The sequence below is a fragment of the Streptomyces sp. SA15 genome (assembly GCF_002291145.1).
Lineage (GTDB): Bacteria > Actinomycetota > Actinomycetes > Streptomycetales > Streptomycetaceae > Streptomyces.
The window spans coordinates 57,672-115,342 of record NZ_NTGE01000007.1; the positions used below are offsets into that span (position 1 = coordinate 57,672).

General features: G+C 70.2%; 54 protein-coding genes and 1 riboswitch (1 of these 55 only partly in view). Of the genes, 15 read left to right on the forward strand and 39 right to left on the reverse strand.

The genetic code is table 11. The features are described 5' to 3' along the window. Window positions 1–1,383, reverse strand: the 5' portion of a protein-coding gene (locus CLM62_RS00440) for a gamma-aminobutyraldehyde dehydrogenase (RefSeq protein WP_095747869.1). It extends 153 nt beyond the left edge of the window; the window shows 1,383 of its 1,536 coding nt (coding positions 1–1,383); the start codon lies at window positions 1,381–1,383; its stop codon lies beyond the left edge, outside the window. Window positions 1,384–1,604: 221 nt separating this feature from the next. On the opposite strand from CLM62_RS00440, the gene CLM62_RS00445 reads away from it, so the two are divergent. After that, window positions 1,605–2,162: an NADAR family protein gene (locus CLM62_RS00445; RefSeq protein ID WP_257003596.1), complete on the forward strand. Its 558-nt coding sequence runs from the start codon at window positions 1,605–1,607 to the stop codon at window positions 2,160–2,162. 74 nt (window positions 2,163–2,236) lie between these two features. Here the strand turns inward: CLM62_RS00445 and CLM62_RS00450 are convergent, their stop codons facing one another. Then, window positions 2,237–2,962 carry a DUF4190 domain-containing protein gene (locus CLM62_RS00450; protein WP_095747871.1) on the reverse strand — a complete coding sequence of 242 codons (726 nt, stop codon included), beginning with the start codon at window positions 2,960–2,962 and terminating at the stop codon, window positions 2,237–2,239. Between the two features lie 233 nt (window positions 2,963–3,195). Between CLM62_RS00450 and CLM62_RS00455 the strand changes: the two genes are divergently transcribed. Then, window positions 3,196–4,275: an adenosine deaminase gene (locus CLM62_RS00455; protein WP_257003598.1), complete on the forward strand. Its 1,080-nt coding sequence runs from the start codon at window positions 3,196–3,198 to the stop codon at window positions 4,273–4,275. A 38-nt stretch (window positions 4,276–4,313) separates the two neighbouring features. Beyond that, a complete protein-coding gene (locus CLM62_RS00460) occupies window positions 4,314–5,087 on the forward strand; it encodes a glycerophosphodiester phosphodiesterase (protein WP_095747873.1) in 774 nt (257 codons plus the stop codon). On the opposite strand, the gene CLM62_RS00465 is transcribed toward CLM62_RS00460, so the two are convergent. After that, a complete protein-coding gene (locus CLM62_RS00465) occupies window positions 5,032–6,696 on the reverse strand; it encodes an RNA polymerase sigma factor (protein ID WP_095747874.1) in 1,665 nt (554 codons plus the stop codon). The two genes, CLM62_RS00460 and CLM62_RS00465, sit on opposite strands and share 56 nt — an antisense overlap. Window positions 6,697–7,002: 306 nt before the next feature. Between CLM62_RS00465 and CLM62_RS00470 the strand changes: the two genes are divergently transcribed. After that, window positions 7,003–8,157, forward strand: a complete 1,155-nt coding sequence (locus CLM62_RS00470) for a serine hydrolase (RefSeq protein ID WP_095747875.1) — start codon at window positions 7,003–7,005, stop codon at window positions 8,155–8,157. 205 nt (window positions 8,158–8,362) lie between these two features. Here the strand turns inward: CLM62_RS00470 and CLM62_RS00475 are convergent, their stop codons facing one another. Then, the gene (locus CLM62_RS00475) at window positions 8,363–9,799 is read right to left on the reverse strand and encodes a gamma-aminobutyraldehyde dehydrogenase (protein ID WP_095747876.1); all 1,437 of its coding nucleotides are present in this window, start codon (window positions 9,797–9,799) and stop codon (window positions 8,363–8,365) included. 168 nt (window positions 9,800–9,967) lie between these two features. On the opposite strand from CLM62_RS00475, the gene CLM62_RS00480 reads away from it, so the two are divergent. The 7 genes from CLM62_RS00480 (at window position 9,968) to CLM62_RS00510 (ending at window position 16,678) form a co-directional block, all read left to right on the forward strand. Continuing rightward, window positions 9,968–10,492 (forward strand): Lrp/AsnC family transcriptional regulator, encoded by a 525-nt coding sequence (locus tag CLM62_RS00480; RefSeq protein WP_095747877.1) that lies wholly within the window; start codon window positions 9,968–9,970, stop codon window positions 10,490–10,492. A 2-nt stretch (window positions 10,493–10,494) separates the two neighbouring features. Further along, window positions 10,495–11,868, forward strand: a complete 1,374-nt coding sequence (locus CLM62_RS00485; protein WP_095747878.1) for an aspartate aminotransferase family protein — start codon at window positions 10,495–10,497, stop codon at window positions 11,866–11,868. Between the two features lie 182 nt (window positions 11,869–12,050). Beyond that, window positions 12,051–12,791 (forward strand): ABC transporter ATP-binding protein, encoded by a 741-nt coding sequence (locus CLM62_RS00490; RefSeq protein ID WP_095747879.1) that lies wholly within the window; start codon window positions 12,051–12,053, stop codon window positions 12,789–12,791. Continuing rightward, window positions 12,773–14,170 carry a hypothetical protein gene (locus CLM62_RS00495; protein WP_095747880.1) on the forward strand — a complete coding sequence of 466 codons (1,398 nt, stop codon included), beginning with the start codon at window positions 12,773–12,775 and terminating at the stop codon, window positions 14,168–14,170. The genes CLM62_RS00490 and CLM62_RS00495 overlap by 19 nt, the downstream gene beginning before the upstream one ends. A 103-nt stretch (window positions 14,171–14,273) precedes the next feature. Beyond that, window positions 14,274–14,687, forward strand: coding sequence for a VOC family protein (locus CLM62_RS00500; RefSeq protein ID WP_095747881.1), 414 nt, complete (start codon window positions 14,274–14,276; stop codon window positions 14,685–14,687). A gap of 25 nt (window positions 14,688–14,712) precedes the next feature. Further along, entirely contained in the window at window positions 14,713–15,834 is a 1,122-nt protein-coding gene (locus tag CLM62_RS00505; protein ID WP_095747882.1) for an LOG family protein, read from the forward strand. 148 nt (window positions 15,835–15,982) lie between these two features. Next, window positions 15,983–16,678, forward strand: a complete 696-nt coding sequence (locus CLM62_RS00510; protein WP_095747883.1) for an LAETG motif-containing sortase-dependent surface protein — start codon at window positions 15,983–15,985, stop codon at window positions 16,676–16,678. Between the two features lie 94 nt (window positions 16,679–16,772). Here the strand turns inward: CLM62_RS00510 and CLM62_RS00515 are convergent, their stop codons facing one another. From CLM62_RS00515 to rpsB, 10 genes are all read right to left on the reverse strand, one after another. Next, a complete protein-coding gene (locus CLM62_RS00515) occupies window positions 16,773–17,807 on the reverse strand; it encodes an ABC transporter ATP-binding protein (RefSeq protein ID WP_095747884.1) in 1,035 nt (344 codons plus the stop codon). Next, a complete protein-coding gene (locus tag CLM62_RS00520) occupies window positions 17,808–19,475 on the reverse strand; it encodes an iron ABC transporter permease (RefSeq protein ID WP_095747885.1) in 1,668 nt (555 codons plus the stop codon). Then, window positions 19,451–20,536: a thiamine ABC transporter substrate binding subunit gene (locus CLM62_RS00525; RefSeq protein ID WP_095747886.1), complete on the reverse strand. Its 1,086-nt coding sequence runs from the start codon at window positions 20,534–20,536 to the stop codon at window positions 19,451–19,453. The genes CLM62_RS00520 and CLM62_RS00525 overlap by 25 nt, the downstream gene beginning before the upstream one ends. A 94-nt stretch (window positions 20,537–20,630) precedes the next feature. Further along, window positions 20,631–20,736, reverse strand: a riboswitch (TPP riboswitch). Window positions 20,737–20,792: 56 nt separating this feature from the next. After that, window positions 20,793–21,899, reverse strand: a complete 1,107-nt coding sequence (gene rlmN / locus CLM62_RS00530; RefSeq protein ID WP_095747887.1) for a 23S rRNA (adenine(2503)-C(2))-methyltransferase RlmN — start codon at window positions 21,897–21,899, stop codon at window positions 20,793–20,795. Window positions 21,900–22,033: 134 nt separating this feature from the next. Beyond that, a complete protein-coding gene (locus CLM62_RS00535) occupies window positions 22,034–22,483 on the reverse strand; it encodes an SRPBCC family protein (RefSeq protein WP_095747888.1) in 450 nt (149 codons plus the stop codon). A 354-nt stretch (window positions 22,484–22,837) separates the two neighbouring features. After that, window positions 22,838–24,043, reverse strand: coding sequence for a phosphatidate cytidylyltransferase (locus CLM62_RS00540; protein WP_095747889.1), 1,206 nt, complete (start codon window positions 24,041–24,043; stop codon window positions 22,838–22,840). After that, complete coding sequence (frr, locus tag CLM62_RS00545; RefSeq protein ID WP_095747923.1) at window positions 24,043–24,600, reverse strand: ribosome recycling factor; 558 nt, start codon at window positions 24,598–24,600, stop codon at window positions 24,043–24,045. Before frr ends, CLM62_RS00540 begins: the two co-directional genes overlap by 1 nt. Before the next feature lie 165 nt (window positions 24,601–24,765). Then, window positions 24,766–25,524 carry a UMP kinase gene (pyrH, locus tag CLM62_RS00550; RefSeq protein WP_095747890.1) on the reverse strand — a complete coding sequence of 253 codons (759 nt, stop codon included), beginning with the start codon at window positions 25,522–25,524 and terminating at the stop codon, window positions 24,766–24,768. Between the two features lie 190 nt (window positions 25,525–25,714). Next, window positions 25,715–26,551, reverse strand: coding sequence for a translation elongation factor Ts (tsf, locus tag CLM62_RS00555; RefSeq protein WP_095747891.1), 837 nt, complete (start codon window positions 26,549–26,551; stop codon window positions 25,715–25,717). 180 nt (window positions 26,552–26,731) lie between these two features. After that, window positions 26,732–27,688 carry a 30S ribosomal protein S2 gene (gene rpsB / locus CLM62_RS00560; RefSeq protein ID WP_095747892.1) on the reverse strand — a complete coding sequence of 319 codons (957 nt, stop codon included), beginning with the start codon at window positions 27,686–27,688 and terminating at the stop codon, window positions 26,732–26,734. A gap of 272 nt (window positions 27,689–27,960) precedes the next feature. Here rpsB and CLM62_RS00565 point away from each other — a divergent pair, with 272 nt between their 5' ends. Continuing rightward, the gene (locus CLM62_RS00565; RefSeq protein WP_095747893.1) at window positions 27,961–28,551 is read left to right on the forward strand and encodes a murein hydrolase activator EnvC; all 591 of its coding nucleotides are present in this window, start codon (window positions 27,961–27,963) and stop codon (window positions 28,549–28,551) included. Window positions 28,552–28,738: 187 nt separating this feature from the next. On the opposite strand, the gene CLM62_RS00570 is transcribed toward CLM62_RS00565, so the two are convergent. From CLM62_RS00570 to proS, 18 genes are all read right to left on the reverse strand, one after another. Next, the gene (locus tag CLM62_RS00570) at window positions 28,739–29,296 is read right to left on the reverse strand and encodes a TetR/AcrR family transcriptional regulator (RefSeq protein WP_095747894.1); all 558 of its coding nucleotides are present in this window, start codon (window positions 29,294–29,296) and stop codon (window positions 28,739–28,741) included. A gap of 75 nt (window positions 29,297–29,371) precedes the next feature. Further along, window positions 29,372–30,214, reverse strand: a complete 843-nt coding sequence (gene whiG, locus CLM62_RS00575) for an RNA polymerase sigma factor WhiG (protein ID WP_095747895.1) — start codon at window positions 30,212–30,214, stop codon at window positions 29,372–29,374. A 283-nt stretch (window positions 30,215–30,497) separates the two neighbouring features. Further along, a complete protein-coding gene (gene dprA, locus CLM62_RS00580) occupies window positions 30,498–31,658 on the reverse strand; it encodes a DNA-processing protein DprA (RefSeq protein WP_095747896.1) in 1,161 nt (386 codons plus the stop codon). Further along, entirely contained in the window at window positions 31,655–33,280 is a 1,626-nt protein-coding gene (locus CLM62_RS00585) for a YifB family Mg chelatase-like AAA ATPase (protein WP_095747897.1), read from the reverse strand. The genes dprA and CLM62_RS00585 overlap by 4 nt, the downstream gene beginning before the upstream one ends. 1 nt (window position 33,281) lies before the next feature. After that, window positions 33,282–33,653, reverse strand: coding sequence for a YraN family protein (locus CLM62_RS00590; RefSeq protein ID WP_179381881.1), 372 nt, complete (start codon window positions 33,651–33,653; stop codon window positions 33,282–33,284). Window positions 33,654–33,766: 113 nt separating this feature from the next. Next, window positions 33,767–34,075 (reverse strand): DUF2469 domain-containing protein, encoded by a 309-nt coding sequence (locus tag CLM62_RS00595; protein ID WP_003965949.1) that lies wholly within the window; start codon window positions 34,073–34,075, stop codon window positions 33,767–33,769. 56 nt (window positions 34,076–34,131) lie between these two features. Next, the gene (locus CLM62_RS00600) at window positions 34,132–34,650 is read right to left on the reverse strand and encodes an NUDIX hydrolase (RefSeq protein ID WP_095747899.1); all 519 of its coding nucleotides are present in this window, start codon (window positions 34,648–34,650) and stop codon (window positions 34,132–34,134) included. Further along, window positions 34,640–35,416, reverse strand: a complete 777-nt coding sequence (lepB, locus tag CLM62_RS00605; protein ID WP_095747900.1) for a signal peptidase I — start codon at window positions 35,414–35,416, stop codon at window positions 34,640–34,642. Before lepB (CLM62_RS00605) ends, CLM62_RS00600 begins: the two co-directional genes overlap by 11 nt. A gap of 111 nt (window positions 35,417–35,527) precedes the next feature. Further along, window positions 35,528–36,523 (reverse strand): signal peptidase I, encoded by a 996-nt coding sequence (gene lepB / locus CLM62_RS00610; protein WP_095747901.1) that lies wholly within the window; start codon window positions 36,521–36,523, stop codon window positions 35,528–35,530. After that, on the reverse strand, window positions 36,411–37,502 hold the full coding sequence (gene lepB / locus CLM62_RS00615; RefSeq protein WP_095747902.1) for a signal peptidase I: 1,092 nt from the start codon (window positions 37,500–37,502) through the stop codon (window positions 36,411–36,413). Before lepB (CLM62_RS00615) ends, lepB (CLM62_RS00610) begins: the two co-directional genes overlap by 113 nt. Beyond that, entirely contained in the window at window positions 37,495–38,235 is a 741-nt protein-coding gene (gene lepB, locus CLM62_RS00620) for a signal peptidase I (protein WP_095747903.1), read from the reverse strand. Before lepB (CLM62_RS00620) ends, lepB (CLM62_RS00615) begins: the two co-directional genes overlap by 8 nt. A 45-nt stretch (window positions 38,236–38,280) precedes the next feature. Then, the gene (gene rplS, locus CLM62_RS00625) at window positions 38,281–38,631 is read right to left on the reverse strand and encodes a 50S ribosomal protein L19 (RefSeq protein WP_018531094.1); all 351 of its coding nucleotides are present in this window, start codon (window positions 38,629–38,631) and stop codon (window positions 38,281–38,283) included. 135 nt (window positions 38,632–38,766) lie between these two features. Then, window positions 38,767–39,600, reverse strand: coding sequence for a tRNA (guanosine(37)-N1)-methyltransferase TrmD (gene trmD / locus CLM62_RS00630; RefSeq protein WP_095747904.1), 834 nt, complete (start codon window positions 39,598–39,600; stop codon window positions 38,767–38,769). Continuing rightward, window positions 39,597–40,166: a ribosome maturation factor RimM gene (rimM, locus tag CLM62_RS00635; protein WP_095747905.1), complete on the reverse strand. Its 570-nt coding sequence runs from the start codon at window positions 40,164–40,166 to the stop codon at window positions 39,597–39,599. The genes trmD and rimM overlap by 4 nt, the downstream gene beginning before the upstream one ends. Window positions 40,167–40,249: 83 nt before the next feature. Then, complete coding sequence (locus tag CLM62_RS00640; protein ID WP_003973401.1) at window positions 40,250–40,489, reverse strand: RNA-binding protein; 240 nt, start codon at window positions 40,487–40,489, stop codon at window positions 40,250–40,252. Between the two features lie 2 nt (window positions 40,490–40,491). Continuing rightward, window positions 40,492–40,920 carry a 30S ribosomal protein S16 gene (gene rpsP / locus CLM62_RS00645; protein ID WP_095747906.1) on the reverse strand — a complete coding sequence of 143 codons (429 nt, stop codon included), beginning with the start codon at window positions 40,918–40,920 and terminating at the stop codon, window positions 40,492–40,494. 398 nt (window positions 40,921–41,318) lie between these two features. Further along, window positions 41,319–41,921 carry a hypothetical protein gene (locus tag CLM62_RS00650; protein ID WP_095747907.1) on the reverse strand — a complete coding sequence of 201 codons (603 nt, stop codon included), beginning with the start codon at window positions 41,919–41,921 and terminating at the stop codon, window positions 41,319–41,321. A 261-nt stretch (window positions 41,922–42,182) separates the two neighbouring features. After that, on the reverse strand, window positions 42,183–43,598 hold the full coding sequence (gene proS, locus CLM62_RS00655; protein ID WP_095747908.1) for a proline--tRNA ligase: 1,416 nt from the start codon (window positions 43,596–43,598) through the stop codon (window positions 42,183–42,185). Between the two features lie 209 nt (window positions 43,599–43,807). Between proS and CLM62_RS00660 the strand changes: the two genes are divergently transcribed. Further along, window positions 43,808–44,665, forward strand: a complete 858-nt coding sequence (locus CLM62_RS00660; protein ID WP_095747909.1) for an SAM-dependent methyltransferase — start codon at window positions 43,808–43,810, stop codon at window positions 44,663–44,665. Between the two features lie 21 nt (window positions 44,666–44,686). On the opposite strand, the gene ffh is transcribed toward CLM62_RS00660, so the two are convergent. From ffh to CLM62_RS00685, 5 genes are all read right to left on the reverse strand, one after another. Next, window positions 44,687–46,240 (reverse strand): signal recognition particle protein, encoded by a 1,554-nt coding sequence (gene ffh, locus CLM62_RS00665; protein ID WP_095747910.1) that lies wholly within the window; start codon window positions 46,238–46,240, stop codon window positions 44,687–44,689. Between the two features lie 114 nt (window positions 46,241–46,354). Then, window positions 46,355–48,808, reverse strand: coding sequence for a [protein-PII] uridylyltransferase (locus CLM62_RS00670; RefSeq protein ID WP_095747911.1), 2,454 nt, complete (start codon window positions 48,806–48,808; stop codon window positions 46,355–46,357). Window positions 48,809–48,834: 26 nt separating this feature from the next. Then, complete coding sequence (locus tag CLM62_RS00675; protein ID WP_009308760.1) at window positions 48,835–49,173, reverse strand: P-II family nitrogen regulator; 339 nt, start codon at window positions 49,171–49,173, stop codon at window positions 48,835–48,837. Next, complete coding sequence (locus tag CLM62_RS00680) at window positions 49,170–50,504, reverse strand: ammonium transporter (protein WP_095747912.1); 1,335 nt, start codon at window positions 50,502–50,504, stop codon at window positions 49,170–49,172. The genes CLM62_RS00675 and CLM62_RS00680 overlap by 4 nt, the downstream gene beginning before the upstream one ends. A 316-nt stretch (window positions 50,505–50,820) precedes the next feature. After that, entirely contained in the window at window positions 50,821–52,350 is a 1,530-nt protein-coding gene (locus tag CLM62_RS00685) for a hypothetical protein (protein ID WP_373559095.1), read from the reverse strand. Window positions 52,351–52,796: 446 nt separating this feature from the next. On the opposite strand from CLM62_RS00685, the gene CLM62_RS00690 reads away from it, so the two are divergent. Next, a complete protein-coding gene (locus CLM62_RS00690; RefSeq protein WP_095747913.1) occupies window positions 52,797–53,453 on the forward strand; it encodes a bifunctional DNA primase/polymerase in 657 nt (218 codons plus the stop codon). An 87-nt stretch (window positions 53,454–53,540) separates the two neighbouring features. Here the strand turns inward: CLM62_RS00690 and ftsY are convergent, their stop codons facing one another. Beyond that, a complete protein-coding gene (gene ftsY / locus CLM62_RS00695; protein ID WP_095747914.1) occupies window positions 53,541–54,743 on the reverse strand; it encodes a signal recognition particle-docking protein FtsY in 1,203 nt (400 codons plus the stop codon). Window positions 54,744–54,915: 172 nt separating this feature from the next. Between ftsY and CLM62_RS00700 the strand changes: the two genes are divergently transcribed. Continuing rightward, the gene (locus tag CLM62_RS00700; RefSeq protein ID WP_095747915.1) at window positions 54,916–55,887 is read left to right on the forward strand and encodes an LLM class flavin-dependent oxidoreductase; all 972 of its coding nucleotides are present in this window, start codon (window positions 54,916–54,918) and stop codon (window positions 55,885–55,887) included. A gap of 210 nt (window positions 55,888–56,097) precedes the next feature. Here the strand turns inward: CLM62_RS00700 and CLM62_RS00705 are convergent, their stop codons facing one another. Continuing rightward, window positions 56,098–57,516: a sugar porter family MFS transporter gene (locus CLM62_RS00705; protein WP_095747916.1), complete on the reverse strand. Its 1,419-nt coding sequence runs from the start codon at window positions 57,514–57,516 to the stop codon at window positions 56,098–56,100. Between the last annotated feature and the right edge of the window lie 155 nt (window positions 57,517–57,671).

Genomic DNA, 57,671 nt, shown 5'->3' on the forward strand with positions numbered 1-57,671 from the left:
GCTGATGATCGGGATGTGGTCGTTGACCCACACACAGCCCGCCTTGATCTCGCGGGTGGCGCGGTTCGCCCGGTAGACGTCCCGGCTCCAGGCGGAGGCCGCGAGCCCGTACGGGGTGTCGTTGGCCAGCCGGATGCCTTCGTCGTCGCCGTCGAAGGGCAGGACGACCAGGACCGGGCCGAAGATCTCGGACTGGACGATCTCGCTGTCCTGGGCGGCGTCCGCGATCAGGGTGGGCCGATAGTAGGCGCCGTTCTTGAGATCCCCCTGAGGGGCCTCGCCGCCGGTGACCACGCGCGCGTAGGCACGCGCCCGGTCGACGAAACCGGCGACACGGTCGCGCTGGACGTGCGAGATAAGCGGGCCGAGATCCGTGCCGGGGGCGAACGGGTCGCCGAGCCGGACGGTCTCCATGAGGGCGGCCGTCCGCTCGACGAACGCCTCATAGAGGGGCCGTTGCACGTACGCGCGCGTGGCGGCCGTGCAGTCCTGCCCGGTGTTGATGAGCGCGCCCGCGACCGCGCCGTGGACCGCCGCCTCCAGGTCGGCGTCGTCGAAGACGACGAAGGGGGCCTTGCCGCCCAGCTCCAGGTGGAGGCGCTTGACGGTGGCGGTGGCGATCTCGGCGACGCGTTTGCCGACGGCGGTGGAGCCGGTGAAGGAGGTCATGGCCACGTCGGGGTGGCCGACGAGGTGCTCGCCGGCCTCCTTGCCGGTGCCGGTGACGATGTTGACGACCCCGTCCGGGATCCCGGCGTCGGTGGCGGCCCGGGCGAAGAGCAGCGAGGTGATCGGGGTGAGCTCGGCGGGCTTCAGGACGATGGTGTTGCCCGCGGCGATCGCCGGGAGGATCTTCCAGGCGGCCATCTGGAGGGGGTAGTTCCAGGGCGCGATGGAGCCGACCACGCCGATGGGCTCGCGGCGGACGTACGAGGTGTGGTCGCCGGAGTACTCACCGGCCGACTGCCCCTGGAGGTGCCGGGCGGCACCGGCGAAGAAGGCGGTGTTGTCGACGGTCCCCGGCACGTCGAACTCGCGGGTCAGCTTCAGCGGCTTGCCGCACTGGAGGGACTCGGCGCGGGCGAAGTCCTCGGCACGGTCGGCGAGCACGGCGGCGAAGCGGTGCAGGGCGTCGGAGCGCTCGCCCGGGGTGGCCGAGGACCAGCCGGGGAAGGCCTCGCGGGCGGCGGCGACGGCCGCGTCCACGTCGGCGGTGGCGGCCAGTTCGTACGTGAAGACGTCCTGTCCGGTCGCCGGGTCGACGACCGCATGGGTGCGGCCGGAGGTGCCCTTCGTCAGGCGGCCCGCGATGTACTGCGCGCCGTCCGCGAAGCGCTCCTGGGCCGCGAACCGGTCCAGGGTGGCAGTGCCCGGGTTGTGCATGTCGCTCTCCTCCGCCGTCGCCCGCGTTCGTCAGAGGCGGGTGGCGTAGCTCCAGCTCGATTTGAGTGCCGATCCTGACAGAGCAAAGGGCGTCCAACAAGTGATTCCGTTGTTGCCTTTTGGTTACGCGACGGAATCTGTCGACCAGGTGTCAGTCGGCGTCGAAAAGGGGGGACGGAGTGTCAGTGGTGACTGCCAGACTCGCGTGCATGGAGAGGACCATGGGGAAGATCGAGTCGCGGGAGGCCCTGGTCAGGGCGGTCCGGGCGGGGGCGAAGATCAAGTATCTGTACTTCTGGGGGCACCGGCCGCGGCCGGACGGCCGGGTGGGGCCGAGCTGTCTGAGCCAGTGGTGGCCGTCGCCGTTCGAGGTGGACGGCGTGGTGTACGCGACCGCCGAGCACTGGATGATGGCGGGCAAGGCGCGCCTTTTCGAAGATCCCGAGGCGGAGCGGCGCGTGCTGGCGGCGGAGCATCCCGCCGAGGCGAAGAAGGCGGGGCGGCTCGTGCGCGGCTTCGACGAGGCGATATGGGAGCGGGAGCGGTTCGGGCTCGTGGTCGAGGGCAGCGTCCACAAGTTCGCAGCGCATCCCGAACTGCGGGACTTTCTGCTGGGCACGGGTGACCGGCTGCTGGTGGAGGCGAGCCCCGTGGACCGGGTGTGGGGCATCGGTCTCGCCGCGGACGACGAGGTGGCGCAGGATCCGGAGCGGTGGCGGGGGCCGAATCTGCTGGGGTTCGCGTTGATGGAGGCGCGGGAGCGGTTGCGGACGGGCTGAAGCGGAGCCGAACCTGCAGGGCCGACTCCGCTTCAGGTCTGAGTCTCAGAGGCTCACGCGGCTCCGGGGTGTACTCAGCGGGTCGTCACGACGGACGTCGACACGGCGTGGGCGGCACCGTCGTAGTACGGGTCGGAGTAGGGGTCGGAATCCGACTCGTCGCTGTTGATGGCAAGCACGATCCCGACGACCATCACCGCGATCACGATGAGGCCGAGGATGATGCCGATGATGCCCGTGATCAGTCCGGCCTGCGCCTGACCGTGGTTGTTGGCCTCGCCGCGCTGGGCGCGTCGGCGTCCCTTGATCCCGAGGACCACGGCGACGATGCCGAGGGCGAGCGAGACGATGCCGTAGAGACAGAAGAGGCAGCAGGACAGGATGCCCAGCACCATCGCCGCGGTGCCCATCCCGTTCTGCGGGGGCGTCGGCATGCCGGGCCAGCCGTAGCCGGGAGGGTAGGAGGGGTACCCGTATCCGCCGGGGACGCCGGGGCCGGTGGGCGCCATGGGCGGGGGAGGCACGCCGGGGCCACCGACGGGAGCCGGTCCACCCACAGGAGCGCCGGCAGTCGGTGCGCCAAAGGCGGGGTAGCCCGGTGGGGGGTAGCCCGGTGTGGCGAAACCGTCGTTGGGCATCGAGGTGACGGTGGCCTGGTCGTGCACGGACGGCGGCTGCGGCGTGGCCGGCCGGCCGGTGTCGGGCGCCTGGTCCTTGGCCGGCGACGGCCCGTTCTCGGGCGGAGCCCAAGGGTCGCGGCCGGCGTTGGCCTCCCCGCTCGGCTGCGTCGCGTCCGTCATGTCATGTCCCCCTAAGTCGTTCGTGGCGTCATGCTACGGCCTGCCGAATCACACTCCACCGCCCAGCCGCGTCCCATCCTGCACCGAGGCTCCGGGACCCTCCCCGCACGCCCCCCGGCAGCCGTCCCGGCCCGTCCAGGGCACCCGCACACGCTCTCGCACCCGCGACCTACGATGTCACCGCACTCGATCAGCCGATCATCCGCGCCGCACCCGACACAGTGCCTGGCGCCCTGCCTGGGGAGGCCCCCTTGACCGACCACCTCGTCGACGCCCGCGTTCCGCGCGACCTGCGCGCCTTCATCGCGTCGCTGCCGAAGGCCGAACTGCACGTGCACCACGTCGGCTCCGCCTCCCCGCGCATCGTCTCGGAACTGGCCGCCCGCCACCCCGACTCCAAGGTCCCCACCGACCCCGAGGCCCTGGTCGACTACTTCACCTTCACGGACTTCGCCCACTTCATCGAGGTGTACCTGTCCGTCGTCGACCTGATCCGCACGCCGGAGGACGTACGGCTGCTGACGTTCGAGGTGGCCCGGGACCTGGCCCGGCAGCAGGTGCGCTACGCCGAGCTGACCGTCACCCCGTTCTCCTCGACCCGCCGGGGCATCGACGAGCGGGCCTTCATGGACGCGATCGAGGACGCGCGGAAGGCGGCGGAGGCCGACTTCGGGACCGTTCTGCGCTGGTGCTTCGACATCCCCGGCGAGGCCGGTCTGGAGGCCGCCGAGGAGACGACACGGCTGGCCACCGACGACCGGGTGCGCCCGGAGGGGCTGGTCTCCTTCGGGCTCGGCGGGCCCGAGATCGGCGTGCCCCGGCCGCAGTTCAAGCCGTACTTCGACCGGGCGATCGCCGCCGGACTGCGGTCGGTGCCGCACGCGGGCGAGACCACCGGCCCTCAGACCGTGTGGGACGCGCTCACCGAACTGCGCGCCGAGCGCATCGGACACGGCACCAGCTCCGCGCGGGATCCCAAGCTCCTCGCCCACCTCGCCGAGCACCGGATCGCCCTGGAGGTCTGCCCGACCTCCAACATCGCCACGCGCGCGGTCCGCACCCTCGACGAGCACCCGATCAAGGAGTTCGTGGAGGCCGGCGTCCTGGTCACGATCAACTCCGACGACCCGCCGATGTTCGGCACCGACCTCAACAACGAGTACGCGGTCGCCGCCCGGCTGCTGGACCTCGACGAGCGGGGCCTGGCCGAGCTGGCGAAGAACGGGGTCGAGGCGGCCTTCCTGGACGAGGCCGGCAAGGCGCGGATCAAGGAGGAGATCGACACCTTCACCTCGGCCTGGCTCGCCCCCTGAGGGGTCCCCTCCAAGAGCCGTCCCCGCACAATGGGCGGATGCAGAACCTGACCGCCGTGGCCCACCGCGGCGACCCCTACCGCGTCCGCGAGAACACCATCGACTCGCTGCGTTCCGCGCTCCGCCGGGGCGCGGACGCGGTGGAGATCGACGTACGGCTGACCCGCGACGGCGTTCCCGTGCTGCTGCACGACGACACACTGAAGCGGCTGTGGGAGCACGACCGGCCGCTGCTGTCGCTGTCGGCGGACGAGGTGCGCGGGCTGACGTTCGGGAAGGTGCCGACGCTGGCCGAGGCGCTGGCCGCGACCGACGGCAGCCGGGTGATGCTCGACCTGCCGGGCACCTCGGACGTGCGGATGGCGCGCCGGGTCGTGCACGTCGTCCGCGAGTGCGGGGCGGCGGACCGCGTGTACTACTGCGCGGACGCCACGGCCATGCTCGCCGTGCGCGCCGCCGACAAGGCCGCCGAGATCGCGCTGACCTGGACGACGCTGGCCCCGCCGCGCCCCGCCCTGCTGGACGCGGTACGCCCGCGCTGGCTCAACTACCGCTTCGCCCTGGTCGACCACAGTCTCGCCGACCGCGTTCACGCCGACGGCTACCTGCTGTCCGTATGGACCCCCGACACCCGCCGCTCGATGCGCCGCCTCACCGCCATGGGCGTCGACTCGATCACCACGAACCGCATCGACACACTGTGCGCCCTGCGCGACGGCGGCGGACCGCGCGGCCCGGCGAACTCCTGCGGGAGTCCTACACCCGCGATTCCTGAGGAACGGTCGCCGGATCGGCCGGGGTCGCGCGGGTGACGTACTGCGGCACGGGGGTGTCGTCCTTGCCGGTGTCGCGGACCAGGCCGTAGCGGATCGCGCCCTGCGGGGGTCCGCTGTTCACATCCTCGTTCACCGCGTTCCAACTGGACGGGAAGACGCTCAGGCCGTAGTCGGCGCCCCGCTCGTTCACGGTGAGGGTGACGCTGCCGTCGACGTAGAAGTACTCGTTCTGCCACATCTGCTGGGTGCCGGCCGGGAGCACGGTGTAGCCGATGTCCGGGTTGCCCATGCCGGTGGCGGAGCCGTCGGAGCCGCCGTTCACGGGGTCGTCCATACGGCGGCCGCCGCCCGAGGCCACGTGGAAGAGCTTGCCCTCGAGGCCGGTCCAGGTCGGCATGACCAGTCCGCCCGGCCGGTACTGGGGAGAGATCTGCCAGCGGACGAGGACATAGCCCTGGCCGGTGAGCTTGACGCTGTCGCCGCGGTGGTTCATCACGGCGTGCGCGCCGCCGGTGCTGGTGATCCCGGACTCCGGCCGGTGCGGCAGGGGCGCGGGCTTCGCATTCCGGTCCGGTGCCCGGTCGACGGCGTCGACGACGCTGCCGTACAGGTCGGCCTTCGGCTGGGTCGCCGACGGTGAGGGCGAAGGGGGCGGGGCGGCCGGAAGAGACGGCGGGGCGGACGTGGCCGTCGCCGTGGGCGTGGGCGTGACGGCCGCGCGCGGGGGCGGGGCGTCGGGGGGCTGCGTGACGACGTACGCGCCGCCCGCGACGATGGAAGCGCCCGCGGTCACGGCGACCGCCGGCTTGGTCAGCGCGCCGAGCACCTTCGCGGACCAGCTGACGGAGGTGGCGGCGGACGTGGCGGCCACCGCCGTCTTGCCGCCGAAGGCCAGCGAGAGGGTGAAGCCGACCGGGATCGGGACGAGCGCGATCCCGACGAGCAGGCGTTCCGCCGGTACGACGGTCTCGCGGGCGTCGCCGCAGTAGCCGCAGCGCCTGATGTGCCGGGCCAGCCGCTTGCGCCAGACGGAGTCGGGGAGGCCGTTCCAGCGGCCGGTCAGCTCGCGCAGGTCCGGGCAGGCGCCGTCGAGGGCCCGCACGATGCCGCGTGAGGTCTCCAGGCGCTCCTTCATCCGCTGGACGCGCACGGCGGCGTGCTGCCGGCTGATGCCGACGGCCGCCGCCAGCTCACGCCGGTTGAGCTCGCCGGCGACCTCCAGCCACCACAACGACAACAGTTGCCGGTCCTCGTCGTCGAGCCAGCGCACCGCCTCCGCGACCTCACGCCGCTGCCCCTCCAACTGCAGCCTCAGCACGGTGAGTTCGGCGAAGTCCGTGGCCTCGTGGGCCGCCGCCTCGTCCAGCTTCTCCGTGGACCTGCGGCGCGCCCGGTCCCGGATCTGCCGCATCGCGATCGCCACCAGCCAGGACCGGAAGCTGTCCGGGTCGCGCAGGGAGCCGAGGTTGTCGACGGCTCGGAGCATGGTCTCCTGGACGACGTCGTCGACGTCGGCGTGGCCGTTCAGGGCGCGGCCGACGATGTTGTAGACCAGCGGCAGCCAGCCCGCGACCAGCTCGTCCAGCGCCTGCCGGTCGCCGGCCTGCGCTGCCGCGATGGTGTCGCGCCATTGCCGCGTGTCCACGTCGTCCTTTCCCTCGCGCTCTCTCACGTTGTTCCCGCACGCACCCTCTCAGGTGCGCCTGGGGTCATGGCTATGTCGGGCATCACAGCGTGGAGACGGCGTGAAGGTGTCCGCGATAACAGTTTTTTGAGCGGGCTTCGGGGGCCCTTAGGGGCACTCCCTCACAACACCCTTGCCCATCACCGCACTTGCTCCGGGTTGCACCAGGGTCCGGTGCCCTCCTTGCCGACGATCCGGGAGACACCGTACGGCCACAGGATGATCGCCAACACATCCCGTACATCCGTCGACCTCTGGAGCCGCCGCATGCGCGCCCGCCGCCGTACGACCGTCCTCGCCGCCTCCCTCGTCCTCGCCCTGGGCGCCGGCCCGCTGGCCGCCCCCGCGTTCGCGGCCTCCGCTCCGGCGGCCGCGCACACCACGACGACCGACCTGGACACCCAGGCCCTGGAGAACGCGCTCAAGAACCTCCCCGACCAGGACGCCACCGCGGCCCTCGTCCGGGTCGGCGGCACCGACGGCACCTGGCGCGGCAGCGCGGGCGTGCACGACCTGGCGAGCGGCCGGGCGGCGGACCCGGACGCGCGCTTCCGGGCGGGTTCGACGACGAAGGTAGTGACGGCGGCCGTCGTCCTGCAGCTCGCGGCGGAGGGCGAGGTCCGCCTGGACAAGCCCGTGCAGCACTACCTCCCGGGGCTGCTGACCCGCGACTTCAAGCCGATCACCGTACGGCAGCTGCTGAACCACACCAGCGGCATCCAGCCGGGCAAAAGCCTCGGGAACACCTTCGAGGAGCTGTACGCCCACCGCTTCGACACGCTGACACCCCAGGAGGTCGTCGCGTCCGCGGTGGCGAAGGGACCGGAGTTCCGCCCGGGGTGCAAGCAGCACTACCTGAACATCAACTACACGATCCTCGGCCTGCTGATCGAGAAGGTGACGGGACAGTCGTACGCCTCGGAGGCCACCCGGCGCGTCCTGCTGCCCGCCGAAATGCGGGACACCTACTTCCCCGGCACCGACCCGGCCATCCGGGGGCCGCACAACCACGGCTACCAGGCCGTGAAGCGGGCCGACGGCACGACGGACTTCGTGGACGTGACGGACTGGAACCAGGCGGACCGCTGGGCGGCCGGCGACATGATCTCCACCACCGCGGACCTGGAGAGCCTGCTGACCCACCTGTTCCGCGGCGACCTGGTCCCCCGGCCGCAGCTGAAGGAGATGTTCACGGTGCCGAAGGGCATCGAGGGCGCCACCATGAGCGCCGGTCTGCAGCGCTTCGAGTTCGAGGGCCGGGTCTACTGGCTCAAGTCGGGCGCCCGCTACGGCTACGGCACGTTGATCGCCGCGACCCGCGATCTGTCACGCACGCTGGTCGTCTCCGTGGGCGCGACGGACGCGAAGAGCGAGGACATGAACCCGGTGACCGAGCGGATCGCGCGGGCGGCGCTCAAGTAGCGGGGACGACGGGGAAGGCCGTGGCCCCGCTGAGCACCAGGCAGACGACGAAGACCAGCCATGCGGCAGCGTACGCCGAAGTTGAACATGTTCAAAAATGCTTTCCTCTGAAGCGCACCTGCCCACCACGGAGGGGGAACACCGCGGCCCCGGACGGGAACTTCCCGTCCGGGGCCGCGCCCGTGTCCGCCGAACCGCCGGAGGCTCACGCGTCCAGCGACGTCATCACATGCTTGATCCGCGTGTAGTCGTCGAAGCCGTACGCCGACAGGTCCTTGCCGTAGCCGGACTTCTTGAAGCCGCCGTGCGGCATCTCGGCGACCAGCGGGATGTGGGTGTTGATCCACACGCAGCCGAAGTCCAGCTTCTTGGACATCCGCATCGCGCGGGAGTGGTCCTTGGTCCACACCGAGGAGGCGAGGGCGTACTCGACGCCGTTGGCCCACCGCACGGCCTGGTCCTCGTCGGAGAAGGACTGGACGGTGATGACCGGGCCGAAGACCTCCTTCTGGATGATCTCGTCGTCCTGCTTGACGCCGGAGACGACGGTCGGGGCGAAGAAGTAACCCTGCTCGCCGACCCGCTTGCCGCCGGTCTCCACGCGCGCGTGGGCGGGCAGACGGTTGATGAAGCCCTCGACCTGCGCGAGCTGGTTGGGGTTGTTGAGCGGGCCGTACAGCACGTCCTCGTCGTCCGGCAGGCCCGTCTTGGTGTCGGCGGCGGCCTTGGCGAGCGCGGAGACGAACTCGTCGTGGATGGCCTCGTGGACGAGGACCCGGCAGGCGGCCGTACAGTCCTGGCCGGCGTTGAAGAAGCCCGCGACCGAGATGTCCTCGACGGCCTTGGCGATGTCGGTGTCCTCGAAGACGACGACCGGCGCCTTGCCGCCCAGCTCCAGGTGGACGCGCTTGACGTCCTTGGACGCGGACTCCGCGACCTGCATGCCGGCCCGGACGGAGCCGGTGATGGAGGCCATGGCGGGAATCGGGTGCTCGACCATCAGACGGCCGGTCTCACGGTCGCCGGTGATGACGTTGAAGACACCCTTGGGCAGGACCGAGCCGAGGATCTCCGCGATGAGGACGGTGGAGGCGGGGGTGGTGTCGGACGGCTTGAGCACCACCGTGTTGCCCGCAGCGATCGCCGGGGCGAACTTCCACACGGCCATCATCATCGGGTAGTTCCACGGCGCGACCTGCGCGCAGACGCCGACCGGCTCGCGGCGGACGATCGAGGTCAGCCCCTCCATGTACTCGCCGGCGCTGCGCCCCTCCAGCATCCGGGCCGCGCCCGCGAAGAAGCGGATCTGGTCGACCATCGGCGGGATCTCCTCGGAGCGGGTCAGCCCGACCGGCTTGCCCGTGTTCTCCACCTCGGCCGCGATCAGCTCCTCGGCGCGCTCCTCGAACGCGTCCGCGATCTTCAGGAGGGCCTTCTGGCGCTCGGCGGGAGTCGTGTCGCGCCAGCCGGGGAAGGCCGCGTCGGCGGCCGCCATCGCGGCGTCGACGTCCGCCTGCCCGGACAGCGGCGCGGTCGCGTACGCCTCGCCCGTCGCGGGGTTGACCACCTCGGTGGTCCGTCCGTCGGCGGCGTCCCGGAACTCACCGTCGATGTAGTTGCGCAGACGACGAAGCTCGCTCACTGCCGGCCTCCTGTCAGGTCGAACTGTCCAATCCTTGAGACACCCACCCTAGTCGGCCGCCCCACGTTTTCAACAGCCCCGATCGCGCCAACGCTGCGAAATCCGCAGGTCTCCGCCACATAAACAACGAATTTCATCGATGGAGCCTTGCGAAATTGTCGAGACGTCGTGCACAGTGACGTCGTGGCCAGTCGAAGCGCAGACCCCAGGGACTCCCGGGACTCCCGCGAGTCCAGGAACGGCACCCCGCACCTGGATGCCGTCTCCCTCGCCATCATCGAGCAGCTCCAGGAGGACGGCCGCCGGCCGTACGCCGCCATCGGCAAGGCCGTCGGCCTGTCCGAGGCCGCCGTGCGCCAGCGCGTCCAGAAGCTGCTCGACCAGGGCGTGATGCAGATCGTCGCCGTCACGGACCCGCTCACCGTGGGCTTCCGGCGCCAGGCGATGGTCGGCGTCAACGTCGAGGGCGACGTGGAGTCCGTGGCCGACGCGCTGAGCGCCATGTCCGAGTGCGAGTACGTGGTGATGACCGCGGGCTCCTTCGACCTGATGGTGGAGATCGTCTGCGAGGACGACGACCACCTCCTGGACGTCATCAACAAACGCATGCGAGCCATCCCCGGCGTGCGCTCCACCGAGAGCTTCGTCTACCTCAAGCTCAAGAAGCAGACCTACATGTGGGGAACCCGATAACCGTGACCACCGACAGCCCCAAGGACCTCAGCCGGACCGCGTACGACCACCTGTGGATGCACTTCACCCGCATGTCCTCGTACGAGAACTCGCCCGTCCCCACCATCGTCCGGGGCGAGGGCACCCACATCTACGACGACAAGGGCAAGCGCTACCTCGACGGTCTCGCGGGCCTGTTCGTGGTCCAGGCCGGTCACGGCCGCACGGAGCTGGCCGAGACCGCCTTCAAGCAGGCGCAGGAACTGGCGTTCTTCCCGGTGTGGTCCTACGCCCACCCGAAGGCCGTGGAGCTGGCGGAGCGCCTCGCGCAGTACGCGCCGGGCGACCTCAACAAGGTCTTCTTCACCACCGGCGGCGGCGAGGCGGTCGAGACCGCCTGGAAGCTGGCCAAGCAGTACTTCAAGCTGGTCGGCAAGCCCACCAAGCACAAGGTGATCTCCCGCGCGGTCGCCTACCACGGCACCCCGCAGGGCGCCCTGTCCATCACCGGCCTGCCGGGCCTGAAGGCCCCTTTCGAGCCCCTCGTCCCGGGCGCGCACAAGGTCCCGAACACGAACATCTACCGGGCGCCCCTCTTCGGTGACGACCCGGTGGCCTTCGGCCGCTGGGCCGCCGACCAGATCGAGCAGCAGATCCTCTTCGAGGGCCCGGACACGATCGCGGCGGTCTTCCTGGAGCCGGTACAGAACGCCGGCGGCTGCTTCCCGCCCCCGCCCGGCTACTTCCAGCGGGTGCGCGAGATCTGCGACAAGTATGACGTGCTCCTTGTCTCGGACGAGGTCATCTGCGCCTTCGGCCGCCTCGGCACGATGTTCGCCTGCGACAAGTTCGGCTACGTCCCGGACATGATCACCTGCGCCAAGGGCATGACGTCCGGCTACTCCCCCATCGGCGCGTGCATCGTCTCGGACCGCCTCGCCGAGCCCTTCTACAAGGGCGACAACACCTTCCTGCACGGCTACACCTTCGGCGGCCACCCGGTCTCCGCGGCCGTGGGCCTGGCCAACCTCGACCTGTTCGAGCGCGAGGGCCTCAACCAGCACGTGCTCGACAACGAGTCCGCGTTCCGCGCCACCCTGGAGAAGCTGCACGACCTGCCGATCGTCGGCGACGTCCGCGGCAACGGCTTCTTCTACGGCATCGAGCTGGTGAAGGACAAGGCGACGAAGGAGTCCTTCAGCGCGGAGGAGACGGAGCGGGTCCTCTACGGCTTCCTTTCCAAGGCTCTGTTCGACAACGGCCTGTACTGCCGTGCCGACGACCGCGGCGACCCGGTCGTCCAGCTGGCTCCGCCGCTGATCGCCAACCAGGACACGTTCGACGAGATCGAACAGATCCTGCGCGCGACGCTGACTCAGGCGTGGAGCAAGCTGTAGCCTCCGGCGGTTCCGCGGCCCGGGTGCACCCGTACGAGTGAGAAGGGTGCGCCCGGGCCGCGTGCTGTCCGTCGTTCCCGCCCCGGATCTTTAGCGTGCCCTGTAACCGATCGGCCCTGCCTTCGTTCCCCCGCACGGGGGATTGGCAAAGGGAATTACGGATCTGAACGAGGTGTACGCCCATGGAGGCCCCGCCGGACAACGACGTGCTCTGGGCACGGTCGCTGCACTTCACCCACCGCGACGGCTCCCCCGGGCTGGTCGGCGTCTCGCTCGGCGTCCGCGAGGGCGAGGTCCTCGCCGTCGGCGGCCCGCGCGGCAGCGGCAAGACGACCCTGCTGCGGTGCCTGTCCGGCCTGGTCCCGGCGCATCGCGGCGAGGTCTGGTTCAACAGCGCCCCCGTGCACACCATGGGCCTGTTGGCCCGCGAGCGCCTCCGCCGCGACCGCTTCGGCTGGATCGACCCGGCCCCCGCCCTGGTCCCCGAGCTGAACGTCTGGGAGAACGCGGCGCTCCCCCTGATGCTGCGCGGCACCAGCCGCCGCCGTGCCAAGACGGCCGCGCTGGAGTGGCTGGAGCGCCTGGACATCGGCGACTGCGCCCGCAAACGCCCGCACGAACTGCGCCAGTCGGAACGCCAGCGCGTATGCATCGCGCGGGCCCTGGCCCCGGCCCCGACGGTGCTGTTCGCGGACGAACCGACGGCCCCGCTGCACCGCGAGGACCGCACCCATGTGCTGCGCACCCTCACCACGGCAGCCCGCTCCCACGGCATCACGGTGGTGCTGGCCACTCACGAGGCGGAGACGGCGGCCCTCGCCGACCGTACGGTGTCCCTGCTGGACGGGCGGCGCGTGAACACCGTTCACCTGCCCCCGGTCACCGAGACGGAAGGCCGGGCCACGTGCTCGCTCTCCGTCTGACCCGCGGCGCCCACCCGGCCGTCCAACTCCGCCGTCTCCTGGTGGCGGCGGCATCGGCGGGCACGGGTTTCCTCCTCCTGTGCAGCCTCGGCTACGCCCTGAGCCACCCGGACGGCCCCGACGCCCCCCTCCTCCGCCTGGCCTGGTGCGCGACGCCGCTGGCCGCGACGGCCCACTTCGCGGTCGCGGTCGCCCGCACCGACCCGGCGGCCAGGCCCCGCCCCGGCCTCTCGGCGATCGGCCTCGGACCGGCCCGCCTGATGGCCGTCTCGGCGACGACGACGGCCCTGTCCTGCACGCTCGGCTCGATGCTCGCGCTGCTGGCTTTCCTCCACCTCCGCGGAGACCTGACGGGCATGCCGTTCGACGGCGCGGCAGCGGACTTCCTGGCAGCGGACAAGCCCTTGCCCCTCCCGGCTGCCCTGACCCTGCTGACGCTGGTACCGACGATCGCGTCGATGGCGGTGGCGGTGGCACTGGCGCCGCGGGACGACAGGCCGGCGGCATCGACACGCGCCCGGTCGTACGGCCGCTTCGGCGCGTACGGCAGGTCGGGGATGCGGGAGACGTTCGGGGCGTACGGCCGCTTCGGCGCACGCTTCCGCCCTACCGCGGACGGCCGCCGCCGACAGGCTGTCGGCAGTCGTGCCGCCGGGGCGGTGCCGCAGAAGGACGCCACCCCGCAAGCGCCGGATCCCGCGGCCGACCCCTCGGCCGCGACCTCGGACAACGAGAGCGCCGACCTGAACACCGTCGTCCTCCCTCCACCGCCCCGAGAGGCGCCCCGAGGCCTCCCCTGGGGCATCGCCGTACTCGCCGCGGGCCTGGCCGTGGAGGCATACACCGGCCGCACCGAACCCGCCCCCACCCTCACCATGCCCGGCGGCCTGGGCGGAGCCCCTTCCGTCCTCGTCGGCTGGAGCCTCACCGCCCTCGGCCTGGCCCTCGCCGGCCCCGGCCTCACCCACCTCTGCGGACGCCTCCTCCAGGCCGCCCGCCCCGGCGCCCTCCGCCTCCTCGCCGGCCGGATCCTCATGGCGGAAGCCACCCGCATCGGCCGCCCCCTCGGCGTCGTCTGCGCGGTGGCGTCGGGGACGTACGCCATGATCGGGGTGGACGGCACGGACGAACCGTCGTTCGGCCCGCTCACCACCCTCGGCCTGCTCCTGGTCACCGGCTGCACGGTCGCTACGCTCCTCACGGCCGCCGTAGAGGCCAGGCAGGCCCGCGCCGACACCACGGCCGCACTGGTCCGGCTCGGTGCCCCCACGACGTTGCTGCGCAGCGCCGCCGCTCTCCGCGCCGGCGCGCTGCTGGCCCTGTTCGGGCCGCTCACGCTGATCATCGCCGAGCTGGCGGCGCTTCCGCTGACCCGCTGAAATCTGTACGAAGAATCCGTACGAAAAAATCTCCGACGGCCGATGAGTTCCGCCGAGGTGCCCGGTCTACCCACCGAACATCACAACCCGATGGGAGAGACCGATGACCGCGTACCAGCAGATGATCTTCGTGAACATGGCCGTCAACGACCTCGACGCCTCGAAGAAGTTCTTCACGGAGCTCGGCTACACGATCAACGCGCAGTTCAGCGACGAGAACACCGCCTCCGTCGTCATCAGCGACGCCATCGTCGCGATGGTGCACACCAAGGAGCGCTATGCCGAGTTCACGAAGAAGGAGATCGTGGACGCGAAGAAGAGCAGCGAAGTGCTCCTGGCGCTGAGCGCCGAGAGCCGCGAAAAGGTCGACGAGCTGGTCGAGAAGGCACTCGCGGCGGGCGGCTCCCTGGCGGGCGAGACGCAGGACCACGGCTTCATGTACGGCCGCTCCTTCGACGACCCGGACGGCCACACCTGGGAGGTCGTGTGGATGGACCCGTCTGCCATCGAGGGCTGACCCACACGGCGCCTAGCATGGGCGGGTGCAGACCATGCCCGCCCATGCGGCCCACCACAGCGACCGTGAGATCGAGACCCTCGAGGAGTTCGACGCGACCGTCTCGGCCCGCGGCACCCTCGCCGGATTCCGTGTCCAGGCCGTCGATCTGACGGACCGTACGCGGGAGTTGCTCGCCACCGACACCGCGGGCGCCGTATTCCTCGGCTGCCCCATGCGGGAGGACGCGGCCGCCAAGATCCGCGCGGACGGCGCCCTGGTCTTCCCGCCCGTGCCCGACCTGCCCTTCGACCCGTACCGGGGCCTGGTCTACTCCCCCGACGAGCTCTTCGAGTTCCTGGCGGACGGCTACGAGCTCACGCCCGACGCCCTCGCGTACACCTGGTTTCAGCGGACCAAGGCCGACGGCGACATCTTCGCCTCGATGCTGCGCGCGATCCACGACGACTCCGTCTCCGACGCCCTCGACGAACTCCTCGTCGGCGCCCGGGTGGTGGGCGTGATGGGCGGCCACGCGATGGCCCGCGGCACGGAGGCCTACGCCGGTGCCGCGCGTCTCGGCCGGGAACTGGCCCGCGCCGGGTTCACCGTGGCCACCGGCGGCGGCCCGGGCGCGATGGAGGCGGCGAACCTCGGCGCGTACGCGGCTCCGTTCGACGACGAGATGCTGACCGAGTCGCTCCGACTCCTCGCGAAGTCCCCGAAGTTCACGCCCTCGATCACCGAGTGGGCGAGGGCCGCCTTCGAGGTGCGCACCCGCTGGCCGAAGGGCGGCCCCTCCGTCGGCATCCCCACCTGGTTCTACGGCCACGAGCCGCCGAACGCCTTCGCGTCGCACATCGCCAAGTACTTCGCCAACGCCACCCGCGAGGACGGCCTGCTGGCCCGCTCCACCGCGGGCGTGGTGTTCCTGCCGGGAGCCGCCGGCACCGTACAGGAGATCTTCGACAACGCGACGCCCAACTACTACGAGTCGCGTGGCGAGCCCACGCCGATGGTCCTGGTCGACCGCGCGCACTGGACGGAGAAGCTTCCCACCTGGCCCCTGCTCCGGGCGCTCGCGCGGGAGCGGTCGATGGAGTCCCGAATCGCCCTTGTTGACCGGATCGAGGAGGCTCCCGAGGCGTTGAAACGTCTCGGTGGTTAATAAGACGGCAAAGGCGAGCTCCGCAGAGCCCCTATGCGTTGACACTCCTTATGCAGCGCTTATAGACCTGTGAGACTCCTGGGGATGCTGATGTCACATCACCATCCCGCCCACCCCCCCGCAGTTGCGCAACTCGTAAAGGACAAACGTGTCCATAACTCGCCGTACCGTCGCACGTTCCGTGCGCATCCTCGGTGTCGCCTCCGCCTCGGCCGCGCTCGCGCTCGGTGCCGCCGGCAACGCGCTCGCCTGCAACATCAACGAGTTCTCCGCCGAAGCGAAGTGCGACGGCAAGAAGGGCGTCATCACCGTCACCGACGTCGACCCCGCCGGCATCCCGGCCACCGTCTCCGTGTTCCTGGAGAACAACGGGGCCGACGTGAAGAAGGTCGGCGAGCAGGTGGTCGAGGGCTCGCGCGAAGGCGTCACCATCACCTTCACCGAGAACTGGAAGCCGAACGCCGAGTACCGCGTCCACGTCAAGGCCGCGGGCTACGTCGACGAGGACATCAAGCCGAACCTGATCACCCCGGCCACGGCCTGCAAGGCGGACGAGAAGCCGACCCCGACGCCCACCCCGACGCCGTCGGACTCCGCCTCGACTCCGGCGGCCGAGGAGCCCGGCGCCCCGGCCCCGACGCCCTCGGCTAGCGAGAGCACCACGCCCGCGGCGGCCACCCCGAGCAACGCGCCGTCCCCGGCGGCCAATGACTCCAACCTCGCCGAGACGGGTTCGAACTCCAACACCGGCATCATCGCCGGCATCGCGGTCCTCCTGGTCGCGATCGGCGGCGGCGCCGTGTTCTTCGGCATGCGCCGTCGCGGCTCGAGCAACGGCCGCTGACGTCCGCTCCGCACACCGCTGTGGCCCGTCCCCACTCAGGGGGCGGGCCGCCGTCGGTCGCCCACTCCAGCCAGAACGGCGGTGAGCGGGCCCCTCAGCTCGGGGGTTCCCACCCGAGCACGACGATTTCCGCCCCGTCGAACTCCACCCCCACCATGTCCCCGACCTCCGGCGCCTCCCGCAGCGCACACGCCGCCTCCAGCCGAGGCGCGTCCTCCGGCTGGAGGTGTACGGCGACATGGGTGCCCTTGAACGTCCGCGCGGCCACCACGCAGGGCAGCCCCTCCTCCGCGCCCACGAGCCGCACGCCCGCGGGCCGCACCAGCACACAGCGCACCCCCTGCGCGGCCCCCGCGGGGACCGGCACCTTGCCCCACGGCGTGTCTGCGGCCTCCCCGACGACCGTCCCCTCGACCACGTTCTCGAAGCCGAGGAACCGGGCCACGAACTCGTCCGCCGGCCGCTGCCAGACCTCAAGGGGCGTACCGGACTGGGCGATCCGCCCGTCCCGCATCACCACGACCCGGTCGGCGAGCGCGAAGGCCTCGCCCTGGTCGTGTGTCACGGCGAGCACGGTGGTGCCCAACCGGCCGAAGAGCTCCCGCAGTTCGACCACCAGCCGTTCCCGCAGCGAACGGTCCAGCTGCCCGAGCGGCTCGTCCAGCATCAGCAGCCGCGGCCGGGGCGCGAGCGCCCGGGCCAGCGCCACCCGCTGCTGCTCACCGCCGGACAGCGCGGCCACCGCCCGGCGTCCGGCACCCGGAAGCCCGACCAGTTCCAGCAACTCCCGTACGCGCTCCTGCTGTTCAGCGCGCGCAGCGCCATGCATCCGCAGCCCGAACGCCACGTTCCCCCCCACATCACGCTGCGGGAACAGCTGATGGTCCTGGAACATCAGCCCGACCCCCCGCTTGTGGGCAGGCACGCCCGCCTGGTCGCGCCCGTCGAGCAACACCCGACCGCCATCCAGGTGTTGCAGCCCGGCCACCGCCCGAAGCAGCGTCGACTTGCCGCTGCCACTGGGCCCCAGCACGCACACGACCTCGTGCTCGGCGACATCGAGAGCGACCCCGTCCAGCGCGGCCCGCCCGCCGAACCGTACCGTCGCGTCCTCAAGGCTCAGCAGCATCTAGAACTCCCCGGTCCGGTCGGTACGCAGCCGCTCCAGCACCAGCAGCGCCACCGCGCACACCACCATCAGAATCGTGGAAAGGGCCATTGCCTGGCCGTAGTTGAGTTCGCCCGCCCGCCCCAGCAGCCGCGCCACGGCGACCGGCAGTGTCGGATTGTCGGGCCGCGCGATGAACACCGTCGCCCCGAACTCCCCCAGCGACACCGCGAACGCGAACCCCGCCGCGATCAGCAGCGCCCGCCGCACCATCGGCAGATCGACCTCGCGCCACACCCGCCACGGCGACGCCCCGAGCACGGCCGCCGCCTCCCGCAGCCGCTGGTCCACCGCCCGCAGCACGGGCAGCATGGTCCGTACGACGAAGGGGACCCCGACCAGCGCCTGCGCGAGCGGCACCAGGATCCAGGAGGCCCTGAGGTCCAGCGGCGGCTCGTCCAGGGCGATCAGGAACCCGAACCCGACGGTCACCGCGGACACCCCGAGGGGCAGCATCAGCAACGCGTCGAACCCGCGCACGAACCGGCCCGCGTCCCGCCGCGTCAACGCGGCCGCGGCCAGACCGCCGATCACCACGGCGATGGCGGTGGCGGCGACGGCGTACTGCAGCGAGTTGCCGATCGCGTCGATCGGCGGTACGAGGAAGATCCCGCCCTCTTCGCTGGTCAGCGCCCGGTAGAAGCCGAAATCGGGCGCGTCGAACGACCGCTGCACCAGCACGGCGAGCGGCAGAAGGAGGAGTACGACGATGGTGACGAGGACGCCGGCCAGCAGCGCCCACTGCCCCGCCCCGCGCGGTCGCCGCGCCGTCGCGGACGCGTCCACCAGGCGCAGGGCGCTCTCCCGCCGCCGTACGGTCCACGCGTGCAGGGCGAGGATCGCGCCCACCGCCAGGAACTGGATCAGCGTCAGCACGGCGGCCGTGGGCAGGTCGAAGATCTCGGATGTCTGCCGGTAGATCTCCACTTCGAGGGTCGAGAAGGTCGGCCCGCCGAGGATCTGCACGACACCGAAGGACGTGAAGGTGAAGAGGAAGACCATGAGCGCGGCGGCGGCCACGGCGGGCGCGAGCGCGGGCAGGGTGACCGTCCGCCAGGCCGCGAGCCGTGACGCGCCGAGCATGCGCGCGGCCTCCTCCTGGCGCGGGTCGAGCTGCGCCCAGAGCCCGCCGACGGTCCGTACGACCACCGCGTAGTTGAAGAACACGTGCGCGAGCAGGATCGCCCACACGGTCGTGTCGAGGCGTACGCCCCACAGTTCGTCCATCAGCCCGCCGCGGCCGACGAGTGCCAGGAACGCCGTACCCACGACGACCGTCGGCAGGACGAAGGGCACGATCACCACGGCCCGCAGAATCTGCTTGCCAGGGAACTCGAAGCGGGCGAAGACATAGGCACCGGGCAGCGCGACCAGCAACGTCAGCGCGGTGGAGACGAGCGCCTGCCAGGTGGTGAACCACAGGACATGCCGGATGTCGGACTGCCCGAGCACCTCCCACAGACGCCCGAACTGCCACGCCCCGTCGACCCGAAGACCGCGCGCGACGATCGCGGCGACGGGGTAGGCGAAGAAGACCGCGAAGAACGCGACGGGCACAGCAACGAGGCCGAGCCGCGCCGCCGCGCTCCTGCGGGTCCTGGCCGCTACTTCAGTACGAGCGAGGTCCACGACTTGACCCACTGGTCACGGTTCTCGGCGATCTTGTCCGGGGCCATGGTCTCGGGATCCTTGGCCTGCGGCCCGTACTTCGTGAACTCGGCCGGCACCTGGGCGCCCTGGCGCACCGGGTAGACGAACATGTTCAACGGCATGTCCTCCTGGAACTCCTCGGTGAGCAGGAAGTCGAGGAGCGCCTTGCCGCCCTTGGCGTTCTCGGCGTTGCTCAGCAGGCCCGCGTACTCGACCTGCCGGAAGCAGGTGCCGGTGGCGACGCCCGTGGGAGCGGTAGTCGGCTTGGGGTCGGCGTAGATCACCTCGGCGGGCGGCGAGGAGGCGTAGGAGACGACGAGCGGCCGGTCCGCCTTGGCCTGCTTGCCGCCGGCCGAGCCGGAGAACTCCTCGTTGTAGGCCTGCTCCCAGCCGTCGACGACCTTCACGCCGTTGGCCTTGAGCTTCTTCCAGTAGTCCTGCCAGCCGTTGTCGCCGTACTCGGCGGCGGTACCGAGGAGGAACCCGAGCCCCGGCGAGGAGGTGGAGGCATTCTCCGTGACGAGCAGGTTCTTGTACTCGGGCTTGATCAGGTCGTCGAAGGAGGTCGGCGGGGTCAGCTTGTGCTCGCTGAAGTAGGCCTTGTCGTAGTTGACGCAGATGTCGCCGGTGTCGATCGGCGTGACCCGGTGCTTGTCCTGGTCGACCCGGTACTTGGGGAGAACCTGGTCGGAGCCCTTCGCCTCGTACGACTGGAACAGGCCGTTGTCCAGCGCGCGCGACAGCAAGGTGTTGTCGACGCCGAAGAAGACGTCGCCCTGCGGATTGTCCTTGGTGAGGATGGCCTTGTTGACGGCCTGCCCGGCGTCGCCGTCCTTGAGGACCCGGACCTTGTAGCCGGACCGCTTCTCGAAGTCCGCGAGGACGTTCTTCGACACGGCCCACGAGTCGTGGCTGACGAGGGTCACGGTCTTGGACTCACCGCTGCCGCCGCTGCCGCCGCTGTCGGACGACCCGCAGGCGGACAGGGTGACCAGCCCCAGCCCGACGGCCAGGACCGTGACCTTCTTGGTGATGCTCACTGAATTCCTCCTGGGATGGACCAGGAAGAGACGCGGCCCTGCCCGGGACCTTCGGAGTTCAGAGAATCCGCGGGCCCCGGGCAGGGCGCAACAGCTCGAGTGATGACCGAACTTCCTACCCAGAATGACCTGGGCGAGGTTCAGAGGGTCTGCGGCCCGTGCCGCACTCTCAGCGCTGTGGCGCTCCCCTGTCGGAATATGAAGATGTCGGAAAATGAAGACGTCAGAGTATGAAGATGTACGTACAGAGATCAGACTACCGCTCGGTGGCCGCGAGCTGACCACACGCCCCGTCGATCTCCTGTCCACGGGTGTCCCGGATCGTGACCGGCACACCATGGGCGGCGATGGCCTCCACGAAGGCCTTCTCGTCCTCGGGGCGGGAGGCGGTCCACTTCGACCCCGGGGTCGGGTTCAGCGGGATCAGGTTGACGTGCACCGGCCTGCCCTTGAGCAGCCGTCCGAGCCGGTCGCCGCGCCACGCCTGGTCGTTGATGTCCCGGATCAGCGCGTACTCGATGGACAGCCGGCGCCCGGACTTCTCGACGTACTCGAACCCGGCGTCGAGCACCTCGCGCACCTTCCACCGCGTGTTCACGGGGACGAGGGTGTCGCGCAGCTCGTCGTCGGGCGCGTGCAGCGAGATCGCGAGCCGGCACTTGAAGCCCTCGTCGGCGAACCGGTGGATCGCCGGGACGAGACCGACGGTCGAGACGGTGATCCCGCGCTGCGAGAGCCCGAGCCCGTCCGGCTCGGGGTCGGTGAGCCGCCGGATGGCCCCGACCACACGGTTGTAGTTGGCGAGCGGCTCGCCCATGCCCATGAACACGATGTTGCTGAGCCGCGCCGGACCCCCAGGGATCTCGCCATCCCTCAGGGCCCGCATCCCGTCCACGATCTGGTGCACGATCTCGGCGGTGGACAGGTTCCGGTCCAGTCCCGCCTGCCCCGTGGCGCAGAACGGGCAGTTCATCCCGCACCCCGCCTGGGAGCTGATGCACATGGTCACCCGGTCCGGGTAGCGCATCAGCACCGACTCCACGAGCGTCCCGTCGAACAGCCGCCACAACGTCTTGCGGGTGGTGTCCTCGTCGGTCGACAGATGCCGTACGACGCTCATGAGTTCGGGAAGCAGCGCCTCCTGAAGCCGACCGCGGGAACCGGCCGGGATGTCGGTCCACTCCTGCGGGTCGTGCGCGTACCGCGCGAAGTAGTGCTGCGAGAGCTGCTTGGCGCGAAACGGCTTCTCGCCGATCTCGACGACGGCTTCCTTGCGCTCACCGGGGGTGAGGTCGGCAAGGTGCCGCGGCGGCTTCTTGGCTCCGCGGGGGGCGACGAAAGTGAGTTCTCCGGGCTTAGGCATGGCTGTACCAGTGTCGCAGATCGACAGGTGTGGCCCGGGCGCCCGGAATCCGGGCGCCCGGGACATACGGCGGTACAGCCGGGCTTGCCTGGCCCGGCCTGGTCGATGAGCGTGTCTGTGCCCTACACGGAGGTCTACGCGGACGGCTGCTCCAGCAGGTCCTTGAGGAGCTGCTCGTCGCGCGGCAGCTCCTTGCGGGCCTGGGGGCGGGCGACGAGCGGTACGAACAGCTTGCCCATGCCGTGCCCCTCGAAGTCGAGCTCCACCGTCACGCGGGAGCGGCGCCCCTCGTCGAGCGGCTCGATCTCACCGTGGACGCGCGGTCGAACGGGGCCGTCGATCCCGCGCAGACCCCAGCTGTACGGCGGCGCGTGCTCGGTGTACTCCACGGTCATCGGGAACTCGCGGGTGCCGAGGCGCCGGGTGACCCGGACGCGGGAGCCGGTGTGCAGCGGACCCTCGTCGAGCCGCTCCGCGGAGACGGCACTCAGCTGCCATTCCGGCAGATGAGAGGGGTCGGTGACATACGCGTAGACGTCGTCGGGGCTGCGGTCGACGTCGATCACTTCTCGGATGGCGGACATCGCGCCCTCCTTCCAGGGCGTCCCTCTTCGAGGGCCGGGGCGGTCCCCTTCGAGGGCCTACACCGGAAATCGTCCCACTCGACGGACCGAGAGGCCATCGCGAGCGGACGCGCTGGAGCCCCCGCCGCGGCGGGGGCTCCACGGGGTACGGCGGTCAGCCGGACCCGACGAAGATCACGAGAAGCAGCCGGACCACAGGGGCCATAGGCAGCGGAGAAATACCCCCCGACTCAGCCAGAGCCGACAAAGACAACAAGCAGGAGCCACACCACAGGAGCCGTCGGCAACAGCGAATCCAAGCGGTCCATGCTGTACCGACATGCCGCTACCGCGGCGTGGCGCCGTGCCCGCGACTCAGCCAGAACCCACAAAGACAACAAGCAAGAGCCACACCACAGGAGCCGTCGGCAACAGCGAATCCAAGCGGTCCATGATGCCGCCGTGCCCCGGCAGCAGCGTGCCCATGTCCTTGATGCCCAGGTCCCGCTTGATCATGGACTCGCCGAGGTCGCCGAGCGTGGCGCTGGCCGCGACAGCGAAGCCGAGGATCAGGCCCTGCCACCAAGTGCCGTCGTCGATCAGGAACTGCATGCACAGCGCGCCCGCCGCCATGGCGAAGCTCACCGCTCCGAGCAGGCCCTCGCGGGTCTTGCCCGGGCTGATGCGCGGTGCCAGCTTGTGCTTGCCGAAGCGCCAGCCGATGGCGTACGCCCCGGTGTCGCTGACGACCGTCAGCAGCAGGAACGTCAGCACCCGCCGATGCCCGTCGTCGGCGGTCAGCATCATGGCGACGAACGTGGCCAGGAACGGGACGTAGAAGGCCGCGAAGATGCCCGCTGTGACGTCCTTGAGATAGCCCTCCGGCGGTTCCGTCATACGCCAGACCAGGACGCCCAGCGCGGTGAGCGCCATGGCGACCCACGCGCCCTCGGCACCCCGGACGTAACCGGAGACCACCATCGCCGCCCCGCCGAGCGCCAGCGGCACCAGGGGCGCCTTGATGCCCTTGCGCTCGTCCAGCCGCTTGGTCAGCTCCCACAGGCCCACCACGACGGCGACCGCTATGACGCCGACGAACACGGCCTTGACGATGAACAGCGATGCCACGATCACCGCGCCGAGCCCGACACCGACCCCTATGGCCGCACTCAGGTCCCGGCCCGCGCTCTTCTTCTGCGGCGCGGGCGCCGGCTGCGAGGAGTCGGGCATGGGCTCCGGATTCTGCGGCGCCGCCCCATAGGGCCGCGCTTGCGGCGTGTCGTAAGGGCCGAGGGCCGGGGCCTGCGGCGGGTGGTACGGCGGAGTCCGCTGCGCGTCGTACGGCGGCGTCCGCGGAGGCTCCTCGCGGAACAGGGGGCCGCCCAGCCGAGCGGCCCCCCGGTCGTCATCCTGGTCTCCGCCATGCGCGGGTACCTCGGGCACGATGGGCATGGGGCGAGTGTGCTGCGCGTCATGCGCATCGTACGTGGGACCCGCCGGGGCAGCCCCCTGGACAGGCCCCTGGTCGGTGGGGCCCCAGTACCCGGTGTGTGGCGGCGCCCCCCAGGAAGAGTCGTTCATCAGACCTCGAGCAGCTCCGCTTCCTTGTGCTTGAGGAGTTCGTCCACCTGGGCGACGTATTTCGCGGTGGTGTCGTCGAGCTCCTTCTCCGCACGGCGGCCCTCGTCCTCGCCGACCTCGCCGTCCTTGATCAGCTTGTCGATGGCGTCCTTGGCCTTGCGGCGGACGGAGCGGATGGACACCTTGCCGTCCTCGGCCTTGGCCTTGGCGACCTTGATGTACTCGCGGCGGCGTTCCTCGGTGAGTTCGGGGAACACCACCCGGATGATGTTGCCGTCGTTGCTCGGGTTGACGCCCAGGTCGGAGTCGCGGATCGCCTGCTCGATGTTGCGCAGCGCGCTCTTGTCGAACGGGGTCACGACCGCCATGCGCGGCTCCGGCACGGAGAACGAAGCCAGCTGGTTGATCGGCGTCGGCGCGCCGTAGTAGTCGGCCACGATCTTGTTGAACATCGCCGGGTGCGCACGGCCGGTGCGGATCGCGGCGAAGTCCTCCTTGGCGACCACGACGGCCTTCTCCATCTTCTCCTCGGCCTCGAGGAGGGTCTCTTCGATCACCACTTGCTCCTGCGTGTCTTGAGTAGGCCCGGCTGCGGTTCCTTGATGGGGCGGCGGCCGGCTGCGTCGCGTCTTCTTCTGCACGGTTCCCGACCCGCGGGACATTGTCCATCCCCCGGTCAGGCTCCGTCCCGTCCGTCTCCGGACGGGGTGGTACCCGGGTCGTCAGGCCCGGCTGCCCTGGTCACCCACGAGCGTGCCGATCTTCTCACCCTTGACGGCGCGCGCGATATTGCCCTCCGCCAGAAGCTCGAAGACGAGGATCGGGAGCTTGTTGTCCCGGCAGAGCGTGATCGCGGTCATGTCGGCGACCTTGAGGTCGCGGGTGATGACCTCGCCGTAGCCGAGAGAGTCGAACTTGACCGCGTCCGGGTTGGTCTTCGGGTCGGAGTCGTAGACCCCGTCGACGCCGTTCTTGCCCATCAGCAGCGCCTCGGCGTCGATCTCCAGGGCGCGCTGGGCTGCGGTGGTGTCGGTGGAGAAGTACGGCATGCCCATACCGGCGCCGAAGATGACCACGCGGCCCTTCTCCAGGTGGCGCACGGCGCGCAGCGGGATGTACGGCTCGGCGACCTGGCCCATGGTGATGGCCGTCTGTACCCGGCTGTCGATGCCCTCCTTCTCCAGGAAGTCCTGGAGGGCGAGGCAGTTCATCACCGTGCCGAGCATGCCCATGTAGTCGGAGCGGGCCCGGTCCATGCCGCGCTGCTGCAGTTCGGCACCGCGGAAGAAGTTGCCGCCACCGATGACGACCGCGACCTGGGCGCCGTCGCGCACGACGGCGGCGACCTCGCGGGCGATCTTGTGTACCACGTCGGGGTCCACGCCCAGGCCGCCGCCACCGGCGAAGGCCTCTCCGGACAGCTTCAGCAGAAACCGGCCGCGTACTTTGCCGTCGTCGCTCTTCTGGGCCTTGGTGGTCATGGAGATCCCGCCTCTTTCACGTGGTGCACATGCGAAGAAGGCCATTGCCGGTGGGGTGTCGTTCGCATCCCATGCGCGGCAATGGCCTCCTCGTCAGATCTGCTGTCGTCCCCCACGCACGCGTGCGTGGGGGCGTACGCGGACGACTGATACGACCCTATCGGGATCGCGCGTCGATCGCCGTACGGACTCAGATGCCGACCTTGATGCGCGTGAAGCGCTTCAGGGTGACACCGGCCTCGTCCAGAACCTTCTGGACCGACTTCTTGTTGTCGAGCGCGTACGGCTGACCGAGCAGCGTGGCGTCCTTGAAGAAGCCGTTGAGGCGACCCTCGACGATCTTCGGCAGGGCGGCCTCGGGCTTGCCCTCGGCGCGGGTGGTCTCCTCGGCGATCCGGCGCTCGGCCTCGACGACGTCGGCCGGCACGTCCTCCTTGGAGAGGTACTTCGGCGCGAAGGCGGCGATGTGCTGGGCGACGCCCTTGGCGACCTCGGCGTTCGGCTTGTCGAGCTCGACGAGGACACCGATCTGCGGGGGCAGGTCGGGCATGGTGCGGTGCATGTACGCCGTCACGAAGCCGTCCGCGAACTGCGCGAAGCGGTCCAGGACGATCTTCTCGCCCAGGTTGGCATTGGCCTCGTCGACGTACGCCTGGACGGTCTTGCCGGGCTCGATCTCGGAGGCGAGCAGCGCCTCGAGGTCGGCCGGGGCGGTCTTGGCGACGTGCTCGGCGATCGTGGTGGCGACGGCCTGGAACCTGTCACCCTTGGCGACGAAGTCCGTCTCGCACTTCAGCTCGACGAGGACGCCGGAGGAGTTGTCGTCGGCGATGATCGAGACCACGGCGCCGTTCTCGGCGGAGCGGCCCTCACGCTTGGCGACGCCCTTCTGGCCCCTGATGCGGAGCGCCTCGACGGCCTTCTCGACGTTGCCCTCGGCCTCGTCCAGCGCCTTCTTGCAGTCCATCATGCCGGCGCCGGTGAGCTCGCGGAGCTTCTTGACGTCGGCGGCGGTGTAGTTCGCCATGAGTCTGAGAATCTTTCTCGAAGTCTGGAAGATCGAAGATCTGCGGGGTCTGCGGCCTCCATGGAGCAGGAAGGCCGTGACGCACCGTCGACCTACGGGTGAACGGCGGGAGCGGTCTTCACCGCGCCGGAGGCGCTGGATGCAGTACCGCTCCCGCCGTCACCGCTGACGGGTCGGTCGTCAGGCCTGCTCGCCCTCGGCGGCCGGAGCAGCCTCGGCAGCCGGAGCCTCGGCGGCGGGGGCCTCGGCAGCCGGAGCCTCAGCGGCGGCCGGAGCCTCGGCGGCCGGGGCCTCGGCGGCCGGGGCCTCGGCGGCCGGGGCCTCGGCAGCGGCCTCGGCCGGCTTCTCCGCCTCGTCCGCCTTCTTCTCACCCTCGAGCAGGTCGCGCTCCCACTCGGCGAGCGGCTCGCCCGCGGCCTTCTCACCCTTGCCCTCGGTGGCGACACCGGAGCGGGCGATGAGGCCCTCGGCGACCGCGTCGGCGATCACACGGGTGAGCAGGGTGACGGAGCGGATCGCGTCGTCGTTGCCCGGGATCTTGTAGTCGACCTCGTCGGGGTCGCAGTTGGTGTCGAGGATGGCGACGACCGGGATGTTGAGCTTCCGGGCCTCGCCGACCGCGATGTGCTCCTTCTTGGTGTCCACGATCCAGACGGCGCTGGGCACCTTCTGCATCTCGCGGATACCACCGAGGGTCTTCTCCAGCTTGGCCTTCTCGCGCGAGAGCACGAGAAGCTCCTTCTTGGTCAGACCCGACGCGGCGACGTCCTCGAAGTCGATCTGCTCGAGCTCCTTGAGGCGCTGCAGACGCTTGTAGACGGTCGAGAAGTTGGTGAGCATGCCGCCCAGCCAGCGCTGGTTGACGTAGGGCATGCCGACGCGGGTGGCCTGCTCGGCGATGGCCTCCTGCGCCTGCTTCTTCGTGCCGACGAACATGACCGTGCCGCCGTGGGCGACGGTCTCCTTGACGAACTCGTAGGCGCGGTCGATGTACGACAGCGACTGGAGCAGGTCGATGATGTAGATGCCGTTGCGCTCGGTGAAGATGAAGCGCTTCATCTTCGGGTTCCAGCGACGGGTCTGGTGACCGAAGTGGACGCCGCTTTCCAGCAGCTCCCGCATCGTGACGACGGCCATGGCCGTTCTCCTTGAGTTTCTCGGTTGTGCCGCGGGTGCCGGATAGCACTCGCGCCTGACGCCCACGTGCGCCGTGCCGCAAAGGACCGAGGAGCGCTGACACCGGCCGGTGAACCGACCCGGTGTCGGGGCGTGCGAAGTCGACCCGGTGACCCGGATCGCCAAAGGAAGTGTACGGGACCCGCGAGGCACCGGGTGACGCCGCTGTCCACAACCGGGGAGTTGTCCACAGGTCCCGGCCATGATCGGCCGTGCTGCGGGACGGTTCTCGCATGCGAGCGAAACGATGCGTGGGTGCGTGTGTCGGGTTGTTGTTGGTACTGGCGGTGGCGGTGACGACCTGCGCGCTCCCACCGAGCGGCCGGCCCGTCACCTTTGCCCCGACCGGCACCGACACGTCCGTACCGGCGATCGGCCGCGTCTGGCCCGTGGGCATCCGCCCCCAGGTCCTCCGAACCTGGGAACCCCCACCGACACCGTACGCCCGCGGCCACCGGGGCGTGGACCTGGCTGCGCCTCCGGGGACACCGGTACGGGCGGTGGCGGCGGGCCGGGTGTCCTTCGCGGGCCGGGTGGCGGGCAAGGGGGTCGTCTCGGTGGAACTCACGGGCACAGGCGATCCCCCACTCCGGACGACGTACGAGCCGGTACAGGTGTCGGTGAAGAAGGGGGACGAGGTGGAGGCGGGCGAGGTGCTGGGCACGGTTGAGCCGACGGGTTCGCACTGCACGGCGACGTGCGTCCACTGGGGCCTGCGGAGAGGCGACACCTACCTGGACCCACTGTCACTGCTACCACCGTGGCTGCTGCGACGGGGTCCGTCGAGGTTGCTGCCGGTACTGGGCGTACCGCTGCCTTCATAGCCGTGTAGCTGCGTAGTCGCGAGCAGCCCTGGCCGACCAGCCGCAGGCAGCCAATCCCGCCCAGCCGTGACGGCCGGTCCCGCCCAGCTGCGGGCATTCGTGCCGCCCAGGGCAGCTCCCGACCAAAGAGAGGCGGCACCCCGTAAGCGCCGGGCTGCGCGACCACCCCGCCCAGCCCCAACGCGGCTCAGCCTTGAACACCCCGCAGCGCCATGGAAACCGCCGCCTCCGTAATCACCGCAGGCTCTTCCGCAACGCCCAGCTCAATCCTCCGCACAGCCGCATCCACAACGCCCTGCAGCAACATCGCCGCCATCCGAGGCTGCGCGTGCCCCATCTCCCCCAACGCCTCGACGATCATCGCCACAAGCCCCCCGTGCGCGGCCCGGATCTTCTCCCGAGCCCCCGCATCGAGCTCACTCGCCGAGATCGCCACCACGGCACGGTGCCGCCGGTCCCCGACCAGCGCCAACTGCTGCCGCACATACGCCTCGACCTTGCCCTCAGGCGTCGAGGCCCGCTCCATCGCCACCGAAACCTCCGCCGCCCAGACCGGGAAGTCGACCTCGCACAGCACCTCGACCACGGCGGCCCGCGACCGGAAGTACTCGTACACGGACGAGCGGGCAAGTCCCGTCCGCTCGGCGAGGGCCGGAAAGGTCAGCGCCTCCGTCCCGCCCTCGGACAGCAGGGAACGAGCCGCGTCCAGCAGGGCGGCTCGCTGCATCGACCGGTGCTCGGCCACGGAGGCCGCTCGAATCCTTGGCACGTCCATCACTTTACGGACGCGCCGCCCCCGACGGCAGTGACTCCCACCGCATCAGCGACCGAAACTCGCCAGCTTCGCCCGCAACTGGAGCACGGACTTGGTGTGGATCTGGCTCACCCGGCTCTCGGTCACCCCCAGCACGTTCCCGATCTCGGCGAGCGTGAGGCCCTCGTAGTAGTACAGCGTGACCACGGTCTTCTCCCGCTCGGGCAGCGTGTTGATCGCCCGCGCCAGAAACCGCCGCAGCTCCCGGTCCTCCGCGACCTCGACCGGATTGTCCGCGGCGGTGTCCTCCAGCGTGTCCATGACGCTCAGCCCGTCGCCGCCCTCGCCCCCGCAGTGCAGCAGCTCCTCCAGGGCCACCACGTTCGCCAGCGACAACTGGCTGAACACGGCGTGGAGCTCGTCCACCGCGATCCCCATCTCGGCGGCCACCTCCCCCTCCGACGGTGTCCGCCTGAGCTTCGCCTCCAGCGTCGCGTACGCCCGTTCGACGTTGCGCGCCTTCTGCCGTACCGAGCGCGGAATCCAGTCCAGCGCCCGCAGCTCGTCGATCATGGCGCCCCGGATCCGGGTGATCGCGTACGTCTCGAACTTGATCTCCCGGTCGATGTCGAACTTCTCGATCGCGTCGATCAGCCCGAACACCCCCGACGACACGAAGTCCGCCTGCTCCACATTGGGCGGCAACCCGACGCTCACGCGCCCCGCCACGTACTTCACCAGCGGTGAGTAGTGCAGGATCAGCTGCTCGCGCAGCCGCTCGTCCCCGGTCGCCTTGTACGACCGCCACAGCTCGTCGAGCGTCGAAGGAGCGGGCGGCCGCACGCTGCCACCCTCGCGGGCGGCTGAGGGGATCGCCGCCCGGTCGGACCCGGAGGTGTGCTGGGGCATTCGTCGCCTTGTGCCGTTCTGCCGTGAAGTAGTGCTGCCTGGGTGAGCTGTCGCTCTGATGTCAGTCTGTTTGTCGAGATACCGGTCTGCGCCGGAATCCACGTGAGCGTAGCGTGACTGAAGTGTCGCGGTGCGCGAAGGACGATGCTCGACCCGTACGCAGATACGTTCCGCTGGACGCCCCATCGCAGCACATCCATAGCTCTACGTGATCATCGAATCGCACCAACTACCGGAATTCCCAAGGGCGTCAGGGTTCCCCCGGACGGCCGAACACGCTCGGTCAACACCCCTGCCGATCACTGCGTGCGGAGATCATCGCCTGGCGTGTCAACTTCCAGCCATCGCCGTGTCGTTCGACGTAACCAAGTGATCGGAGTTCGTACAGTCTGGCGATCGCGTCGTCCTGGGTGGTCTGCGCACCGCGTGCGATCTCGTCCGCGGACGCCGCGCGGTGTCCCGGCAGCGCGGCCAGGACCCGCCGGGCGGCGGGCTCGAGGAGATCGCGCGGCAGCACGGGCCCGCGCCTCTCCGGCGCCAGCTCTCCCATGTCGCCGACCAGCTCCACGACCTCCGCGGCATCCGTGACCAGCACCGCCTCCTGGCGCAGCAGCTCATGCACACCGGCCGAGAGCCCGCTGGTGGCCGGTCCGGGCACCCCCATCGTGTGACGGCCCAACCGCTGTGCCGCACGTGCCGTGACCAGCGAACCGCTCCGATACGCGGCCTCGACGACCACGGTGCCCCGGGTGAGGGCGGCGATCACCCGGTTCCGCAGCACGAATCTGCTGGGCGTCGGATGATCACCGGGCGGCAGCTCCCCGACCACCAGTCCCTGTTCCGCGATCCTGGTGATCAGCTGTGTGTGTCCGCGCGGATAGGGCCGGTCGACGCCGCAGGCCAGGACCGCGACGGTGGCGCCGCCCGCTCCCAGGGCACCGCGGTGGGCGGCACCGTCGACCCCGTAGGCACCGCCGGACACCACGACCCAGCCGCGCTCGGCGAGGCCGGCGGCGAGGGCGGCCGCCATGTGGGCGCCGTACTCGGTGCAGGCGCGGGCGCCCACGACGGCCACGGACCGCAGCGCCCACATCCGCAGACTGGCTCGACCGCGCACCCACAGGCCCAGGGGCCGCGCGTCTCCCAGGTCATCGAGCTGCCCCGGCCACTCGGCGTCCCCCGGACACACGAACCGCACTCCGGCGTCACGCGCGACGGCGAGATCCCTCCGAGGCTCGGCCCGCCCGGCCCGGGCCAGCAGCCCCGCCCACCGCTTGTCACTCACCCCCGGCAGGGCAACGCCTCTTTCCCGCAACCGCCGAACCACCGCCCCCACCCCGAGCTCCCGCACCCACCGTCCGGCGACTTCGTCCCCGGGCTCGATGACACGGGCGAGCAAGGCACGACCGAGCAGTTCGCCGTCCGGATCGTCGCCGCCGCTCACGTCATCGCCCCGATGGCCATGGGGACGCCTCGCGGCACTCCCGTGCGCAGTTGCAGCGCCAGGGCGACGTCCGTCGCGTCGGGACGGTCGTGGCCGACGAGATCGGCGACGGTCCAGGCCACCCGCAGGACACGGTCGAGTCCGCGAGCGGTCAGCACGCCCCGCTCCAGGTTCCGCTCCGCTTCGTCCATGGCGCCGGGCGCGGCATACCAGCGGCTGCGCAGCTCGCGTCCGGGGACCTCGCTGTTCGTCCGCCACGGGGTGCCCACCAGGCGGTTCGCCGCTCGGGCCCTCGCCTCCCGGACCCGGTCGGCCACCGCCGCCGTCGACTCTCCCCGGGCGCCGCGCTCGGTCAGCGCGGCGCGCGTGACGCGGTCCACCTCGACCCGCAGGTCGACGCGGTCGAGCAGCGGGCCGGACAGCCTGGCCTGATAGCGCCGGACCGAGGAGGGCGGGCACTCGCACAGGTCGTCCGTCCGGGAGAAGCGGCCGCACGGGCAGGGGTTGGCCGCTAGCACCATCAGGAACTTCGCCGGAAAGCGCACGACACCCGCACTGCGCGCGATCACGACGTGCCCCGCCTCCAGGGGCTGCCGGAGGGCGTCCAGGGCCCGGCTGTTGAACTCCGGCGTCTCGTCCAGGAAGAGAACGCCCCGGTGGGACAGCGACACCGCCCCGGGCCGGGCGATGCCGGGACCACCGCCGACGAGCGCCTGCATCGTCGCCGAGTGGTGCGGGGCGCAGTAGGGCGCGACGTCGATCAGAGGCTTGCCCGCGGGCAGCAGGCCGGCCACCGAGTGCACCGCCGTGACTTCCAGGGACTCCTCCCGGCAGAGCCGGGGCAGGATGGCGGGCAGTCGCTCCGCGAGCATCGTCTTCCCGGCGCCGGGCGGCCCCTCCAGGAACAGGTGGTGTCCGCCCGCCGCTGCGACCTCCACGGCCGTGCGGGCCGAGAGCTGGCCCACGACGTCGGCGAGGTCGTGGCCGTGGTCGAGCTGGGCGGCGCCCATGCTGTGCATGCCCGTGGCCGCGCCCGTGCCCGGCACCCGCAGTCCGGCGAGGAGCGGGTCGGGACGGCCCGTCTCGTCCGGCTCCTCCTCGGGCACGGGCTCGTCCGCGAGGACCGCGATCAGCTGCCGCAGGCTGCGCACCCCCAGGACGGACACGCCGGGCACCAGGGACGCCTCGGCGGCGGCGCACTCGGGCACCACCACCTGCTCGTAGCCGGCGTCCGCCGCGGCCAGCACGGCCGGGAGGATGCCCCGAACCGGCCGTACCCGTCCGTCGAGGCCCAGCTCGCCGATCATCACGATGTCGGCGAGCACCCGGGGATCGATCCGCTCGGCGGCGCCGAGGACGGCACAGGCGACGGCGAGATCGAAACCTGAGCCCGCCTTGGGCACGGACGCCGGGCTGAGCCCCACCGTCAGCTTCTTCTGCGGCCACTCGGCCCCGGAATTGACCACCGCGGCCCGCACCCGGTCCCGGCTCTCCGTCAGGCTCTTGTCCGGCAGCCCCACCAGCGTGAACGCCGCGACCCCCGGTTCCAGGTCGGCCTGGACCTCGACCACCACGCCCTCGACGCCCACCAGCGCCACCGCGCACGCACGTGCGAAACCCATCTCAGGCCACCCCCCGCACGTGCTCGACCACGGCCGCCCCGCGCCGGGGCAGGAGCACGCCGACCAGGTCGATGCGGACGCCTCCCGGCGGGGCTCCTCCGTGGGCGTGGATCCAGCGCTCGGCGAGTCCTCGCAGCCGTTCCGCCTTGTCGGGGGTCACCGCGGCCATCGGATGCTCGAAGGCACCCGTACGCCGTGTCTTGACCTCGCAGACGACCAGGACGTCGCCGTCCCGGGCCACGATGTCGATCTCCCCCGTCCTGCCGCAGCGCCAGTTGCGCTCCAGGACCGTCATCCCGGCCTCGACCAGCCGCCGCGCGGCCAGCGTCTCGCCGTACTTGCCGAGTGCACTGCGTGCCAGATCTGCGTTCATGTCGGCACCACCTCCGGCGCCAACCGTCACGCATCCGACCGCATGCAGTGGATCTTGGTGGACTACTCAGCGGTTGTGGAAAACCTCGTCACTCCCACGGGGGACGCTCACGCTCACCCACCCGGCAACTCCAGATCGCTCTTGTTCAGCTCCTCGATGTTCACGTCCTTGAACGTGAGCACCCGCACCTGCTTCACGAAACGAGCCGGCCGGTACATGTCCCACACCCAGGCATCCGCCATGGACACCTCGAAGAACACCTCACCCTGGACCGAGTGCACCTGCATCTCGTAGTCGTTGGTCAGGTAGAAGCGCCGTTCGGTCTCGATCACGTACTTGAACAGACCGACGACATCGCGGTACTCCCGATAGAGCTTGAGCTCCATCTCGGTCTCGTACTTCTCGAGGTCCTCGGCGCTCATGGCATGTTCCCCTTCAGCCGTGCGATCCCACCATTGTGCGCCAGTCCCGTGAGCCCCTAGACGATTTCGGTGTCCAGGGTCACGGGCCCGGCCGGGGGACCTTCGTCGAGCAGCCTGCGCAGCAGCTCGGCGAGTCTGGTCGGATACACCGTCTCATGTGCCCGGGTCAGTTCCTGACACGTCCACCAGCGTGCTCCGGCGACACTGCGCCGCTCCAGTTCCGTCAGGCTCGCCGCCTGGGGCTGCGTCCGGCTCGTACGGCTCGTACGGGCCAGGTAGTACCACTCGTCCTGGTCCCACCGGCGGCCCGCGAACGGGAAGGAGCACATCCGCCGCCACAGCACCGGGCCGAGTTCGACCTCGGTGATGCCGGTCTCCTCCGCGAGTTCCCTGAGCGCGGCCTCTTCACGAGTCTCATCGCCCTCCACGCCGCCCCCGGGCGTGAACCACCAGTCGTCGGCCGGATCGTCCGGCTCGTGGCCGTGCAGCAGCAGGATGCGGTCCCCGGGGTCCAGCAGCACCACCCGGGCGACCTTGCGCAACCCGCCCGCGTACGAGTCCGCCTCAGCGGGCACCGGCGAGCTCCGTACGCGTCCGGGAGCGGCCGCCCAGCCGCTTGGCGATCGGGCCGTACGCTCCGCCGCCGAGGACCAGCGCGGCCCCGACGACGATCAGCGCGCCGATCGTACGCAGCGGTCCCGGCGTGGACAGGGCCCCGAGCGTCTCGAAGCCCGTCGGCCGCTCCAGCATGCCGTTCATGGGCCACACCACGGCGTCGACACGGCCGGTGACGGCACCGACCGAGACGGTGCCGCGCGCGGCGTCCGCCAGGTGGGCGGTGGAGTCGAGGGAACCCTGGCGCTCGTCGCCCAGCAGGAACAGCCGGCCCTTGGGCACCGTCACGGTCGGGAAGTTCGTGATCTCGGCGGCGCTTCCCTCGGGCAGATACGGTTCGTCGATCTGCTTGCCGTTGACGGTCAGCTTGCCGTCGGTGCAGCAGGACACCGTGTCACCGCCGACGGCGACCACACGCTTGACCACGGCGGCGTTGGCGACCCAGGTCGTGTCCTCGAAGACCACGACATCACCGCGGCGCACCTCGTCACCGTCCACGCGCTGGGCCAGGACCCGGTCGCCAGCGTCGATCGTGGGCGTCATCGAGCCGGTGGGCACGGTGTACGGCCGGTAGAGCACCGCACCCCAGGCAAATCCGCCGAGGAACAGCACAAGGCCCAGCGCGACGGCCAGTCCGGACAGTCGCTGTCCGGTCCGGCTGCCCACCGGGCCTATGTCTGTGCCGCCGCTGCGCGGGGCCGTACGCGTCGTGCTCTCGCCACCCATGGGTCCGCACCCTACCCGGCGGTACCTGACCCGGTCAGCCCTTCCGGCCCGGCCATGGTCACAAGCCGCACGAGGGTTTAACGAGCCTTGACCGTAGGAGATCGAGTCCGCTCAGCGCGTCTCGGCGGCGGCGATCCTCCTACGACGCCACAGCGCCACCGGCACGACACCGGCGAAGGCGAGTCCCTGGGGCGCGACCGTCAGGTCGGCCGACGCCTGGTTGTTCAGGCCGGACTGGTCGAAGGTGTCGGGGACCGGCAGGGTGCCCCAGCGGTTGATCGGCCAGGCCTTGACGATGGCGCGGCCCACAACCTCGTTCACCGGGACCATGCCCTTGTGCTCGTCCGACTGGTTGTAGCGGGAGTCGCGCGAGTTCTGCCGGTGGTCGCCCATGACCCAGATGGAGCCCTCGGGGACCTTCACCGTGAACTGGCCGCCCTGGTCGTCGACGCTGCACGGCGTGTTGCCGGGGTAGATGTACGACGTCTCGTCCAGCGCCTTGCCGTTGACCATCAGCGGCCCGGTGCCCTTGCAGGAGACGGTGTCGCCGCCGACGCCGATGACCCGCTTGATCAGGTCCTTCTCCGAGGGGGACGGCATCAGGCCGATCCAGCTGAGGAACGTCTGCACTGCGTTCGGGTTGGTCGTCGGCTCGCCCGCCAGCCAGTCGTCGGGGTCGTGGAAGACGACGACCTCCCCGCGCTCGGGCTCGGAGCCGAACCAGGGGGTGAGCTTGTCGACCAGGACCCGGTCACCCTGCTGGAGGGTGTTCTGCATCGAGTCGGAGGGGATGGAGAACGCCTGCACCAGGAAGGTCTTGATCAGCAGCGCCAGCACCAGCGCGATACCGATCAGGATGGGCAGCTCCTTCCAGAAGGAGCGCGGCTTCTTCGGCTGGGGGGACGAGCCGCCCGGCCCTGCGGGCCCCTGGTCGCCGGGGCCGTCCGTCCCGGGCTCGTCACCCGTCACCCTGCCGTCCTCGGCCGCCCCGGAGTCATTCCCGGAGGTCACGGCGCTGTCCGCGGCCGGGACGGCTGATTCCACGGGGCGCCCGCGGTGCTCCTCGCCGTCGTGCCCGGACCGTGCGCCAACCGCCACATCCCCCACGCCAACTCCTTACTCTGTGCCGCCGCCTGCCCCATGTCCGGCGCAGGCCCACCACTCCCATAACGAGCGGGAGTTCCGCAGGGCTCGGGAGTTGGATCGTTCCGTTCGGATCGTCGGGAGCAACCCTAAGCGACAGCTGGGGTGACGCGGTCGTCCCGGACCCCGAGTCGGACACGGAAGCGTAGGTTTTCGGCTCTTCCAGTGTGGTCCAGTGACCGAAGGGCCAGGCGATGACCATGGCCCGTCCGACCACGGAGTCCTCGGAGACCGTGCCGCCGTAGTCCGTGTCCTGGTGCGAGCGGGAGTCCGCGGAGTTGGATCGGTGGTCGCCCATCACCCACAGCCGGCCCGCCGGGACGGTGATCTCGAACGGTTGCGTGGAAGGAGCGTTGCCGGGATACAGATAGTCCTCGTTCAGGGGTACGCCGTTGACAGTGACGCGCCCCTGCGAGTCACAGCACTTGACGCGGTCGCCGCCGACGCCGACGACCCGCTTGATCAGGTCCTTCTCGTTGTCGGAGGGCAGCAGGCCGATGAAGGTGAGCGCCTCCTTGACCTGCTTGACGACGATCGGGTCGTCCTGCTTCGTGGTGGGCTGCTCGTCCTGGAGCCAGCCGCCGGGGTCCTTGAAGACGACGACGTCCCCGCGCGTCGGCTTGGAACCGAACCACGGGGTGAACTTGTCGACCAGGACCCGGTCGCCGATCTGGATCGTCTGCTCCATGGAACCGGACGGGATCACGAACGCCTGGACGAGAAAGGTCTTCAGGACGAGGGCTATGAGGACCGCGACGCCGACGAGGAGAGGTATCTCCTTCATCGCGCTGCGCCTGCGCCGCCGCTTGACCTTGCGCTGCAGCTTGCGCCGCTCGGCACGGCTGCGCCCCCCGCCCGGACCGGCGGCTGCCCGCCGAGCTCCGGTGGGCAGCAGATTGTCGGCCGCACTGGACACGCCGCGCGGTTTGCCACGGTTACCCATGGGCACCCACCGCTCTTTGGGGCTTCGCCTCCGGGGCGCTGGGCACGCGCGCGTAGGCGCCGGAGCCGTGGATGCGGGTGAAGTGGCCGACGGGCCAGACGATCCAGTCGGCCCGTCCGATGACGTCGTCGACGGGGATCATTCCGCCGCCGGGTGAGCCCAGGTGGTCGCGGGAGTCGCTGGATTCGCTGCGGTGGTCGCCGAGGACGAACAGGGTGCCCTGGGGCACGACGACGTCGAAGGGCACCGTGGACGGGCTGTCGCCGGGGTACAGGAACGTCGACTCGTCGACCGACCGGCCGTTCACCTCGATCCTTCCCTCCTTGTCACAGCAGACCACGTGGTCTCCCCCCACACCGACAACGCGTTTGATGTAGTCCGCGTCCCCGAAATACCCAGTTCCGTCGAACACGACAACATCGCCGCGCCGCGGCTCGGCACCGAAACGGTACGCCAACTTATTTACGAGAACGCGGTCGCCGATCCTCAATCCGCGCTCCATGGATCCGCTGGGAATCCGGAACGGCTGCAGCACGAAGGTGCTGAGCAGCAGGAGGAAGAGCAGACAGACCAGCAGGCTGAGGGTGATCCGCCCGCCGGGAAGCCACTCGGCGGTCCGCGACATCAACGCGAAACGCGACCGTCCCTCCGGTCCCTCTGTGTCCGAGGTCTCCTCGGCATCGGAAGGGCGGGAGGAGCGGTCGCGCTCCGTCGGCTGTGCTTCGGTGTCCATCGGGGCCAGATGCTATCCGGCCCCGCTGTGACCACCGAAAAGCGCTCAGTTCTCGCGCTTCTCCTTGATCTTCGCGGCCTTGCCGCGCAGCTCGCGCAGGTAGTACAGCTTGGCGCGACGCACGTCGCCCTTGGTGACGAGCTCGATCTTCTCGACGATCGGGGTGTGCACCGGGAAGGTGCGCTCGACGCCGACGGAGAAGGAGACCTTGCGGACCGTGAAGGTCTCTCGGACACCGGCGCCCTGGCGACGGATGACTACGCCCTTGAACTGCTGCACACGGGAGCGGTTGCCCTCGATGACGCGGACGTGGACGTTGACCGTGTCGCCCGGGCGGAAGGCCGGGACGTCGCTGCGCAGCGACGCGGCGTCGACGGAGTCGAGCAGGTGAGACATTTCGTCTGCTTTCTTCGCTGATGCCACAGGTCATCAACGGGAACTAGGTGTTCGAAAGGGAGAGCCCTGCGCGTCGGGGCGGGCGTCGTGTCCCCCTGTGGCAGGGGCGCACACCGGACGGCGCACAGCAGCGACCTATTCTTCCACGCCCTCTGGCCTGCGCCAAAATCGGCCGTACGGCTCCCCCGCCGGGTCCGGCGCCCAGCCCAGGATGGAGAGCATCTCGCGGTCCTTCTTGTCGAAGACCTTGGGATCGCAACGCTCGATGAGGTCGGGCCGGTTGGCGGTCGTACGCTTCAGGGCCTCGTCCCGGCGCCAGCGGGCGATCTTGCCGTGATGGCCGCTGAGCAGCACGTCCGGGATCTCCCGGCCACGCCACTGCGGAGGCTTGGTGTAGACGGGCCCCTCCAGGAGGTTGGCCATGGCGCCGGGCGCGAAGGAGTCGTCCCGGTGCGACTGAGCGTTGCCCAGGACCCCGGGCAGCAGCCGCGCCACGGCCTCCGTGACGACGAGTACGGCCGCCTCGCCGCCGGCGAGGACATAGTCGCCGATGGACACCTCGTAGACCGGCATCCGGGTCGCGTACTCGTCGATGACACGGCGGTCGATGCCCTCGTAGCGGGCCGGCGCGAAGATGAGCCAGGGGCGCTCGGAGAGCTCGACGGCGAGTTCCTGGGTGAAGGGGCGGCCGCTGGGGGTGGGGACCACCAGCACCGGCCGGGTGGCTCCGGTCTCGTAGCCGTCCGCCAGGACGGAGTCCAGGGCGTCCCCCCAGGGCTCGGTCTTCATGACCATGCCCGGGCCGCCGCCGTACGGAGTGTCGTCGACCGTGTTGTGGCGGTCGTACGTCCAGCTCCGCAGGTCGTGCACATGGACGTTCAGCTGTCCACGCGCGCGTGCCTTGCCGACCAGCGAGACGTTCAGCGGCTCCAGGTACTCGGGGAAGATCGTGACGACGTCGAGCCTCATGCGCTGTCGTCCCTGGAGGAAGCACTGTGTCCATCAGCGACTTCGTCGCGGGCAGCCTGGTCGTCGATCAGTCCCGGCGGAGGGTCGATGACCGCCCGCTGCTCCTCCAGGTCGATCTCGGTGACGATCTCCTGGACGAACGGGATCATGACCTCGCTCCCGTCGGGCCGTTCGACGATGAAGAGGTCCTGGGAAGGCAGGTGCGAGATCTCGGTGATCCGGCCCACCTCCACGCCGTCCTTGGTCACGACGTCGAGATCCATGAGCTGGTGGTCGTAGTACTCGTCCTCTTCCTCCGGCAACTCCTCCGGGTCCACCTCCGCGATCAGGAGGGTGTTGCGGAGGGCCTCGGCGGCGTTGCGGTCGCGGACGCCCTCGAAGCGCAGGAGCAGCCGGCCGCTGTGGACGCGGCCGGTCTCGATGGTGAGCGGGCCCGTCGAGGCGGGGTCCGTGAGCAGGACGGCGCCCGGGGCGAGCCTGAGTTCCGGCTCGTCGGTGCGGACCTCGACGTTGACCTCGCCCTTGATGCCGTGGGCGCGGCCGACCCGTGCGACTACGAGCTGCACTGTGCTTGATCTCCTGTCATACGACTTCGGGCCGGGGACGGCCCAGTGGCCCTCCCCGGCCCGAGCCGGTGCTGCGTTTGGCGTCAGCGGACGTGGTCGACGTCGACCAGGTCGACGCGGACACCGCGGCCGCCGATGGCACCCACGACGGTGCGCAGAGCGCGTGCGGTGCGGCCGTTGCGGCCGATCACCTTACCGAGGTCGTCGGGGTGGACCCGGACCTCCAGCACACGCCCGCGACGCAGGTTGCGCGAGGCGACCTGCACATCGTCAGGGTTGTCGACGATGCCCTTCACGAGGTGCTCGAGAGCCTCCTCGAGCATGCTCAGGCCTCGGTCGACTCAGACGAAGACGACTCGGCCGGGGCCTCGTCCTTCTTCTCAGTCTTCTTCTTCCGGGTGATCGCCTCACCCTTGCCCTCGTCATCGCCACCGAGAGCCTCGAACGACGGGCGCGCCGCCTTCTCGGCCGGCTGCAGCAGCGGAGCGGGGGCGGGCTCGCCCTTGTACTTCTGCCAGTCGCCGGTCTTCTTGAGGATCGCGAGCACCGGCTCGGTCGGCTGGGCGCCGACGGAGAGCCAGTACGCCACGCGGTCGGCGTTGACCTCGATGCGCGAGGGGTTCTGCACCGGGTGGTACAGGCCGATCTCCTCGATCGCACGGCCGTCACGGCGCGTGCGGGAGTCGGCGACGACGATGCGGTAGTGAGGCGAACGGATCTTGCCCAGACGCTTCAGCTTGATCTTGACTGCCACGGGAGTGGGTTCTCCTGGATTTGACGTGGTTGGGCACGGCGAGATGGCCGCGTGGGGTTGCGGTACCCGAGTGCCCGATGGACGCGTCAGCCGGAGGCGAGAGGGTTCCTGTGCGGCTGTCGAGTACAGCTAGCCATTCTGCCATACCCTGCGGGTCGCCTTGACCGGTGGGGCGTGGAGCTGGGCAGGTTTGAGGGGCACCCGGCGTCATCGCGGCCGTACGTCGGGTGCGCAACTCGGCGCTGCGAGGTGCCGCTGCGCCCACCCGTGCCGCCCATGGGGGTCCCCCCAGGCCCTTAAGGCACTGGGGGAGGCACGACTGCTCGCAGCTGTCCAGGTCGACCGCAACGGCACACCCGCTCTGCACGTCCGGCACCCACGAGATGCCGGGAAGGCAGTCAGCTCGCCGCCGCGCCCACGACCTCCGGGATCCGGAACGGCTTTCCGCAGCCGCCGCACACGATCGGGGCCTGAGCCAGGACCGACGGGACGACCCGGACGTTACGGCCGCAGTCGCAGACCGCCTTGACGCGGACGCCGCCGCCGGAGGAGCCGTGGCGGGCCGCCGGGCCGCGGAACGAACGTGCCGTGTCGGCGGCGGTCGCCGCCGTGTGGGCCTTGAGGGCGCGCTGGAGGCGCTCGATGGTCGGACGGTAGCGCCGCTTCGCCTCGGGGGTGAGCGTGACCAGCGAGAAGCCGCTGCTGGGGTGCGGCTCCTCGGGGTGGTCCAGGCCCAGCTCCTCGGCGATGGCGAGGAATCTGCGGTTGTGGTAGCGGCCGGCACGGGAGGTGTCGCGGATGCCGCGCGAGGCGGCGATGCCATGGACTGCCTCGTGAAGCAGTCGCTCGAAGGAGAGCTCGTGACCGCACGCGGACGACGACTCCCCAATCAGGGACTCTGGCGCGGCAAGGTCCGGCAGCTCGGGGTGGTACCGCTGAATGTCGGCCCACGCCTGTGCCAGCTCTGCGGCGAGAACAGGTGGTGTCTGTGTCGTGCTCACGTAATGACAACGAGCCGGGGTGCCCCAGTGTTCCGATTCCGGGGCATCCCAAATAATTTGCACGTACCCGTCAGTTGCCGCTGATGCGTCCTGACGAGGGCGGGTGCGCTGATCTGCGGAGAAGCCTCACAGCTCGTACCAAGGTGGTGCGTAGCCTGACGTACGACCCGGCGTGTAGACCGTGTCCACGCGCCGGTGTGGCTGTGGTCGGCGGATGCGCAAGAGGCCTTTCGGTCGCTCTGGCACCGGAAGGGCGTCACCTCAGTAAGCGCGCGCCACGACCGCGACGTTACCGGGTGCGTCCTCGGCGTCGGGCACCGCCCCGTCCTCGGCGACCAGACACCGTACGGTCACCGCGTGCTCACCCAGCTTGGCCTCGCCTTCTTCGCCGAGCACCGCCCACGGGACGCGCGCCCAGCGGCCGGCGGTGGCGGCCTCGACCGCCTCGTCGATCGTCGACACGTCGGAGGTGCGGGACTCGCGGCGTTCCCGGGACTGGGCCAGCAGCAGCGCCTGGTCCTCCTCGAGGACGGCGGGGAGGAGACCGACGACAGAGTCCAGCGACACCGGCTCCTTGCCTCCCGGGATGCGCCGCGCCAGCATCGCCGTGCCGTTCTCCAGGTCACGGGGCCCGACCTCGATCCGTACGGGCACGCCCTTGAGCTCCCAGTCGACGGCCCGGCGGCCGAACGGGGTGTCGGTGCGGTCGTCGACGTGGACGCGGAGGCCGGCCGCCCTCAGCTGGTCGCCGATTTCGCGGACCTTGGCCAGAACCGCATCGTCGCCCTTGATCGCGAGGACGACGACCTGGATCTGCGCCAGGCGCGGCGGGACACGGAGCCCGTTGTCGTCGCCGTGCATCATCACCAGGGCGCCGATCATGCGGGTCGTGGAGCCCCAGGAGGTCTGCCACACCAGTTCCTGAGTGCCGTCCTTCGACAGGTACTGGGTATTGAAGGCCTTGGCGAAGTTCTGGCCCAGCTCGTGGCTGGTAGCCATCTGAAGGGCCTTGCCGTCGCCCATCATGCCCTCGAGCGTGAGGGTGTTGATGGCGCCGGCGAACCGCTCCTTGACCGTCTTGCGGCCGGGGACGACGTCCATCGCGAGGACGTTCACCATGAAGTCCTCGTAGACCTTGCGATGGATGTGCGCGGCGAAGTCGCGCGCCTCCTCCCGCGTGGCATGCGCCGTGTGGCCCTCCTGCCAGAGGAATTCGGTCGTCCGGAGGAAGAGGCGCGGCCTGAGCTCCCAACGCACCACGTTCGCCCACTGGTTGATCAGCAACGGCAGGTCGCGGTAGCTCTGCACCCACTTCGAGAAGTAGTCGTTGATGATCATCTCGGAGGTGGGGCGGACGACCGCGGGCTCCTCCAGCTCCTTGCCGCCGCCGTGCGTGACGACCGCGAGCTCCGGCGCGAAGCCCTCCACATGGTCCGCCTCGCGCGTGAGGTACGACTGCGGGATCAGCAGCGGGAAGTACGCGTTCTGTGTGCCCGTCTCCTTGATGCGGGAGTCCATCTCGGCCTGCATCCGCTCCCACAGCCCGTACCCGTACGGTCGGATCACCATGGTGCCGCGCACCGGACCGTTGTCGGCCAGTTCGGCCTTGTTGATCAGGTCCTGGTACCAGCGCGGGAAGTCGTCCGCCTGGGGGGTGAGAACGGGTGCCTTTGCCATGGCGTGATGGTACGGGCCGACGTTGCCGGAATGTGAATTTTCGCCACTCGCACCGGGAAGCCACAAGCAGGGGCCGACAACCCCTGGACGCGGGCTCGAGTGCGGAGTTACCTGGCATACGGGGGGACATACGGGGGGAGTGCGAGCGCACGTCACGGGGGCTACGGAAACGGGCACAGGGGAAACTCTCGGCGGATTGGGGCGCTTTGATGACACCTACGCTCGTGCGGCAACGCCTGTCCCATGCGGGAAAGACACCCCGCGTGGACCTGGGCGCACGCGCGCGTGACTGGTCCGAGATCCAGGAGCGGATGCTGGTGCCGCTCTACGAGGCCGTCTACGAGCGACTGGAAGTGGGCCCCGCCACGCGGCTGTTGGGCCTCGGCTGTGGTTCCGGGCTGGCCCTGCTGATGGCGGCGTCCAGAGGAGCCGCGGTCACCGGTGTCGACTCCTCCTCGCCCGAACGGCTCGCCCTCGCGCGCGAGCGGCTGGCGCCGGGGCCGTGGGGCACGCGCGCGCGTGCCGAGACCCGGCTCGTCGACGGCTCACCCCGGGACGCGACCGACGCCAAGGCTCCCGCGTACACCCTGGTGACCGCCTTCGAGCCCATCGGGTGTCTCGCGGGCGACTCGGAGGGGCTCGGAGAACTGCTCGCCTCGGCGACGCCGCTCGCCGAGCGGGGGGCGGCCGTGGTGCTGGCCGGCTGGGGTCCGCCGGAGCGTTGCGCCACGTCGTCCGTGCTGCGGGTGGCCACCAAGCTGGCGGATCCGCTGCGCGGCGGGGGCAGTTGGCGCCCCGCCCTCCGGGACGACCTGGAGGAGGTCGCCCAGCGGGCCGGCCTCAAGCCGGACGGCTCCGGCCGGGTCGCCTGCCCCTTCGGATACGCCGACGTCGACAGCGCCGTACGAGGGCTGCTGTCGACGGGGCTCTTCGACGCGGCGATCTCCGCGACGGACCAGGAACAGGTGGACAAGGAGCTGACGGAGTCCCTGCATCCGCATCAGCGCCGGGACGGCACGGTGTGGATGCCGACCGTGTTCCGGTACCTGATCGCACGCGTTGCCTAGGCGTCCGTCACCTGGTCGGAGTCAGCCCATGAACTTCTTGAACTCGTCCGGCAGTTCGAAGTCCTGAGGAGCCTGCTGGCCCGGCACGCCGAAGGCGTTGCCGCCCTGAGCGGCGGCGGCGCGGCGCGCGGCCTCCTCCTGCTCCTGCTGCTTGCGCTTCATCGGGTTGCCGGAGCGCTGCTTGCCCTTGGCCTTCTTCGGCTGCTTCTTCGACCGGCCGGGGCCGCCGCCCATGCCCGGCATCCCGGGCATCCCCGGCATGCCGCCGCCCTGCGCCATGCGGGACATCATCTTGCGAGCCTCGAAGAACCGCTCGACCAGGCCCTTCACCGCGCTGACGTCGACGCCCGAGCCCTTGGCGATACGGGCGCGGCGCGAGCCGTTGATGATCGTCGGCTCCTGGCGCTCGGCCGGGGTCATCGACTTGATGATCGCGGCCGTGCGGTCGACGTCCCGCTCGTCGAGGTTGTTGATCTGGTCCTTGATCTGGCCCATGCCCGGGAGCATGCCGAGCAGCTTGGAGATGGAGCCCATCTTGCGGACCTGCTCCATCTGGGCCAGGAAGTCGTCGAGCGTGAACTCCTGGCCCTTCTTCGACGCCAGCTTGGAGGCCATCTTCTCGGCCTCTTCCTGGCTGAACGTCTTCTCCGCCTGCTCGATCAGGGTGAGCAGGTCACCCATGTCGAGGATGCGGGAGGCCATCCGGTCCGGGTGGAACGCGTCGAAGTCGTCCAGCTTCTCGCCGTTCGACGCGAACATGATCGGCTTGCCGGTGACCGAGGCGATCGACAGGGCCGCACCGCCACGGGCGTCGCCGTCGAGCTTCGACAGGACCACGCCGTCGAAGCCGACGCCGTCACGGAAGGCCTCGGCGGTGTTGACCGCGTCCTGACCGATCATCGCGTCGACGACGAAGAGGATCTCGTCGGGGCTGACCGCGTCCCGGATGTCCGCGGCCTGCTGCATCATCTCCTGGTCGATGCCCAGGCGGCCGGCGGTGTCCACGACCACGATGTCGTGGACCTTGGACTTCGCGTGCTCGATGGAGTCCTTGGCGACCTTGACCGGGTCGCCGACGCCGTTGCCCGGCTCGGGCGCGAAGGCCGCGACACCGGCCCGCTCGGCGACCACACTGAGCTGGTTGACGGCGTTGGGGCGCTGGAGGTCGGCGGCGACCAGGAGCGGTGAGTGGCCCTGCTCCTTCAGCCAGCGGCCCAGCTTGCCCGCGAGCGTGGTCTTACCGGCACCCTGCAGACCCGCCAGCATGATCACGGTCGGCGGCTGCTTGGCGAAGCGGAGGCGGCGGGTCTCGCCGCCGAGGATCGTGACGAGTTCCTCGTTGACGATCTTCAGGACCTGTTGGGCGGGGTTGAGCGCCCGCGAGACTTCGGCCCCCAGCGCCCGTTCCTTGACGTTTTTGATGAACGTGCGGACGACCGGAAGGGCGACGTCAGCTTCGAGGAGAGCGATGCGGATCTCGCGCGCCGTGGCGTCGATGTCCGCTTCGCTCAAGCGCCCCTTGCCGCGCAAGTTCTTGAAGGTCGCTGAAAGGCGATCGGAGAGAGTATCGAACACGGCGGCGTCGGTCCTCGGAGTCGGGGGCAGTCGGAGCGTCTTCCAGGGTATCCGGCCGCGCAAGACAATCGTCCCTGCCTGCTGCATCCAGCAGGCAGGAACCTGTCGGCCAGGTCACGCCCGCAACGTCTCCTCCAGCTCCCGCGCCGCCGAAGCCGCCTCGTCGCCCGGCAGCGGCAGCCCTTCGGCGTTCGTCACGTAAAAGGCGTCGACCGCGTTGGAACCCAGCGTGCTGACATGCGCACTGCGCATCCGCACCCCCGCGTCCTCCAGCGCCCGCCCGATCCGGAAGAGCAGCCCCGGGGCGTCCTGGGCGCGCACCTCTATCACCGTGGCCAGGCGGGACGCGGCCGGGTGGACCGTCACCCGGGCCGGCGGGGCCACCACGCCCCGGCGGCGGGGATACGCGGCGTCGCGCTCGGCCAGGCGCCCCGCGATGTCCAGGGACCCGTCCAGGGCCCGTACGAGGTCGGCGCGCAGTCGGGCGGCCTGGGGCAGGGAGCCGTACTGGGCGGCGACGCGCCAGTTCAGCAGCAGGACGGAGCCCTCGACGCCGTCGGGCAGGTCCAGGGCGCGCAGTTCGGCGGTGCGGACGGTGAGGCGGTGCATGGCGAGGACGCCGGCGACCGCGGGAAGGACGCCCGACTGGTCGGGGACGGCGATCAGCAGCTCCACGCCCAGCGGCTCGGGGTCCTCCGCGACGGACGGTTCCTGGTCGGCCGGTGGCTCGGTCTGGGCGCGCAGTGCCAGCACCGGCCCGCCCGTGGCGATCGACTCGATCGCGAGCCGCTCCTGCTCGGCGGTGGGCGCGGCGTCCTCGGGCTCGTCCGGCGCGTCCCCGGCGAGGACCGCCGAGGCGCGCTTGACCAGGTCGGCGACGAGTGAGCCGCGCCAGGACGACCAGGCGGCCGGGCCGGTGGCCAGCGCGTCCGCCTCGGTGAGGGCGTGCAGCAGCTCGAGCGTGCTCTGGGTGCCGACGGCCTCGGCGACCGAGCGCACGGTGGCCGGGTCCTCCAGGTCGCGCCGGGTGGCGGTTTCGATGAGCAGCAGGTGGTGTCGTACGAGTGTGGAGAGCACCGTCACGTCCGCGCGGTCGAAGCCGATGCGGGCGGCCACGTCCTTGGCGATGATCTCGCCGGCCACGGAGTGGTCGCCGGGCCAGCCCTTGCCGATGTCGTGCAGCAGCGCGGCGACCAGGAGGAGGTCGGGGCGGCTGACGCGGCGGGTGAACTCGGAGGCGCGGACGGCGGTCTCGATCAGGTGCCGGTCGACGGTCCAGACGTGCACGGCGTTGCGCTGTGGCCGGCAGCGCACCCGCTCCCAGTCGGGCAGGAGGCGGGTGATCAGGCCCTCGGCCTCCAGCGCCTCCCAGACGTCGATGGTGGGCTGGCCGGAGCCGAGCAGGGTCACGAGTTGCTCGCGCGCCTCCGCGGGCCAGGGCGTGGGCAGGGGGCGCACGGTGGCCGCCATGCGCCGTACGGCGTGCAGGGAGAGCGGGAGTCCGGCCTGCGCGGCGGCGGCCGCGGCACGCAGGGGGAGCACGGGGTCGCGTTCGGGGCGCGCGGCGCGGGCGAGTACCACCTCGCCGTCCTGCTCGACGACGCCCTCCGCCAGCGGAGACCTGTCGGCGACCGGCTTCCCGCCGCCCAGCATGGCGCGCAGACGCGGCCGTACGGCGCGCGACCTGAGCACGCGCCCCACTTCGCGCCAGGTGACATCACTGGCGTACGAGATGACCCGCGCCGCCTCGTACACCTGCCGCAGGAGCGTGTCGGCGTCCAGGAGGCCGAGCTCGGCCGCGACCTGGTCCTGCTCCTGGAGCGCGAGCCGGTCGGTCGCGCGGCCCGTCGTCAGGTGCAGGGCGTCACGGACGTCGAGCAGTCGGCGCCGGGCGTCGTCGAGGCCCTCGCGCGGGGCGTCGGCCAGCCAGGAGGCGGCGACGGCGCGCAGGGCGGTGGCGTCGCGCAGGCCACCGCGGGCTTCCTTGAGGTCGGGTTCGAGCAGGTACTGCAGCTCGCCCTGTCGTTCGGCGCGCTCGGCGCACAGCTCCTGGAGCTCGGGGAGCCGTTTCGGTGCCTGGTTGCGCCAGTCGGCGAGGACGGCCGTACGCAGTCCGGCCGTCAGTCCCAGGTCGCCCGCGAGGTGGCGGGCGTCCAGCAGACCCAGCTGCACCTTCAGGTCCTCGCCGGCGGTCTTGCGGGCCTCGGCCGGCGTCCGCACGGAGTGGTCGAGGGCGAGACCGAGGTCCCAGACGGGGTACCAGATGCGGTCGGCCAGCGTGGCGATCGCGTCGGAGTCGCTGCCGTCGTGCAGCAGGAGCAGGTCCAGGTCGCTGCGTGGGGACAGCTCGCCGCGGCCGTAGCCGCCGACGGCGATCAGGGAGACCCCGCGCAGGCCCTCGGCGCCCGCGCCGAACAGCCCGGACAGCCAGTCGTCGGTCAGTTCCGACAGGGCCGTACGGCGCGGCGGCCCGGACTGCGCCCCCTCGGTGAGGAGGCGCAGCCGGGCCGCCGCGTAGCCGCTGGGTCCCGAGTCCTCTGCTTCCTTGCGCACGTCCGTACTCGTCACCCAGCGACTCCTGTTCTGTTCTGCCGTCAGAGCGCGTCCGGGCCGCGCTCGCCGGTCCGTACCCGTACGGCCGTCTCGACCGGGATGGACCAGACCTTGCCGTCACCGATCTTGCCGGTGCGGGCCGCCTTGACGATGACGTCGATCAGCTGCTCGGCGTCGTCGTCCTCGGCCAGCACCTCGATCCGGATCTTGGGAACCAGGTCGACGGTGTACTCGGCACCGCGGTAGACCTCGGTGTGGCCCCGCTGACGACCGTAGCCGCTCGCCTCGGTGACCGTCAGACCGTGGACGCCGAAGGCCTGGAGGGCTTCCTTGATCTCGTCGAGCCGGTGGGGCTTGACGACGGCGGTGATGAGTTTCATGCGTCCACCTTCTTGCTCGCCGTCGCGGCCATGGCCGGAGCGGCGGTTCCGACGACGCCGCCGCCGGCGCCGCTGAAGTCGTATGCGGTCTCGGCGTGCTCGGCCTGGTCGATACCCGCGACCTCTTCATCCTCGGTGACCCGCATGCCGATCGTCTTGTCGATCAGGAAGGCGAGGATCGCGGAGGCGACCAGCGAGTAGGCGAGGACCGCGAAGACACCGGCGCACTGCTTCCAGAACTGCTCCATGCCGCCGCCGTAGAAGAGGCCCTCGACCTTGGACTGTCCCTTGCCGCTGGCGAGGAGGCCGACCAGCAGGGAGCCGACGACACCGCCGACCAGGTGGACGCCGACGACGTCGAGCGAGTCGTCGTAACCGAACTTGTACTTCAGGCCGACAGCCATGGCGCACAGCACACCGGCGACGACGCCGACGATGATCGCGCCGATCGGGGAGACCGCGCCACCCGACGGGGTGATGGCGACCAGACCGGCGACCGCGCCGGAGGCGGCGCCCAGCGTGGTGAACGCGCCGTGGCGGATCTTCTCGTAGGCGAGCCAGGCCAGCATGGCGGCGGCGGTGGCGATCTGCGTGTTGACGAACATCAGCGCGCCGACGCCGTCGTCGTTGCCGAGCCACGAGCCGGCGTTGAAGCCGAACCAGCCGAACCACAGGAGGCCTGCGCCGAGCATGACCAGCGGGAGGCTGTGCGGGCGCATCGGGTCCTTCTTGAAGCCGACGCGCTTGCCGATGACCAGGATCACGCCGAGCGCCGCGGCACCGGCGTTGATGTGGACCGCCGTACCGCCGGCGAAGTCGATCACGCCCATGTCGAAGGCCCAGCCGCCCTCACCCCAGACCCAGTGGGCGACGGGGAAGTAGACGACCGTGGCCCACAGGGCGACGAACAGCGCCCACGCCGTGAACTTCACGCGGTCGGCCAGCGCACCGCTGATCAGGGCCGGGGTGATGATCGCGAACATGAGCTGGAAGACCATGAACGCCAAGATCGGGATGTTGTAGGTGCCCCACAGCTCGGTCAGGCCGATGTCGCTGAGGCCGACCCAGTCGGAGTTCCAGCCGATGATGTGGCCGGAGTCCGTTCCGAAGGCCATGGAGAAGCCGTACAGCACCCACAGGATGGTGACGATCCCCAGGCTGATGAAGCTCATCATCAGCATGTTCAGGGTGCTCTTGACGCGGACCATGCCTCCGTAGAAGAAGGCCAGGCCCGGTGTCATGAGCATCACCAGAGCGGAACAGATAAGCATAAAACCTGTGTTGGCGGACGACAGCTCTACGTCTGCCGCCACCGTGATGGCTGGTGCCATCGGCGTCTCCTCGTCGTTGGTACGGCCCCGTGCGGGCGGAAGCCTGAGCGGATTGAGGGGCGGGCCGGTTATGCGCCATGAGATTGGCGCAGCGCGGTTTCGATGGAAGCCCCTCGTTGTTTCGCCGCCGTGACGAAGGCGCCTTGTGTGTTACGCGTAGATGAACTGGCAGATGTTCGGCTGCGCGATCGTTATCGTGGCGCAACCTACGGGGGTCCGGCCGCGGCCGGCCTTCCGATGACCTGGCACGGGGGAGCCGAGTCGGGCAGTTCGGGAGGGCCGGCCGCGGCCGGGGTTCAAGGGTTTTCGCGGGGTCTCAGACCGCTTCGGCGGTCTCGGGCAACTCGATCGCGAGCTGCTCGGTAAGGTCCACGACCTCCGCGAGATCGCCGAAATCGCGTACGGCCGTGTCGACCGTCTTTCGGATACGAGTGTTGACGCGCTCGGAGCGGACCTTCTTGGCGATCTGCATGGCCTGCCCGGTCAGCACCGTGCTCTGCTCGGGCTCGCGCTGGAGCAGGTGCACGGTGGCCATCCCGATCAGGTTCAGTGCGTACGACCGCTGGTGCTCGGTGTCCTCGGCGAAGAGCTCGACGGCCCGCCGCATCAGGGGCTCGGCGAGGGAGGCGTAGGTGGGGCTGCGGCCGGCGACATAGGCGAGGTCGCGGTAGGAGTGGGAGTTCTCGCCGTACAGCTCGGCCTCGGAGAAGAAGCGGATCCAGTCGGGGTCCGGCTCGTCCCACTCGTCGGCGTCGGCGAAGGTGTCCTCGGCCATCCGGACCGCCCGCTTGCACTTGCCGGGCTGCCCCATGTTGGCGTAGGCGCGGGCCTCCATCGCATACAGCATGGACTGGGTGCGCGGGCTCGCGCAGTCCCGGCTGCCGTACTGCGCGAGGTGGATCAGCTCCAGGGCGTCCTCGGGCCGCCCGAGGTGGATCATCTGGCGGCTCATGCTGGACAGGACGTACGAGCCGAGCGGCTTGTCGCCGGCCTCCTTGGCGGCGTGCAGGGCGAGGACGAAGTACTTCTGCGCGGTGGGCTGCAGCCCGACGTCGTACGACATCCAGCCGGCCAGCTCCGCCAGCTCGGCGGCGACCTTGAACAGCTTGCGGGTGGTGGCCTCGGGCTGGGGTTCCTGGAGGAGGTCGGTCACCTCGTGCAGCTGGCCGACGACCGCCTTGCGGCGCAGACCGCCGCCGCACTGGGCGTCCCACTGCCGGAACATCACGGTCGTCGACTCGAGGAGGTCCAGCTCCGGCTTGGACAAACGGCCGCGGCGGGAGGCGGGGGACGACGGTTCGGGCTCCTGGTACGGCGCCGGGGGCGAGGGCACCAGCCAGCGCTGCATGGGCTCGATGAGGGACGGGCCCGCTGACAGGACCAGCGAGGTCCCGAGGAAGCCGCGCCGCGCCAGCATCAGGTCGCTGCGCGAGAACTCGCTGAGCAGTGCCACCGTCTGCGGACCCGTCCAGGGCAGGTCGACGCCGGTCGCGGAGGGCGACTGACGGGCGGTGCGCAGGCCGAGGTCCTCGATCGAGACGACACAGCCGAACCGCTCGGAGAACAGCTCGGACAGGATCCGGGGGATCGGCTCGCGGGGGTTCTCACCGTCCAGCCAGCGGCGCACGCGCGAGGTGTCGGTGGAGATGTGGTTCGCCCCCAGCTGGCGGGCCCTGCGGTTGACCTGCCGGGCGAGCTCGCCCTTGGACCAGCCGCTGCGCACGAACCACGAGGTGAGCAGCTCGTTCGGGCGCTTGTCAGCGTTCGTAGCGTTCATGGCGTTTGTGGCGTTGATTGCGTTCGTCGCGTTCATCGCGTCTGTCCCGCTGTCGCCGTTGCCGCTCACTGGAACGCCCCCATCCCTGAGACCACTTGTCACTGAGTGCGCCAAGCCTTATCAGAATGCCGGTAAATACGGCCGCCCGTCCGGCGGTTGTCATCCTTCGAGCGCGAAGCCGACTTGCCTCCGGCATACCCACAAGCGCATGTGCCCCCAGGACTCGCGCACTCAAAGTAATCCTACGATCACGCGTCCAGCCATGGCGATCCCGGAAACGCCACCATTCGCCACCCCTTCGGATGAACTCACCGTTGCCTCCTCGCGATTCACTTGACAGAGGACTATCGGGAGTAGGCGCAGCGACGCACTCAGGGGCGCACGCGGCCGAGCGCACAACCCGTGACGCTTCCGGGCGCTGCCTTAACTCGGAAGTGGTATCGGAAAAGGCAACAGAGAGTCACTGTTCGCGTTCGTCGCGTAACCACTGGCAGCCCGGACACGTTGGAGGGGGTATGGGCTTCACGATCGGCGGCATTCGGGAGATCCGCTCCGGCTCGCGCAGGCGCGGCCGCTCGTCGGAGTGCACCGCGGTCGCCGAGTTCACCGGACTCTGGGGCTGGGACGTCGCACCCGGCGCGCGCACCGCGGCCGGCGCCTGCTCGTGCGGCCGCGCCGACTGTGCCGCCCCCGGCGCGCATCCGCTCGACTTCGCGCCCCACGTGCCGGCCGGCGCCACGCTCGACGAGGTGACCCGGGCGTGGTCCGAGTTCCCCGGCGCGTCGATGATGCTGCCGGTCGGCCGGGCGTTCGACGTGATCGAGGTGGCCGAGCCCGCCGGGCGCCGCGCCCTGATCCGGCTGGAGCGCATGGGCCTCCCTCTCGGCCCGGTGACCGCCACTCCGGAGGGCCGCGCCCACTTCTTCGTCGCCCCCGGCGCCGCCGCCGAACTCCCCGAACTGCTCTACCGCATGGGCTGGGACGACCCGACCTCCCTCGACCTGCGCGGCCTGGGCCCCGGTACGTACATCACGGCGCCGCCCTCCGACCGGGGCGGGCTGGGTCCGGTGCGGTGGCTGCGCTCCCCCGCCTTGGACACGGCGACCAAGCCGCCGGCGGCCAGGTTGTTGCTGGGGACGCTGGCTTATGTGGCGCATCGGTCGCGGGCATAGCCGTACATAGCGAAGCGCCCGCATCCCCACTGCACCTTGGGGGCGGGCGCTTCTTCGACCACATACCAATTTCGGTAGGTGGCCGTGTCACTCTCCGATAAGGGCGTCAACGAACGCCTCCGGCTCGAACGGCGCCAGGTCGTCCGCACCCTCGCCGAGACCCACCAGCTTGACCGGCACACCCAGCTCACGCTGCACCGCGACGACGATGCCGCCCTTCGCCGTGCCGTCCAGCTTGGTGAGCACGATGCCGGTGATGTCGACGACCTCGGCGAAGACACGGGCCTGGACCAGACCGTTCTGTCCCGTCGTCGCATCCAGCACGAGCAGCACCTCGTCCAGCGGTGCGTGCTTCTCGACGACCCGCTTGACCTTGCCGAGTTCGTCCATGAGGCCGGTCTTGGTGTGCAGACGGCCGGCGGTGTCGATGAGCACGACGTCGGCGCCCATCTCCTTGCCCTCCTTCACCGCGTCGAAGGCGACGGAGGCGGGGTCGCCGGCTTCCGGACCGCGCACGGTGTAGGCGCCGACCCGCTCGCCCCAGGTCTGCAGCTGGTCGGCGGCGGCGGCACGGAAGGTGTCGGCGGCGCCCAGGACCACGCTGCGGCCGTCGGCCACGAGGACGCGGGCCAGCTTTCCGGTGGTGGTGGTCTTGCCGGTGCCGTTGACGCCGACGACCATCACGATGCCGGGCTTGCTGGTCTCGGGCTCGGTCTTGACCGTGCGGTCGAAGTCGGTGCCGACCAGCTTGAGCAGCTCCTCGCGCAGCAGGCCGCGCAGCTCGGCGGGGGTGCGGGTGCCGAGCACCTTCACGTGCTCGCGCAGGCTCTCGACCAGTTCCTGGGTGGGCTGCACGCCGACGTCGGCGGTGAGGAGGATGTCCTCGATCTCCTCCCAGGTGTCGTCGTCGAGGTGCTCGCGCGACAGCAGGGTGAGCAAACCCTTGCCGAGGGCGTTCTGCGAGCGGGAGAGCCGGGCACGGAGGCGGACGAGCCGCCCGGCCGTGGGCTCGGGGACCTCGATCTCGGGGACTTCGATGGATGGCGGCTCCTCGACGGCGACGGGAGCCGAGCCGTCCGGAAGGTCCACCTCCTCTATCGTCCGGCGCGGTTCTTCGCGCGGCGTCTCGGCCTCGTCGCCGATGTGCGGCTCGGCCGGAGGGGCGGTGATGTCGGGCGCGGCGGGGGGCGGCGGGGGCAGCGGCTTCCGGCGCCGGCTGCCGACGACGAGCCCACCGAGCGCGCCGAGCACGACCAAGGCGATGACTACAGCAAGGATGAGGATTTCCATAACTCGTCCAGTATCAGCCATGGACCTCACCCCGACACAGTTTGTGTGTTCCTCCAAAAGAGCATGGGTCGATTCCGGATGCCGGTGGCTATGGCTGTCTGACGCTATAGCCGTCTGACGCACCGTCAGCTACGGTCCTCTCTCGCGCCCACCGTGTGAAGGGGGATTCCCCATGCCCGTCACAGTCGTACGTTTCAACCTCGTCGAGCCCGGCGCCACCCCGGCCTCGCTCAGCGGGCGCTACCAGGCCGCCCTGGAGATGGCCGCGTACGCCGACGACCGCGGGATCACCACCGTGCAGACCGAGGAGCACCACGGCGTCGCCAACAACTGGCTGCCGTCGCCGTTCGCCTTCGCGGGTGCCGTCTTCGGGGCCACCCGGCGTATCGCGGTCACGGTCTCGGCGGTCATCGGCCCGCTGCACGACCCGCTGCGGCTGGCCGAGGACATCGCCGTACTGGACCTGCTCAGCGGCGGCCGGCTGGTCACGGTCGCCGGGATCGGGTACCGGCCCGAGGAGTACGCGCAGTTCGACGTGGAGTGGAAGCGACGCGGGAAGATCCAGGACGAGGTTCTGGAGACGGTCCTCAAGGCCTGGACCGGCGAGGAGTTCATCTACCGGGGCCGTACCGTACGGGTCACTCCGCGCCCGTACACCGACCCGCACCCCCTCCTCCTCGTCGGCGGCTCCTCGAAGGCCGCCGCCCGCCGGGCCGCCCGGCTCGGGCTGCCGTTCTTCCCCAGCGCGCATCTGCCGGAGCTGGAGGCGTACTACAAGGAGCGGCTCGTCGAGTACGGCACCGAGGGCTGGACCATGATGCCCGCCGCCGAGACACCGCTGCTGCACATCGCCGAGGACCCGGACGAGGCGTGGGCCCGGTACGGCGGGCACTTCCTGCACGAGGCTCGGACGTACGCCTCCTGGCAGTCCGGGGACATCCGGTCGGCGGTGAAGTCGGCGGCCACGACGGTGGCGGAGCTGCGCGCGGAGGGCGTGTACCGGATTCTGACGCCGGAGGCGTGCGTGGCGCTGGGGTTCGACAACTACGTACTGCATCCGTTGTCGGGCGGGATGCCGGTGGAGGAGGGGTGGCGGAGTCTGCGCCTGTTCTGCGAGCGGGTGCTGCCCGGGCTCGGTGGTTGATCCCCTCGGTGGTTGATCCCCTCGATGTTTGATCCGATCGGTGGTTGATCCCCTCGGTGGTTGATCCTCTCGCTCGTCGATCGTCTCGGTAGTTGATCCTTCGCGTACGACGCCGCCGCCCCGGTTCGGCGGTGGCCGAGCCGGGGCGGCGGCGGGGGTACGAGGAGAGGGGCAGCGGGGACTTGGTCCTTCTCCCGGGTTCGCGAAGGGTCAGCCCATCTCCTCCAGCGCCTTGCCCTTCGTCTCCTTGACGTACTTGAGGACGAACGGGATCGAGAGCGCGGCGAAGACCGTGTAGATCACGTAGGTGAAGGAGAGGTTCCAGTCGGCCAGCGACGGGAAGCTGGCGGTGATGGCCCAGTTGGCGATCCACTGCGCGGCGGCGGCCACGCCCAGGGCGGCGGCGCGGATCTTGTTCGGGAACATCTCGCCGAGGAAGACCCAGACGACCACACCCCAGGACAGGGCGAAGAAGAGGACGAACACATGGGCGGCGATCAGGGCGATCCAGCCCTGCGTGGCCGGCAGCTTGCCGTCGACCAGGTTGTACGAGAACGCCCAGGCCTCCAGCGCGAGGCCGATCACCATGCCGACGGAGCCGATGAGGGCGAGCGGCTTACGGCCGATGCGGTCGACGAAGATCATGGCGATCACGGTGCCGACGATGTTGATGATCGACGTCGTGAACGAGTAGAAGAACGAGTCCGTCGGGTCGACGCCGACCGACTGCCACAGCGTCGAGGAGTAGTAGAACGCGACGTTGATGCCGACGAACTGCTGGAAGACCGACAGGCCGATGCCGATCCAGACGATCGGCTTGAAGAAGAAGCTGCCGCCCAGCAGGTCCTTGAAGGTCGACTTGTGCTCGCTCTTCATGGCGAGCTCGATCTCGGCGACGCGGGCGTCCAGGTCGATGTCCTTGCCCTCGACCTCGGTGAGGATCTCACGGGCGCGCTCGTGCTTGCCGACGGAGATCAGGAAGCGCGGGGACTCGGGGATGGCGAAGGAGAGCAGGCCGTACAGGACGGCCGGGACGACCATGACGCCGAGCATGACCTGCCAGGCCTCCAGGCCCATCAGTTTGCCGCGCTGGTCGCCGCCGGCGGCGTTCAGCAGACCCCAGTTGACCAGCTGCGACACGGCGATGCCGACGACGATCGCGGCCTGCTGGAAGGAGCCGAGGCGGCCGCGGTAGGCGGGCGGGGCGACCTCGGCGATGTAGGCGGGGCCGATCACGGAGGCCATGCCGATGGCGAAGCCGCCGACGATCCGCCAGAAGGCGAGGTCGTACAGCGAGAAGGGGAGCGCCGAGCCGACGGCGCTGACCGTGAAGAGGACCGCGGCGATCTGCATGCACCGGATGCGGCCGATGCGGTCGGCTATGCGGCCGGCGGTCGCCGCGCCGATGGCACAGCCGATCAGGGCGATGGCGATGACCTGCGCCAGGGCTGCCGACCCGATGTCGTAGCGGCCGCGGATGGCCTCGACGGCTCCGTTGATCACGGAGCTGTCGTAGCCGAAGAGGAAACCGCCCATCGCGGCCGCCGCCGCGATGAAGATGACGTGCCCGAGATGATCGGGGTGAGCCGTCCTGGCTCCTGACTTGGGTGCCTGCGTACTGCTGGTCACATGTGCTCCTCGGGCCACCCCTCCAGGTAGGTGCTACCTGAAGGTAAATACGACGTTGCCGAGGCTATGCCTTCATGTTTCGAAGTCAACAGGGAGGCGGGTGTGAGTTTTGAGACACCAAAAGGCACGCCCGAAACGCGCATGCGTTCACTTCT

Coding starts and splice junctions, on each gene's coding strand:
- CLM62_RS00515 (WP_095747884.1), bottom strand. CDS start 17,807: ATGCTGCTGAGCCTTGAGGACGCGACGGTACGGTTCGGCGGGCGGGCC.
- whiG (WP_095747895.1), bottom strand. CDS start 30,214: ATGCCCCAGCACACCTCCGGGTCCGACCGGGCGGCGATCCCCTCAGCC.
- CLM62_RS00700 (WP_095747915.1), top strand. CDS start 54,916: ATGCCCGTCACAGTCGTACGTTTCAACCTCGTCGAGCCCGGCGCCACC.
- CLM62_RS00660 (WP_095747909.1), top strand. CDS start 43,808: ATGACACCTACGCTCGTGCGGCAACGCCTGTCCCATGCGGGAAAGACA.
- pyrH (WP_095747890.1), bottom strand. CDS start 25,524: ATGACCACCAAGGCCCAGAAGAGCGACGACGGCAAAGTACGCGGCCGG.
- CLM62_RS00585 (WP_095747897.1), bottom strand. CDS start 33,280: ATGGGTTTCGCACGTGCGTGCGCGGTGGCGCTGGTGGGCGTCGAGGGC.
- rplS (WP_018531094.1), bottom strand. CDS start 38,631: ATGTCTCACCTGCTCGACTCCGTCGACGCCGCGTCGCTGCGCAGCGAC.
- CLM62_RS00490 (WP_095747879.1), top strand. CDS start 12,051: ATGGAGGCCCCGCCGGACAACGACGTGCTCTGGGCACGGTCGCTGCAC.
- CLM62_RS00500 (WP_095747881.1), top strand. CDS start 14,274: ATGACCGCGTACCAGCAGATGATCTTCGTGAACATGGCCGTCAACGAC.
- CLM62_RS00565 (WP_095747893.1), top strand. CDS start 27,961: ATGCGAGCGAAACGATGCGTGGGTGCGTGTGTCGGGTTGTTGTTGGTA.
- CLM62_RS00680 (WP_095747912.1), bottom strand. CDS start 50,504: ATGGCACCAGCCATCACGGTGGCGGCAGACGTAGAGCTGTCGTCCGCC.
- CLM62_RS00590 (WP_179381881.1), bottom strand. CDS start 33,653: ATGAACGCAGATCTGGCACGCAGTGCACTCGGCAAGTACGGCGAGACG.
- CLM62_RS00470 (WP_095747875.1), top strand. CDS start 7,003: ATGCGCGCCCGCCGCCGTACGACCGTCCTCGCCGCCTCCCTCGTCCTC.
- CLM62_RS00535 (WP_095747888.1), bottom strand. CDS start 22,483: ATGTCCGCCATCCGAGAAGTGATCGACGTCGACCGCAGCCCCGACGAC.
- ftsY (WP_095747914.1), bottom strand. CDS start 54,743: ATGGAAATCCTCATCCTTGCTGTAGTCATCGCCTTGGTCGTGCTCGGC.
- lepB (WP_095747900.1), bottom strand. CDS start 35,416: ATGGGTGGCGAGAGCACGACGCGTACGGCCCCGCGCAGCGGCGGCACA.
- CLM62_RS00595 (WP_003965949.1), bottom strand. CDS start 34,075: ATGAGCGCCGAGGACCTCGAGAAGTACGAGACCGAGATGGAGCTCAAG.
- CLM62_RS00460 (WP_095747873.1), top strand. CDS start 4,314: ATGCAGAACCTGACCGCCGTGGCCCACCGCGGCGACCCCTACCGCGTC.
- trmD (WP_095747904.1), bottom strand. CDS start 39,600: ATGAGGCTCGACGTCGTCACGATCTTCCCCGAGTACCTGGAGCCGCTG.
- CLM62_RS00450 (WP_095747871.1), bottom strand. CDS start 2,962: ATGACGGACGCGACGCAGCCGAGCGGGGAGGCCAACGCCGGCCGCGAC.
- CLM62_RS00675 (WP_009308760.1), bottom strand. CDS start 49,173: ATGAAACTCATCACCGCCGTCGTCAAGCCCCACCGGCTCGACGAGATC.
- lepB (WP_095747903.1), bottom strand. CDS start 38,235: ATGGACACCGAAGCACAGCCGACGGAGCGCGACCGCTCCTCCCGCCCT.
- proS (WP_095747908.1), bottom strand. CDS start 43,598: ATGGCAAAGGCACCCGTTCTCACCCCCCAGGCGGACGACTTCCCGCGC.
- CLM62_RS00540 (WP_095747889.1), bottom strand. CDS start 24,043: ATGAACGACTCTTCCTGGGGGGCGCCGCCACACACCGGGTACTGGGGC.
- lepB (WP_095747902.1), bottom strand. CDS start 37,502: ATGGGTAACCGTGGCAAACCGCGCGGCGTGTCCAGTGCGGCCGACAAT.
- rpsB (WP_095747892.1), bottom strand. CDS start 27,688: ATGGCCGTCGTCACGATGCGGGAGCTGCTGGAAAGCGGCGTCCACTTC.
- CLM62_RS00445 (WP_257003596.1), top strand. CDS start 1,605: ATGGGGAAGATCGAGTCGCGGGAGGCCCTGGTCAGGGCGGTCCGGGCG.
- CLM62_RS00640 (WP_003973401.1), bottom strand. CDS start 40,489: ATGCTCGAGGAGGCTCTCGAGCACCTCGTGAAGGGCATCGTCGACAAC.
- tsf (WP_095747891.1), bottom strand. CDS start 26,551: ATGGCGAACTACACCGCCGCCGACGTCAAGAAGCTCCGCGAGCTCACC.
- CLM62_RS00690 (WP_095747913.1), top strand. CDS start 52,797: ATGGGCTTCACGATCGGCGGCATTCGGGAGATCCGCTCCGGCTCGCGC.
- rlmN (WP_095747887.1), bottom strand. CDS start 21,899: ATGCCTAAGCCCGGAGAACTCACTTTCGTCGCCCCCCGCGGAGCCAAG.